Here is a 56,171-nt window from a genome sequence, read left to right as displayed (position 1 = left end):
CGCTCGTCGTCTCGATCGCGACCGAGCGTGCGGCCCGCGGCGGCGTGCTCGTCAAGGACCGCCTGGCGCTGGAGAGCATGCGCACCGTCGACACCGTGCTGTTCGACAAGACCGGCACCCTCACCAAGGGCGAGCCCGTGGTGTCCGAAGTGTCGGTCGCCGGGGCGCTCGACGCCGATCGCGTGTTGGCGCTCGCGGCAGCGGCCGAGGCCGACAGCGAGCATCCGCTGGCGAAGGCCATCGTCCGGGCCGCGGCGGCGAAGGACCTCGCTGTGCCCGCGAGTCGCGACTTCACGTCGTCTCCCGCCGTCGGCGTCACCGCGACGGTGGACGGGGCGGTCGTCCGCGTGGGCGGCCCGCATCTGCTCTCGGAGGAGCGTGCTGTCGAGCTTCCGGTCGCCGAGCGCTGGCGCGCAGACGGGGCGATCATCCTGCACGTGGTTCAGGACGGCGCTGTGATCGGTGCGCTCAAGCTCGCCGACGAGGTGCGCCCGGAATCCCGGGAGGCAGTCGATGCGCTGCACGCGCTCGGCGTGCAGGTCGTGATGATCACAGGCGACGCGGAGGCCGTCGCGCAGACTGTGGCCGCCGATCTCGGGATCGACCGGTTCTTTGCCGGGGTCCGGCCCGAGGACAAGGCCGCGAAGGTGCAGGAGCTCCAAGGAGAGGGCCGCAAGGTCGCGATGGTCGGTGACGGCGTCAACGACGCGCCGGCTCTCGCCCAGGCCGATGTCGGACTCGCCATCGGTGCGGGCACCGACGTGGCGATCGCGTCCGCAGGAGTCATCCTCGCCAGCGACGACCCGCGCTCGGTGCTGTCGGTGATCGAGCTGTCGCGTGCCGCGTACCGCAAGATGAAGCAGAACCTGTGGTGGGCCGCCGGCTACAACCTGCTGTCGGTCCCGCTCGCGGCCGGGGTGCTCGCGCCGATCGGGTTCGTGCTGCCGATGTCGGTCGGTGCGGTGCTCATGTCGCTGTCGACGATCGTCGTCGCCCTGAACGCGCAGCTGCTGCGGCGCCTCGACCTGCGACCGGACGTGACGACACGGGCGATCCTCGACCGCCGCGGGGCCGGGACGACTACATCCATTTCTGCCGTTTGAAGACGAGGTACAGGATGAGCGCGAAGGCGATCATCCCGCCGACTGCGAGCGGGTACCCGAAGGCCCAGTGCAGTTCGGGCATGTTGTCGAAGTTCATGCCGTAGATCGCACCGATCAGGGTCGGCGCGAACAGGATCGCCGCCCAGCCGGAGATCTTCTTCATGTCCTCGTTCTGCCGCTGTGCGACCAGGGTGCCGTTCACCGTGAGGATCTGCGAGAGCGATTCGCGCAACTCGCCGACCTGCGTGTCCACGCGGCTGAGGTGATCGGCGACGTCCTGCAGGTACGTCTGCAGCGGATCGGGGATGTCGTAGCGCTCGAAGCCCTTCCGGAGTGCATCGAGCACGTCGGTGAGCCCGGCGGTCGTCTGTTGGAGATCGATGACCTCCTGGCTCAGCCGGTAGATGCGCTCGGTGACCGTGGCGTCGCCGCTGAACACCTGGCGCTCGATCTGCGCCTTGTCGATCGCCAGCCCGCGGAGCAAGGGGACATACCCGTCGACGATCGCGTCGAGCAGTCGGTACACGATGGCCTCCGGACCGTGATGCAGCAGCTGCTCGTCGTCGAGGAGCGTGTGATCGCCGCGGTCGGCGGCCCCGGACGCATCATCCGCGTCGATGCCGTCGATCCAGCGCCCGTCCTGACAGAACACGGCGACCGCACGAGGGCGCACCAGGATGTGGAACTCGGCGAAGTCGACATCCTCCGCCGCGTCGATGTACCAGGCCGAGCGCGCCACGATGAAGAGCGCGTCGTCGTAGCGTTCGAGCTTCGGCCGCTGTCCGGCGTGCAGGAGGTCCTCCACCAGCAGCGGGTGCAGGTTCCAGGCGGTCGCGAGCTCGGCGATGTCATCCGGAGTCGGCTTGGGGTAGAGCAACAGCGCCGTGCGCTCGGAGTCCCCGTCGATGAACTCCTGCGCGTCGTCGACGGAGGTGTCGCGCGGCGCCCGCACGAGGTGGCCGGCATCGACGTAGCGCGTGCGTCTCGTCGTCTGGCGGTCGGCGCCCGCAGCGTCGGGCGTGCGCCGTCGGAAGACGCCGCGTCGCGAGCTCGACTCGTCTCGTGGCGGTTGCACCATGTCGGTTCCCTCTTTCGCGCAGAGCCAATGGTTCGAGTATGTCGCAGGGGCCGACGGCACGCTGCGGCCGGAGTGCTTTCGTAGACTCGGCACATGCCTGCTTTCCGTGTGTCGACCGTCGGTCGCGGCGCGTGGAGGCGCGAGGACAACACGGTGGTGCTCGACGAGACCCAGGCGCCCGACGCTGTGCAGGGTCCGTTCGCGATCTTCGCGGAGAGCGCGTTCGTGCAGGCGCCGCTGGAGTTCGAACCGCACACGCACCGGCTGCACGAACTCGTGTGGGTGCGTGGCGGCACGATGACCGTGCGCCTGGAAGACGCGGTCCTGACCGTTCCCGAGGGGCATGGGTTGTGGATTCCCGCGGGCGTGGAGCATTCGGGGCGGACGACGGCGCGAACGACGCTCTCCGATGCGCTGTTCGATCCGGAGCGGTCCCGCATCGACAGCAGCGTGTTCTCCGGGGCCGTGGCCGTCGAGGTCACGCCGATCCTCGCGGCCCTGTTGATGCGGCTCGAGCGGACCGACCTGGACGAGGGCGAGCGGATGCGCACGGAGGCGGTGGTGTTCGACGTGCTCGCGCCGGCTGCGCGTCAGCTGTCGTTGCGGGTTCCGCATGTCGAACGTGTGGAGCCGATCGTCACCGCTCTGCTCGAGGATCCCACCGACGACCGCGCGCTGGGGGAGTGGGCCGCGCTGCTCGGCATCAGCGAACGTACCGTGACGCGCCTGTTCCGCTCGCACACCGGACTGTCATTCCTGCAGTGGCGTCAGGTGCTGCGCGTGCATCGGGCGCTGGCGCTGCTGGCGGAGGGCTTGGCGGTGCAGGAGGTCTCGGAGTTGATGGGGTACGCGCAGCCGAGCACGTTCATCGCCTCCTTCCGGCGTGTGATGGGCACGACGCCCGGGGCGTACGTCGGGGCGGGGACCACGGCGGTCGACGCGGCCATGCCGTGACCTGTCCGGAACGCCGTATCGGTTGTCCGCAGCCGTCGATTGCGGACTCTCGCGAGCGCGCATAGCCTGATTAGGCAAGGTAACCCTAAGAAGCCGCGCCTCCCGAGCGCCGGCCGTCGCCGTAGGCGACTGCGGATGCCTGCATCCGCCCCCCCGACGCAGGATGATCCCTCATGCATGCCGCACGCCCCATGCCCGCAGCCGATGCCCCCGCCGGCCGGCGGACCGCTTCGCGTCTGGCCGGAGGGCAGCTTTCGCTCGGCTTCGGGCGCACGGTGGTCGTGGACGGCGTCTCGATCGAACTCCGACCCGGCCGTGTCACCGCGCTCGTCGGCCCCAACGGCTCCGGGAAGTCGACTCTGTTGCGGGCCCTCGCCCGGCTGCACCCCGTCTCCGACGGGCAGGTCGTGCTGGGCGCCGCCGGCGAGGAGCGGCCCACGGTCTCGCTCAGCGCACGGGAGTTCGCGCAGCAGGTGACCCTGTTCGCGCAGTCGCGCGTCGCGCCGCAGGGACTCAGCGTGCGCGAGGTCGTCGCCTTCGGGCGTCATCCCTACCGTCGCCGCTTCGCCGGGATGAGCGAGGATGACCGCACCGCCGTCGAGCAGGCGCTCGATGCGACCGGTGTGCGCTCGATGGCCGAGCGGGCGGCGGGGGAGCTCTCCGGCGGCGAACTGCAACGGGTCTGGCTCGCGGCGTGCCTGGCGCAGGAGACCGGCGTCGTGCTGCTCGACGAGCCGACGAACCACCTCGATCTGCGCTACCAGGTGGAGACGCTCGACCTCATCCGCGATCTCGCCGACGTGCACGGGGTGGCCGTCGGCGTTGTGCTCCACGACCTCGATCACGCGGCGAGGGTCGCCGACGACCTGCTGCTCATGGCGGCGGGACGTGTGCTCGCCGCCGGCCCCGCCATCGATGTCCTCACCCCCGAGAACATCGGCACCGCCTATCAGCTCAGCGTCGAGGTCAGCGTCGACCCGCGCACAGGCCGGCTGCGGATCGACCCGGTCGGTCGGCACGCTCCGCGCCTGCACGACGCCGCCTCCGTCCCCCCTTCCACCGACCGTTCTCGAGAGGACACCCCATGACCCGCGCAACCCGCCTCGCGGCCGTCGCCGTGGCCGGCATCGCCGCGCTGACGCTGACCGCCTGTGGCACGACCGATGTCACGGCAGGCGGCGACACCGCCGACGCCGTGTCGTCGCAGAGCTGCACCGACGACACCACCGCGACCTCCACCGACCCGGTCTCGCTGACCGACAGCCTGGGCCGCACGGTCGCGCTCGACAAGCCGGCCGAGCGCGTCGTCGTGCTCGAATGGCAGCAGACGGAAGACCTCCTCTCGCTGTGCATCACCCCGGTCGGCGCTGCCTCCATCGACGGCTACGAGACCTACGTCAGCGCCGAGACCCTCCCCGCCGGTGTCGCGAACGTCGGCGAACGCGGCGAGCCCGACCTCGACGCCCTGTACGCCACCGACCCTGACCTCATCGTGATCGAGGCGTACAGCGCCGACGATGAGCTGCTAAAGAAGCTCGAGGAGCGCGACGTGCCGGTGCTCGCGACGATCGGCGCCGACGGATCGGGCCAGATCGCGAACATGAAGAAGGTGTTCTCGCTGATCGGTGAGGCGACCGGACGCACCGAGCGCGCCGATCAGGTGCTCGAGGAGTTCGACCAACACCTCGCCGACGCCAAGGCGAAGGTCGCCGACGCCGACCTCACCACGACCGACTTCGTGTTCTTCGACGGCTGGATCGAAGGCGGCAACGTCGTCATCCGCCCCTACGGACAGGGTGCGCTGTTCACCGAGATCGGCGAGGAGCTGGGACTGACCGGCGCCTGGACCGACGAGATCAACGACTCCTACGGCAGCGGTGGCGTCGACCCCGCCTACGGGCTGGCGCAGACCGACATCGAAGGACTGACCGCGGTAGGGGAGGCGAACCTCATCTACTCGGACGACGGTCTCCCCGACAGCTACGCCAAGGAACTCGCGAAGAGCCCGATCTGGGCGTCGCTTCCCGCCGTCAAGGACGGCCGCGCGTTCGAGTTCCCTCCGGGCGTCTGGGGTGCGGGCGGACCGCGTTCCGGCGAGCAGGCGATCGACGCCTTCGTCGAGGTCATCGTCGGCAAGTGACCGCACCGACCGTCGCGCGCACCGCTGACCTGCTTCCGGAGGACGGAGAGCAGGTCGGCGGTGCCGGCGACGCCCGGCGGAGCACGTTCGGGGGCATCGTCCTGCTGCTCGGGCTCGTCGTCGCGGTGGTCGTCGTCGGCCTGTGGCACCTCACGCAGGGGACGTCGGGGATCGGCGCGGGTGACCTGCTCCGCGCCCTGTTCGGCGAGGACGTGAGCGTCGGCGGGGTATCCGCGGCCGATGTGTTCACGGGGTCGCGCCTGCCGCGGCTGCTCGCCGGTGTCGCGGTCGGTTTCGCGCTGGGCGTGGCCGGGGCGCTGCTGCAGTCGGTCGCCCGCAACGCGCTGGCCTCGCCCGATACTCTCGCCGTGACGGCCGGCGCCTACTTCTCGCTCACGACGGTCGCCGCCTTCGGCCTCGCCGTCCCGTTGTGGGCATCGAGCGGTGTCGCCTTCGTCGGCGGACTCGCCGCCGCTGCGCTCGTTCTCGCCCTGACCGGGCGCGTGGCGGGAACCACGACCACGCGACTCATCCTCGCGGGATCCGCCATCGCGATGGCGCTCGATTCCGGCACGGCGATGCTGCTGATCCTCTTCAAGGAGAACACCACCGGTCTGTTCGCGTGGGGGAGCGGTTCGCTCGGACAGCTCAACCTCGACGCCTCCGCCCGCGCCACGCCGCTGATCGTCGTGGTGCTGGTCGTCGCCCTCCTGCTCTCCCGCCGCCTCGACGTGCTGGGACTCGGGGAGGACACGGCGTCGTCGCTCGGGGTGCCCGTGCGCTCGACCCGTTCGGTCGCGGTGCTGTGCGCGGTGCTGCTCACCAGCACGGCGGTCACGCTCGCCGGTCCCATCGCGTTCGTCGGGCTGGGGGCTCCGGTGCTCGCACGGCTGCTCGCGACGCGCGTGACCGCGCTCCGACGTCACATCTTCCTCGTGCCGGTCTCCGGTCTGCTGGGCGCGCTCCTCATCCTGCTCGCGGATGCGGTGCTGCGGGCCATCCTCGGGGCGGAAGGCGCGACCTCGATTCCGACCGGCATTCCGACCGCGCTGCTCGGGGGGATCGTCATCGTCATCCTCGCCCTGCGGATGCGCGACGCCGGTGCCTCCCGTGCGATCCGCGCCGTGCGCTCGACCCTCCGCACGCGAAGGCGTTTCGTGATCGTCGCCCTTGTCGTGGTGGTGCTGCTCGTGACGACGATCGTGATCGGGCTGCTCGCGGGCACCCTGTGGCTGCGGTTGGGCGACATCGGGCTGTGGCTGCAGCAGGCGGCGCCCGACCTCGTCACCCGGGCACTCGACGAACGCGGCCCGCGGGTCGCCGCGGCGGTGCTGGCCGGTGCGGCGCTCGCCCTTGCTGGCGTGGCAGTGCAGGGAACCGTGCGCAATCCGCTCGCCGAACCAGGGCTCCTCGGCATCACGGCGGGCGCCGGCCTCGGTGCCGTGATCGTCGTCACCACGAGCGTCGGGGGCGGTGCACGGCCGACCATCATCGCGATGGCCATCCTCGCCGGACTGCTCACCTTCGCCCTGATCACTCTCCTCGCGTGGCGCGGCGGCCTGCTCCCGGATCGCTTCGTGCTCATCGGCATCGGCTGCGGATACGCGATCAGTGCCGTGACGACGTTCCTGCTCCTGCGCTCCGACCCCTGGGAGACGCCGCGCATCCTCACCTGGCTGTCCGGCACCACGTACGGGCGGTCGCTCCCGGACGTGATGCCCGTCGCCGTCGTGCTCGTCATCGCCGTGCCGCTGCTGTGGGGCATGCGTCGCCAGCTCGACCTGCTCGCGATCGACGAGGACACCCCGCGGATCCTCGGGCTCGCACCCGAGCGCACGCGTCTGGGGGTGCTCGCCCTCGCCGCCGTGCTCGCCTCGGTCGCGGTCGTGGCCGTGGGCACGGTCGGCTTCGTGGGTCTCGTCGCGCCGCACCTCGCGCGCACGCTGGTCGGTGCACGGCACGGCAGGGTCATCCCGGTCGCGATGGTGCTGGGCGGTCTCATGGTGCTCGTCGCCGACACCCTGGGGCGGACGCTCATCGCGCCGTCGCAACTGCCGGCCGGACTCATGGTCGCCCTCGTCGGAGCCCCGTACTTCGTGTGGCTGCTCGCCCGGATGCGGGACTGACCGGTCGAGGCCATCGCGTGTGGACGTCAGTGTGGCGTCCGTGCTCCGGTCTGTCAACGGGGAGTGCGTGCCGACTGTGCAGCGCGACACTGGGCCTGCATCCCTGAGATTGGAGACGACGATGTCAGACCCCGGAACCCCGCCTGAAGAGCCCCTGATCGATGCGGAAGGCACCGATCCCGACATGCCATCGACCGACGACGAACCCCGCGGCGACAGCGAGCATGACGATCCCGACCACGATGGGAAGGACTTCTTCCTCTCCGACCTGCCGTAGCTGCCCCGAGAACGCAGAAGGCCGCTCCGAAGAGCGGCCTTCTGCGTTCTGTGTGCCCCCGACAGGAGTCGAACCTGCGACCTACGGTACCGGAAACCGGCGCTCTATCCACTGAGCTACGGAGGCGTACCGATCGACAATATCACTCGCCGGGGGTGGTCTCCGACCCACCGGCCTCGGTGACCGGGGCGACGCGCATCTCGCTGAGTGCGGCGGCGACCTTCTCGGCCAGGTAGCGGTGTCCTTCCGTCGAGGGATGCTTGCGCCCGATCTCGACGTCGATCACGTCGAGGTAGTTCTGCGGGGTGATCCAGTTCTGCGTGACGGGGGAGATGTACCACCAGCCGCGGGCGGCGGCGAGCTCGGACAGGTCTGTGTCGATCCGTGCGGTCGCCGCACCCACCGGAAGCTCGTGCGGTGCGGGGCCGAGCACCACGATCGCGGCGTCCGGGTACTTGGCGGCAATGGCATCCCAGGCGGCGTTCACGGCGTCGCGGTATCCGGTCGCACCCTGCGTGCGGTCGTTGATCGAGCCCTGGATGATGACGAGGTCCGGCGTGAGGGTCGGGTCCAGCTGCGCGATGCGCTCTCCGAACGTCGGGCCGTCGAGTCCGGGCTTGAGGTAGCCGCTGCCGCGGACGCCGTTCACGATCGTCTGCCCGTCGAGCAGCCCCGCCAGCAGATACGCATAACCGAGCGTCGGCTCCGACGCCGCCGACCCATACGTCCAGGAATCGCCGAAGACCAACACGGTGGGGTGCTCCGGCAGCGTGAGCGGTGCCGGAGCGACCGCGGTCGGGGCTCCTCCCGCGGCGTCGGCTGCGGCGCCGATCGGGGCGGCGGACGGCGTGGGCAGCCAGGGCCGCCACACCCCGAGGACGACCGCCGCGAGCGCGAGGATCACGACGGCGACGACGCCCGCGGTCCCCAGACGGCGGCGGGCGGGGATGGCTTTCATGGCATGAGAGTAGATCACCGCGCGCGGATCGCGAATTCGACGTGCACGCCGTCGTCGGATGCGACTGTTCAGCCCCGTAAACTGGGGAGGCTATGAACCCTGAGACCCTCGCCGCCGCCATCCTCGCCGTCCTCGCTCCGATCGCCGAGGAACGACGTCCCGGCGAGCCGCTGGGGCTCGCCGCAGCCGATATCGTGCTCGAGCGTCCGCGCAACCGCGACCACGGCGACTGGGCCTCCAACATCGCGATGCGACTGGCCAAGCCGCTCGGCACGAACCCGCGCGAACTCGCCGAGAAGATCGCCGCGGGTCTCGCCGCGGTCGACGGCGTCGCGAACGCCGAGGTCGCCGGACCCGGCTTCCTCAACATCCGCCTCGACGCCGCGGCCGCCGGTGCGCTGGCGAAGGTCATCGTCGATGCCGGCTCCGCCTACGGCACGAACGACTCGCAGGCCGGTGTCAGTGTGAACGTCGAGTTCGTGTCGGCGAACCCGACCGGTCCGCTGCACATCGCGCACACCCGCTGGGCCGCCCTCGGAGACTCGATCGTGCGACTGCTCCTCGCCAGCGGCGCGAATGCCGTCCGCGAGTACTACATCAACGATGCCGGCGCGCAGATGACGCGCTTCGTCGACTCCGTCCTCGCGGCGGCGAAGGGCGAGCCGACCCCCGAGGGTGGATACCCCGGGACGTACATCGCCGCGCTGGCCGCCCGTGTGCTCGAAGCGCGCCCCGACCTGCTGGAGCTTCCGCAGGACGAGCAGACGTCTGTCGCGATGGAGCTCGCATACGAGTACCAGCTCGCCGAGATCAAGAGCTCGCTCGACCGCTTCAACGTGCCGTTCGACGTGTGGTTCTCCGAGCGCACGCTGCACGCCAAGGACGCCTCGGGTACGAGCCTCATCGATCAGGCCGTCGACCGCCTGCGTGAGCAGGGTCACGTGTTCGACCAGGATGGCGCCGTGTGGGTGCGCACCACCGACTTCGGTGACGACAAGGACCGTGTGATCCGTCGCTCGAACGGCGAGTACACCTACTTCGCCGCCGACGCCGCGTACTACCTGAACAAGGGCGATCGCGGCTTCCAGGACAAGATCTACCTGCTCGGCGCCGATCACCACGGCTACGTGCACCGCCTCAAGGCGGTTGCGGGCGCCGCGGGCGAAGACCCGGAGAAGAACGTGCAGGTGCTGATCGGCCAGATGGTGTCGATCAACGGCGCCCGTCTCAGCAAGCGCGCCGGCAACATCATCGAGATGGACGACCTGCTCGACTGGCTCGGCACGGATGCGCTGCGCTACTCGCTGGAGCGCTCGCCCGCCGATTCGCCGCTCGACCTCGATCCCGAACTGCTGCAGAAGCGCTCGAACGACAACCCGGTCTTCTACGTGCAGTACGCGCACGCCCGCACGCACAACGTGGCGCGCAACGCCGCCGACTCGGGCGTCGACCGCTCCGAGTTCGCCCCGGAGACCCTCACACACGAGACCGAGGGCGCTCTGCTCGGCGCTCTGCAGGAGTTCCCGCGCATCGTGGCGTTCGCCGCCGAGGTGCGCGAGCCGCACCGCGTCGCGCGCTACCTCGAGGAACTCGCCGGTCTGTATCACCGCTGGTACGACAACTGCCGCGTGATCCCGCTGAGCGACGACCCGATCGAGAGCGTGCACCGCACTCGCCTGTGGCTGAACGACGCGACCGGCCAGGTACTCCGCAACGGTCTCGACCTCCTCGGCGTCTCGGCTCCGGAGCGCATGTAGCGCGCATCTGCGTGCGTCCGCGTACGGCAGGATGACAGGTATGAGCGACGACAACCAGACCCTGCCGTATCCGGACGCAGCGGCCGAGCATCCCACGCTCGTGATCCCCGGCTCCGCCTCCGCGCAGGCGACGGACGACTCGCCCCGCCGGGGTCGTCGTTGGCCGTGGGTGCTGCTCATCGTGGTCGTCGTGCTGGCGTTGCTCGTTGTCGCAGCCGAGCTCTTGGCGCGTGCCATCCTTCCCGGCGTCGTGCGCTCGATCGTGGTCGATCAGCTCGACCTCCCCGCGGACCAGCAGCTCGACGTCGAGACGGAGGGGATCCTGCTTCCGCAGCTGATCGGCGGAACCCTCGAAAGCCTGCACCTCTCCACCGACTCGGTGACCCTGCAGGGGATCACGGGAGCGGCGGACGTCACCGCGACCGGTGTTCCGCTGCACGGGGGCGACCTCGGCGGCGCCACCGGCACGATCCGCATCGATCAGAACCAGTTCACCTCGCTGCTCGCGGGCACCGATCTGCCGGTCGAGTCCGTCGCGTTCGATGCACCGAACGCGACCGTGAGCGGGTCGTTCTCCGTCCTCGGTGCCGCGGTTCCTCTCTCCTTGACCGTCACCCCTGGCGCGGTCGACGGCGAGCTCGAGCTCACTCCGGTGGCCGCGAGCATCGGTGGGCTCGACGTCGACCTCGACAAGGTGGGCTCCACGCTGGGATCGCTGGGGCAGGGACTCACTCAGCCGCAGCGGGTGTGCATCGCCGATCAGCTCCCGGCCGGGCTCACCCTCTCCGGGCTCGAGATCGAGGGCGATGCGGCCGTGATCGACTTCGACGTGAACGGGGCGATCGTCACGGATGCCGCGCTGCAGGCCAAGGGCGTCTGCCCGAGTTGACCCTGACCGGTCATCCCTCCGGGGAGCCCAGCAGGGTGTCGAGGAGTTGCGCGAGCCATGCGGCGCGCTGGAGCGGGATGCCGTGGCCGCACCCGTCGACGACCTGCAGGGTGCTGTGCGGCAGCGCCGCGTGCAGGGCGAGAGCGGACTGCTTCATGAGGTTCTTCTCGCCCGATCCCACCAGGATCGTCGCCGCCCCGGGGAAGGCGCCCCACGCGGTGGGCGGAACGAATCGAAGGTTCTCCTCGACGGAGCGGAGCAGCGTCTCCCTCGAGATGCCCGCTGAGGTGCGCACGTAGTCGTCGAGAAGGTCGTCCGGCACGAACAGCTGCTTCGCCTGCAGCCGGGCGAACCACTCCTGCTTCGCGAGTCCGGCCGTCGCGCCGAGCAGCGCGAGCGTCGGGCGTGCGGCGCGCAAGGGGATGGCCTGCGCGCTGATCACGACCACGCGCTCGACCAGGTCGGGGCGCTCCGCTGCGAGTCGCACGGCGAGCTGTGCCCCGAGCGAGAAGCCCGCGACGGTAGCGGGTGTCCCTTCGTCTTCGAGCAGTCGGGCGAGTGCCGCCACCGTGACGGTGTGCGAGACGTAGTCCTCGTCGGCGCTGTGGCCATGCCCTGGCAGATCGGGAACGAGCAGGCGGCGTCCTGGGTCGAGGTGTGCGCGCACGGGGTCCCACATCCATCCGGCGACGCCCCCGCCGTGGAGCAGCAGAAGCGGACGATCGCCGCGGGGGCCGTATGTCTGCAGATGCATCGTCAATTCCTCTCGAAGGTCTCGGCCATGCGGCCGATCGTGTCGATGGCGCGCTCGAGCTGTGCCGGGTCGATGGGGCCGAGCAGTCTGGCGGCGGAGAGCAGCCCGATCGAGGCGCTGGAGAGCGCGAGGGCGAGCGCCTCCACGTCGACATCGGGCACGATCTCGCCGCGCTCCTGCAGATCGTGCAGCCACGCGACGACCCGTCGCTGTCGCTCGCGGTAGCGTCCGTCGGTGATCTCGGCGACGTGCTCGCCGAGGAGGCCGCGATCGTCGAGGAACGCCGCGGTCATGAGTGCGTCGCTGCTCAGAGCGCGGGCGGACGCGCGGTAGGCGGCGCTCAGGCGCGGGTTCTCACCCAGTTCGTCGCGTACCCGGTCGTTCATGCGGGCGGTTCCTCGCTGCAGCACGGCGTCGAGGATCTCGCGCTTGCCGGCGAACTCGAGGTACACGGCGCCTTTGCCGATGCCGGCGCGCTCGGCGATGCCGGCGACGCTCATCGCGTCGAAGCCCAGGGCGAGCACGAGCGCTTCGGCCGCGTCGAGGATGCGGTCGCGCCGGTCAGCCACGCGTGGTCGGGGCATCGGCATTCCTCCTCAGATGGTCGATCATCGCGGGGATGACGAGGTCGGGTCGATCCCGCTGCACCCAGTGTCCGGCCCCGGGGACCGTGTGCAGGCGGCCCGCGGGGAGAAGAGCGGCGGCAGTGCGGATGCGGGCGAGGGGGACGCCGCCGTCGTGGTCCCCGTGCACGAAGAGCGTGGGTGTCGGGATGGACGGCAGCTCATCCGTGTAGACGGTGCGCAGTCGGCGCCACTGCACCTGGTCGCGCTGCCACTCCTCGAAGGTCGCGAGCCCCGTGCCCGTGGCAGCTTCGTGCAGCACGGCGTCGACGAGCTCAGGGGTACGTGCGGCTGGGTTGCGCACCAGCCCCCGCAGGGCACGCTCCATCGCGGGGCGGCTGCGCGCGGAGGCACGAGTCATCGCGCCCAGCAGCCCGGTGCGCAGCAGCACGAAGGAGCTGAGGTGGATGGCGGGGCCGAGGACGCCGTCGGCGAGGCGGGGCATCACGCCGTAGCATCCGAGCAGCATCGCGGCGCGAGCGCTCCCCGGGCGGTCCAGGAGGTGGCCGATCGTCATGCCGCCGCCGAGCGAGAGCCCGGCGATAGCGTGGTCGACGAGCCCGAGCACATCGACGATCTCGCCCACGTGACGCACGAGGTGTTCCTGCGTGAGCGGCCAGTCGGCGTGCGGGCTGTGTCCGAAGCCGGGATGGTCGGGAGCGATGACACGGTGTCCGGCCGCGGAGAGGGCCGGGCCGACATCGCCCCAGGAGAGTTCCGCGCTGTCGGCGCCGCCACCGTGCAGGAGCAGCACCGGCGTACCCGTCTCGGTGCGCGGACGCCATTCCAGGACCGAGACCGTCGCGTGCGGGAGGTCGATCCTCGTGCGTCGCGGGTCCATGGCGTCCTCTCGTTGTGACCAGACTAGCAAATTCGGTCACAACGAGGGTGAGTCAGGAGGAAGCCTCGGCGGATACGGCCTGCTGCGCGGCACGCAGTTCGGCGGTGGCGACCTGCACCTCGACCTCGGCGCGCTGCAGGCGCCGCTGCGCGAACGTCGTCGCCCCGAAGCGGGCGTGCACCCGATCGGCGTTCTCCTCCTCGGCGGTCACGATGTAGGCGCAGGCGTACAGCATCACCTGGGTGGAGAAGTTGAGCCAGATCAGCAGCGCGAGCAACGAGGCGAACGAGGCGAGGAGCGGGTTGCTGGTCGCGCCGCCGACGAAGAGACCCGAGAGCTCCTGCAGCACGAGGAGCCCCACCCCGCCCAGCAGCGCACCCGACCAGAGCGAACGTCGAGCCGGACGCACGCCCGACAGCAGACGGAAGATGCCGACGATGAGCACGACGTCGAGGGCGAAGACGACCACCAGCGACAGGATGCGCACGGTCCAGGTCGCCCCGGGGGAGTCGGCAGGGAGGCCCAGCAGTCCGGTGATCCAGGCGATGCCCAGCTGCCCTGCGAACGTGAGGAACGCGGATGCCGCGAAGGCGAGGCCGATGCCGAGGGCGAGAGCGAGGTTGCGGACGATCACCCAGATCCACAGGATGTCGTCCTGCAGGGTTCCGGCGAGTACGCGCACGGCCGTACGCAGGGAGCCGATGGCACCGAGTGCTGCGCCCACCAGGGCGATGAGCGAGACGATACCGGCGATCGACAGGGAGGCCGGCGCCCGGAGGTCCTTCGGATCGATCACCCCGTCCGTGCCGATGAGGCCGGGGACGGCGGACTGCACGGCGTCGATGATCGCCTGCCACGCGACGGGGTTGCCCGCGAGCCACAGCGCCGCGATCGAGAACCCCAGCAGCACACCGGCGAACACGCTGAAGAGCGCCCGGTACGTGACGCTGTCGGCGAGCATCGGACCACGGCGCTCGCTGTACAGGAGCGCCGCGCGTACGGGTCGACGGGCCAGCGCCCACGCGATCACCGGTCCCGTGATGCGCGGGATCAGCCCGGGACGCGGGGGAGAGTCGGTTCGTGTTTCGGTGTTCGCCACGCCCCCACCCTAGGAGGCTCCGACGGCTCCCTGCAGGGGCTTGACGCGGCACGTCACCGTGACCAGGGTCGCGCGGTGGGTGCCCTAGAATCGGGGGCAACCTCGATGTGCGCGCCCTGCCCGAGGTCCTTCCCACGATTGGTGATCAGTGCTTCCCCCTGCCGATTCGCTCGCTCCGGAATGGCTCGACGTCCCCGAGGACCCGAACGACCTGGCGCAGGGTGTGTGGCCGGCCTCCGCGACGCGCGACGCCGACGGAGTGCTCGACGTCGCGGGCGTCAGCGCCACCGACCTGGCGCGTACCTACGGCACCCCGTTGCTGGTGCTCGACGAAGACGAGGTGCGCGGTCGTGCGCGGCGCTTCCGGGTCGCGTTCGAGCAGGCCGCGGCCGACAACGACACGACCGTGCAGATCTACTACGCGGGCAAGGCCTTCCTCAGCACCACCGTGGCGCGCTGGATGGTCGACGAGGGACTGCGCATCGACGTCTGCACCGGGGGAGAGCTCGCCGTCGCGCTCGCCGCCGGTGTCGCACCCGCATCGCTCGGTTTCCATGGCAACAACAAGTCCGTCGCCGAACTGGAGCGCGTGGTCGAGGTCGGCGTCGGCACGATCATCGTCGACAGCGCGATCGAGATCGAGCGGCTCGCGGCGATCACGGCACGCACCGGGGCGACACAGCGCGTGCTCGTCCGCGTCGTCAGCGGCGTCCATGCCGAGACCCACGACTTCCTCGCCACCGCTCACGAAGACCAGAAGTTCGGCTTCCCCCTCGTGGACGCAGCAGCGGCGGTCGCGCGCATCCGCGACATTCCCGGACTCGAGTTCGCGGGTCTGCACTGCCACATCGGTTCGCAGATCTTCGGCGTCGGAGGCTTCCGCGAATCGGCGTCCCGCGTGCTCGACCTGCACGCCACGCTGCTCGAGACCGGCCCTGTGCCGCAGCTCAATCTCGGCGGCGGATTCGGCATCGCCTATACGCGCGTCGACGACCCGACGCCGATCGAAGAGCTCGCCGGAGCCATCGTCTCCTCGGTCGCCGAGGGGTGCGCCGCGCGCGGCATCCCCGTCCCTGCGCTCTCGTTCGAGCCCGGACGCGCGATCATCGGCACCGCAGGAGTCACGATCTACGAGGTCGGCACCACGAAAGACGTCACGGTGGCATCGGGAGCCGTCCGCCGTTACGTCAGCGTCGATGGCGGGATGAGTGACAACGCCCGCCCCGCCCTCTACGGCGCACAGTATTCGGCTCGTCTCGCCTCGCGCATCGGCACGGGCGAGCCCCGCCTGAGCCGCGTCGTCGGCAAGCACTGTGAGTCCGGCGACATCGTCGTCGACCATGAGTATCTTCCGGAAGACCTCGTTCCGGGGGACCTGCTCGCCGTCCCCGCGACCGGCGCGTACTGCGTCTCGCTGGCGAGCAACTACAACCATGTTCCGCGTCCGCCGGTGATCGCCGTGCGCGACGGGCACTCGACCGTCATCGTCCGCGGGGAGACCCTCGACGACGTGCTGGCCAGGGACGCGGGCATCGACGGGGTGCACGCCCCCAAGGGAGACCAATGACCCACCTCCGAAGGAGCAACCATGACTGACTACCGACGACTTCGCGTGGCGCTGCTGGGCGCCGGAGCAGTCGGCTCGCAGGTGGCGGCCCTGCTGCTGCGTCATGGCGACGAGCTCGCCGACCGTGCCGGTGCGGCGCTCGAGCTCGCCGGCATCGCCGTGCGCGACGTGGATGCGCCGCGTGACGTCGACCTGCCCAAGGAGCTGTTCACCACGGATGCCGAGTCGCTGATCCTCGGCGCCGACATCGTGATCGAGCTGATCGGCGGCATCGAGCCGGCGCGCACGAACATCCTGCAGGCGATCGGCTCCGGAGCCGACGTCGTCACGGCCAACAAGGCGCTGCTCGCGACGCACGGACCGGAGCTGTTCGAGGCGGCCGACCGCGTCGGCGCCTCCGTGTACTACGAGGCCGCCGCCGCGGGCGCGATCCCGATCATCCGTCCGCTGCGCGACTCGCTCGCCGGCGACCGCGTGGTGCGCATCATGGGCATCGTCAACGGCACCACCAACTACATCCTCGACCGGATGGACACCGAGGGCGCCGACTTCGCCGACGTGCTCGCCGACGCCCAGCGTCTCGGGTACGCCGAGGCCGACCCGACGGCCGATGTCGAGGGCTACGACGCCGCGCAGAAGGCCGCGATCCTCGCCAGCCTCGCGTTCCACACCGCGGTCCCGCTCGACGCGGTCCATCGCGAGGGCATCACCTCGATCACGGCGTCCATGATCGACGAGGCGCGCGCGGCGGGCTTCGTGATCAAGCTGCTCGCGGTCTGCGAGCGCATCGAGGCGAACGGCGCCGAGTCGATCTCGGTGCGCGTGTACCCGGCGCTCGTGCCGACCTCCCACCCGCTCGCCTCCGTGCACGGTGCCAACAACGCCGTGTTCGTCGAGGCCGAGGCCGCCGGCTCCCTCATGTTCTACGGTGCGGGTGCGGGCGGAGTGCAGACCGCGTCGGCAGTGCTGGGCGACGTGGTCTCGGCCGCTCGCCGCCACATCGCCGGCGGTGTCGGAGTGGGCGAGTCGACCCGCGCGAACCTCCCGGTCGTCCCGATCGGTCACGTCACGACGCGCTACCAGATCACGCTCGAGGTCGCTGATGCACCGGGCGTGCTCGCCACGGTCGCCGGCATCCTCAGCGACGGCGGCGTCTCGGTCGCCACGGTCGTGCAGACCGTCGAGGGCGAGGACGAGCCCACGGCCCGTCTGATCATCGGCACGCACCGGGCCACCGAGCAGGCGCTCAGTGCGACGGTCGATGCCCTCGCCGGCAGTGTGGTGGTCGCCCGGGTCGTCTCGGTGCTGCGGGTGGAAGGCGAGTGACGATGACATCAGCCCCTGCGCACGCCGAGGGCGCTGCCGTCGTGGGACGCACCGTCGAGGTGACCGTCCCCGCGACGAGCGCGAACCTCGGTCCGGGGTTCGACACGCTGGGTCTCGCGCTCAGCATCTATGACACGCTCCAGGTCACCGCGCTGCCGGCCGGCGAGCTCGAGATCGAGGTGTCGGGGTCCGGCGCGGCAGAGATCCCGCGCGATGCCTCGAACCTGATCGTCCGTACCATCGCGTACGTGTTCGCCGACGCGGGCCTTCCTGCTCCCGGGCTGCGGATCGTCGCGGAGAACGGCGTGCCGCATGGCCGCGGTCTCGGCTCGTCCGGTGCCGCCGTCGCCGCGGGAGTGCTCGCCGCGAAGGGGCTGCTCGACGGTGTCGTGGAGATCGACGACACCGACCTGCTCCGTCTCGCGACCGAGCTCGAGGGGCACCCGGACAACGTGGCGCCGGCGCTCTTCGGCGGTCTGACGATCGCCTGGATGTCGGAGCGCGGACCCCAGCACAAGAAGCTGCTCGTGCACCGCGGCGTCTCGCCGCTCGTGCTCGTCCCGGCGTACACGATGTCGACGTCGCAGGCGCGGTCGCTGCAGCCTCCGCAGGTCTCCACCGCGGATGCCGTGTTCAACGTGTCGCGTTCCGCGCTGCTGATCGCCGCGCTCATGCAGAGCCCCGAGCTGCTGCTCGATGCGACCGCGGATCGCCTGCATCAGGACTACCGTGCGCTGGCCATGCCCGAGACGCAGCGCCTCGTGCAGGCGCTGCGCGCGGCGGGATTCGCGGCCGTCGTGTCGGGTGCCGGTCCCAGCGTGCTGGTGCTGGCGGACGGGCCGGGCAGCCGTCAGGATGCCGTCGAACTGGCCGATCGAGTCACCGACACCCCGTGGGAGGCGCTCCTGCTCGCAGTCGACGTGCGTGGTGGTACAGTGGGGACTCGAGCGGAGGGCTCCACGTAACTGCGTGAATCTGGCCCCATTGCAACTCTTGCAAGACCCGCACGCAAACTCCTGTGGCAGAGCTCATTCCAGAGCCGCCTGCCGAGGCTGGCTGGCGCCGAGCGTCAGCCCGTGCGATCGCGCGCAGCACCCGTTGTGTGCGTTCAACGCTCATTCCCCATGACATATAAGGGAGTACTCGTGGAGAACCTCTCCGAGACCCAGAACGACCAGTCGGCTCCGGCCGCAGAAGCGCCCGCCGCGGCCCCCGAGTCGACCACCGAGACCACGCCGGCCCGCAAGCGCGCGCCGCGCCGCGCCAGCACTGCCACGGCGGCAGCCAAGGCGGAGAAGGCCGAGGCTGCGAAGGCCGAGTCGGCACCCGCCGAGGCCGCATCCGATGCTCCGGCCGCCGAGGCCGAGGCCGCGCCCAAGGCGAAGGCGCCTCGTCGCAGTCGCGCGAAGAAGGCCGATGCCGAAGCTCCAGCCGCCGACGCCGCGCCCGCCGCAGACTCGGCTTCGGCTGCAGACACGGCTCCGGTGGCAGACGCCGCTCCGGCCGAGTCGCCCGCTGCCGAGGCTCCGGCCGAGACGGCGCCCAAGACCACCGGCCGTGGCCGCCGTGGCGCGCAGAAGCCCGCCGCCGAAGCGGAGGCACCCGCTGCAGAGCCGAGCGCCGATTCCGCTGCCGAAGCCGCGCCGGCCGACGCACCGCAGAACTCCGACTCCGACTCCTCCGATGGGGGAGAGGAGCAGAGCGGTCGTGGTCGCAGCCGCAGCCGCAGCCGCAACCGGGGCCGTGGCCAGAACGGCGCGTCGCAGGAGCAGCAGCAGACGCAGCCGGCCGCCGACGACGAGCAGTCCGGCGGCAACAGCCGCAACCGTCAGCGCAACAAGCGCCGCAACGGCGGCCCCACGGACGAGTTCGACACCGAGATCGGCGAGGACGACGTCCTGATCCCGATCGCGGGCATCCTCGACGTGCTCGACAACTACGCCTTCGTGCGCACGACCGGCTACCTCGCCGGCCCGAGCGACGTCTACGTGTCGCTCGGCCAGGTGAAGAAGTACAACCTGCGCAAGGGCGACGCGGTCGTCGGTTCCATCAAGCAGCCCCGTGAGGGCGAGCAGCAGGGACGCCAGAAGTACAACGCGCTGGTCAAGGTCGACTCGATCAACGGTCTGTCGGTCGACGATGCGGCCACCCGCGTCGAGTTCGGCAAGCTCACCCCGCTCTACCCGCAGGAGCGCCTGCGCATGGAGACGGCTCCCGAGAAGCTGACCCAGCGCATCATCGACCTGGTCGCCCCGGTCGGCAAGGGTCAGCGCGGTCTCATCGTCGCGCCGCCCAAGGCCGGCAAGACCATCGTGCTCCAGCAGATCGCGAACGCGATCGCGCAGAACAACCCCGAGGTGCACCTCATGGTCGTGCTCGTCGATGAGCGCCCCGAAGAGGTCACCGACATGGAGCGCTCGGTCAAGGGCGAGGTCATCGCTTCGACGTTCGACCGTCCCGCCGAAGACCACACCACGGTCGCCGAGCTCGCCATCGAGCGTGCGAAGCGCCTGGTCGAGCTCGGTCGCGACGTCGTCGTGCTGCTCGACTCGATCACCCGCCTGGGTCGTGCCTACAACCTCGCTGCTCCGGCCTCCGGTCGCGTGCTCAGCGGTGGCGTCGACGCGTCGGCGCTGTACCCGCCGAAGCGCTTCTTCGGAGCTGCGCGCAACATCGAGAACGGCGGATCGCTCACGATCCTCGCCACGGCGCTCGTCGAGACCGGTTCCAAGATGGACGAGGTCATCTTCGAGGAGTTCAAGGGCACGGGCAACAGCGAGCTGCGCCTGTCGCGCGCTCTCGCCGACAAGCGCATCTTCCCGGCGGTCGATGTGAACGCGTCCAGCACCCGCCGCGAAGAGATGCTGCTCTCGGCCGACGAGGTCAAGATCACCTGGAAGCTGCGTCGCGCCCTCGCCGGCCTCGACCAGCAGCAGGCTCTCGAGGTCGTGCTCGGCAAGCTCAAGGAGACGCACTCGAACGTCGAGTTCCTCGTGCAGATGCAGAAGTCGATCCCCACGCTTCCCTCGGGCGCGCACGGTCACGACAACAACATCCGTTGAGCCGCTGACGTGTTCGAGTCCGTCCAGACTCTGATCGACGAGCATCGCCGGGTGCAGGAGGAGCTCTCCGACCCGGCGGTGCACGCCGATGCCGCCCGCGCGAAGCGGGTCAACCGTCGCTACGCGGAACTGTCTCGTATCGTCGCGGCATACGACGCCTGGATCGCGGCGACCGACGACCTGGAGACCGCACGCGAGTTCGCCCGTGAGGACGAGTCGATCGCCGCCGAGATCCCGGCGATGGAGGAGGAGCTGCAGGCCGCTCAGGAGCGACTGCGGCGACTGCTGATCCCGCGAGACCCTGATGACGCGCGCGACGTGATCATGGAGATCAAGGCGGGGGAGGGCGGTGCGGAGTCCGCACTGTTCGCCGCCGACCTGCTGCGCATGTACATCCAGTACGCGGCGTCCAAGGGCTGGAAGACCGAGCTTCTCGAGCGCAACGAGTCCGATCTCGGCGGCTATAAGGACGTGCAGGTCGCGATCAAGGGATCGTCGTCCGATCCGTCCCAGGGTGTCTGGGCGCACCTCAAGTACGAGGGCGGCGTGCACCGCGTGCAGCGCGTGCCGGCCACCGAGTCGCAGGGCCGCATCCACACGTCGACGACCGGTGTTCTGGTCTTCCCCGAGGTCGATGAGCCCGAGGAGATCCACATCGATCCGAACGACCTCAAGATCGACGTCTTCCGCTCTTCCGGTCCGGGAGGGCAGTCCGTGAACACCACCGACTCCGCGGTGCGGATCACCCACGTGCCCACCGGGATCGTCGTCTCGATGCAGAACGAGAAGTCGCAGCTGCAGAACCGCGAGGCGGGTATGCGCGTCCTCCGTGCACGCCTCCTGGCGCGTCAGCAGGAGGAGCTCGATGCGGCGGCGTCGGATGCGCGCAAGTCGCAGATCCGCGGGATGGATCGTTCGGAGCGCATCCGCACGTACAACTTCCCGGAGAACCGGATCGCGGATCACCGCACCGGCTTCAAGGCGTACAACCTCGACCAGGTGATGGACGGGGCACTCGACCCGCTCATCGAGAGCGCGATCACCGCCGACGAAGAGGCGCGGCTCGCTGCGGTCGGTTCCGACTCCTGACGCGTGAGAGGTGCTCCGACCGCTAGGCTCGGGCCGTGATCACACTCCTCTTCCGCGGCATCATGTACGTCGTATCGGCCGGTCTCGGTCTGATCGCCGCCGACCTCCTGCTCGAGGGTTTCCAGATCGAGTGGGACAAGTGGTGGGGCTTCGTCATCTGCATCCTCATCTTCGCGATCCTGCAGAGCGTGCTCGCGCCGTGGGTCGGCAAGATGGCCAACCGCTACGCGCCGGTGCTGATGGGTGGCATCGGGATCTTCTCGACGCTGATCTCGCTGATCATCGTGGTGCTGCTGCCCATCGGCGGTCTGCGCATCACCGATCTGACCGGCTGGCTGCTCGGGTCGGTGATCGTGTGGCTGATCACGGCGCTGGGCAGCGTGCTGCTGCCGCTGATCTTCCTGCGCAAGAAGGTCGACGCGGTCAAGACCGCGCGAAAGTAGGCCGCACGCGCGGCCGATTGTTCCTCAGATGGCGTAGTCGGGAGCGGTGAGCAGAGCCCGGGTGTCCTCGCCGACCGTGCGTTGCCGCGGCTTCGCCGGCACGCCGACCAGGATGCTGTCCGCGGGGGCGTCCCGGGTCACGACGGCGTTGGCGCCGACCACCGACCCTGCTCCGATCGTGATGGGTCCGAGGATCTTCGCCCCGGCCCCGACGGCGACGCCGTCGCCGAGCGTGGGGTGGCGCTTGCCGGAGGTCCTGGTGCGGCCGCCGAGCGTGACACCGTGGTAGAGCATCACGTCGTCGCCCACGACGGCAGTCTCGCCGATGACGACACCCATGCCGTGGTCGATGAAGAAGCGTCGGCCGATCCGCGCTCCGGGGTGGATCTCGATTCCGGTGAGCCAGCGCGAGATCTGCGAGCCGGCTCGTGCGAGCAGGCGCAGTCGTCGCCGCCAGAGCGCGTGCGACACCCGGTGCGCCCAGATGGCGTGCAGGCCGGGGTACAGCAGTGCGACCTCGGCGGCGCTGCGCGCGGCCGGATCCCGGAGGCGGGCTGCTGCGATGTCCTCGCGCATTCGCCCGATCATGCCCATCGACGGACTCAGACGTCGCGCAGATCCTCGAACAGCGCGGTGGAGAGGTAGCGCTCACCGGTGTCGGGGATCACGACGACGATCGTCTTGCCGGCGTTCTCGGGACGGGCGGCGACCTTGAGCGCTGCCGAGACCGCGGCGCCCGACGACATGCCGACGAGCAGCCCTTCCTTGGCGGCGAGGTCGCGTGCGACGCGCAGCGACTCCTCGAACTCGGCGGTGATGATCTCGTCGAGCACGTCGCGGTCGAGCACGTCGGGGACGAAGTTCGGTCCGATGCCCTGGATCTTGTGCGGGCCGGGGTGGCCCTCCGTGAGCACAGGGGAGTCCTTGGGCTCGACGGCGATCACCTGCACGCTCGGCTTGGCGGCCTTGAGCGCCTGGCCCGTTCCGGTCACGGTGCCGCCGGTGCCGACGCCGGCGACGAGGATGTCGACCGCGCCGTCGGTGTCGCGGAGGATCTCCTGTGCGGTGGTCTCGCGGTGGATCTGCGGGTTGGCGGCGTTCTCGAACTGACGGATCCAGATGGCCCCAGGGGTCTCGGCGACGATGCGCTTGGTCTCCTCGATCGCGCCGCTCATGCCCTTCGTGGGGTCGGTGAGCACGATCTCGGCACCGAACGCCTTCAGCAGGACGCGCCGCTCCTTCGACATCGAGGCGGGCATCGTCAGGATCACCCGGTAGCCCCGTGCGGCGCCGACCATCGCGAGAGCGATGCCGGTGTTCCCGCTGGTGGATTCCACGATCGTTCCGCCCGCGGTGAGCTCGCCCGACGCCTCTGCCGCGTTGATCATGGCGATCCCGATGCGGTCCTTGACGCTGGAGGCCGGGTTGTAGAACTCGAGCTTGGCGAGGACGGTGGCTCCGAGGCCTTCGGTCACCCGGTTCAGGCGGACGAGCGGCGTGTTGCCGAAAGCGGTCGTGATGTCGGAGTGGATACCGGGCATGGGAAGCCTTCCTGTGCGGGGGTCGCTGCCGGACAAGCCTAGGGGAGCCTGCCTATGAGGGAGGCTTTGTGACAGCTGCGTGCACTCTACGCTGGAACCCATGTCTGACTCCTCCCTCGCAGCGGTCGTCCGCGCCGCCGCTCAGCGCCTGGCCGATGCCGGAGTACCGGATCCGCTGATCGATGCCGAGTTGCTCGCCGGTCATGTCGCCGACCTCCGCCGCGGCGAGGTGCAGGCGGCGATCATCCGCGGTGACGTGATCGATGAGGTGACGGAGGCAGCGCTGGACCTGGTGGTCGCTCGCCGTGCCGCGCGCGAGCCCCTGCAGCACATTACCGGGACCGCACCTTTCCGACACCTCGAGCTCGCGGTCGGGCCGGGTGTCTTCGTGCCGCGTCCGGAGACGGAGACGGTCGTGCAGTATGCGATCGACGCGTTGCTGAACTCCGCCGAGCCCGCGCCGATCGGGGTCGATCTCGGCACGGGCAGTGGCGCGATCGCCCTGGCGATGGCCACCGAGGTTCCGCATGCCCGGGTGTTCGCCGCCGAGCTCTCAGAGGACGCACATGCCTGGGCCCGTCGGAACGTGGCAGGGGTCGAGAACCTCACGCTGGTGCTGTCAGACCTGGCCGAGGCGTTCCCCGAACTGGACGGCACGGCGTCGGTCGTCATCTCGAACCCGCCGTACGTGCCGGATGCCGCGATCCCGCGCGACCCCGAGGTGCGGCTGTTCGACCCGGCGATGGCGCTCTACGGAGGAGATGACGGCCTCGACATCGTGCGGGTGCTCAGTTCGCGGGCGCTGCGGCTGCTGCGTCCAGGCGGGCTGCTCGTGATCGAGCATGGCGAGCTGCAGGGCGAGTCGATCAGGGACATCCTCACGGCCGACGGCTGGCGCGCGGCGGCGACGCATCGTGACCTCACCCTGCGCGATCGCAGCACCACGGCGCTCCGGCCCTGATCAGCGGCCTCCGAGCATGCACAGAGCCTGCGCCGCATAGAATCGAACCGTCATGTCACCCATCTTCGACTGCAGCGATGAGTCGCAGCTGCTCGCCGGCATGCGCCATGCGCGCCAGGCGATCGGCCGTGGCGACCTCATCGTGATGCCCACCGACACCGTGTACGGTGTCGCCGCCGACGCCTTCTCCCCGGCCGCCGTCCAGCGACTCCTCGATGCCAAGGGGCGTGGACGTGATCAGCCGCCGCCCGTGCTGATCGGCACGAAGGAGACGCTCGCCGCGCTGGCGGAGTCGGTTCCCGAGCCGGTGCAGCGCCTGGTCGATGCATTCTGGCCCGGCGGGCTCACGATCGTCCTTCCCGCACAGCCGTCGCTGGTGTGGGACCTGGGTGAGACGCTCGGCACGGTCGCCGTCCGGATGCCGGAGGGGCGGGTCGCGCTGGAGCTGCTCGCCGAGACCGGTCCGCTCGCGGTGTCCAGCGCCAATCTCACGGGCAAGGCCGCGGCCATCTCGGCGCACGACGCCGAGAAGATGCTCGGCGACAGCGTGGCCGTGTATCTCGACGGCGGGATGAGCAAAGACGGCATCGCGTCCACGATCGTCGACGCCACATCTCTGGTGCGGCGGGGCGACTCGGAGCCGGGTCTCGTGCGCGTCCTCCGCGAGGGGGCGGTGTCCCGCGAACAGCTCCAGGGGGTGCTCGGCGATCTGCTCGAGCCGGAGGAGACGCCCGACGAGCACACGCATGCGGGGGAGCAGGACGGGGATTCGTGAAGCAGTATCTCTTCGCGATCATCCTCACCGCCGCGATCACGTTCGCACTGACCTGGGCGGTCTGGAAGCTGAGCCTTCGGTTCAAGCTCTACCCCGCGATCCGCGACCGCGACGTGCACACCACGCCCACGCCGCGCCTGGGCGGTGTCGCGATCTTCCTCGGCATCGCCGCCGCCTTCGGCTTCTCGGCGGTGAACCCGTTCTTCCAGAGCATCTGGATCCCTCCGCAGACCATGTGGTCGATCCTCGGCGCCTCCCTGCTGATCGCGATCATCGGCGTCGTCGACGATCTATGGGACATCGACTGGATGATCAAGCTCGGGGCGCAGTTCCTGGCCGCCGGTGTCATCACGGTCGGCGGCGGTCTGCAGATCCTGTCGTTGCCGATCGGCGACCTGGTCGTGGTCTCCAGCTGGCTGAGCATCACGATCACGATGTTCGCGATCGTGATCGTCATGAACGCCGTGAACTTCATCGATGGTCTCGACGGCCTCGTCGCCGGGGTGTGCCTGATCTCGAACGGCGTGTTCTTCGCCTACTCGTACATCTTCACGCGCGACTCCGGAGCATCCAACTACTTCAACCTCTCCACCTTCCTCGCCGCGGTGCTCATCGGTGCCTGCCTCGGCTTCCTGCCGCTGAACTGGAGTCCGGCGAAACTGTTCATGGGTGATTCCGGAGCCCTGGTGATGGGTCTGCTCATGGCCACGTCGGCGATCGCGATCACCGGCCAGATGGATCCGTCCGCCCTCGATCCCGAACGCCTCGGCCGCTCCCAGCTGGTTGGAGCCTTCCTGCCCATCCTGCTGCCGCTGCTCGTCGTGCTGCTGCCGTTGCTGGACTTCGGGCTCGCGGTGCTGCGTCGGATGAGTGCGGGCCGGTCGCCGTTCTCGCCGGACCGCAAGCACCTGCATCACCGCATGCTCGATCTCGGCCACCGCGATCGCGACGCCGTGCTGATCTTCTATGCGTGGACCGCGGTGATCTCTCTCGCCGTCCTGCTGATGTACGTCGGTGCGCGCAACGACTGGCCGGGCCAGTATCTGCCCGGCGTCGGCTTCGGCGTGGTGGGCATCGTCGCCTGCCTCGTCATCACCCTGAGTCCCACCCGCCGCAGAAGAGCCGCAGCGGACGCCGAGCCCGACCCGACCCCCGTGGAGTCCTGATGAGTCCGAGTCCCGTTTCCAGCACGCCGATCCTGCGTCGCACCCTCATCTGGTCGGCGGTGGCGACGGCGGTCCTGGCCGTCGTGGCCGGTGGTATCGGGTATGCCGTCGCGCAGGGGGAGGGGCTCGTCAGCGGTCTCCTCGGAGTGCTGCTCTCCGCGGTCTTCCTCGGCATCACCGGACTCAGCATCCTGATCGCCAACCGTTGGTTCGGGGATCCGCTGTACGTGCAGCTCTTCTTCGCGATCGTCCTCGGCGGGTGGTTGCTGAAGCTGGGTGTCTTCGTCGTGGTGATGATCCTGCTCGCCGGTCAGCCCTGGTTGCAGCCGATGGTGTTCTTCCTCTCGATCGTGGCGGGCGTGCTGATGTCGCTCGCGATCGACGTGATCGTGCTCACCCGCATGCGGCTGCCGAATGTCAGCGACACCACGCTCCCGACCGAGGTGCCCGAGGACCGCGCCCCCGGTGCGGCCAATCACATCGACGGCGGACCCGTCGAGGGCGGCCCGCGGTCTTAGGGGACCCTCAGATTCTGATAGTGTTGACATGTGCCCGCCGCTCGATCGCGAGCGCTTGCGCTGTGAAGCACACCGACCATCGTCGCCCCGGTTCTGACCGGTGCCCCGAAGCTGGAGCCCGCGCTGTTTAATCTCGCTGCGACCCTGACCCCCCGACTTGCCTCCGACGGTGAGTTCCACGGCCCTTCGATCGATGAGTTCTTCCCGGAGATCCTCTTCCACGTCGGACCCATCCCGGTGAACCGGATCCACCTGATCCAGTTGCTCTCCGTGATCGCCGTGGTGCTGATCCTCTGGCTCGGCACCCGCCGCATGAAGGTCGTTCCCGGCCGTTTCCAGAGCCTCGTGGAGATGGGCATGGGCTTCGTGCGCGGCGGCATCGCCCACGACCTGCTCGGACGCAAGGACGGGGATCGGTTCCTTCCGATCCTGATGACGATCTTCTTCATGACGCTGTTCATGAACATCACCGGCATCATCCCGTTCCTCAACATGCCGGGAACGGCGATCATCGCCGTGCCGCTCACACTGGCTGTCGTCAGCTACGTGACCTTCATCTACGCCGGTATCAAGAAGAGCCCGAAGAACTTCTTCAAGAACTCTCTGTTCCCGGCCGGTGTGCCGTGGCCGGTGTACTTCATCGTCACGCCGATCGAGCTGATCTCGACCTTCATCATCCGCCCGGTGACTCTCACCCTGCGACTGCTGATGAACCTCGTCGTCGGCCACATGATCCTGGTCCTCTGCTTCGCAGCGACCCAGTTCTTCTTCTTCACCGCAGGCGGCGGCTGGGCCGCGCTCGGTGTCGGAACCCTCGCCTTCGGCGGCGCCTTCACCCTCTTCGAGGTTCTGGTCGCCGTTCTCCAGGCATACGTCTTCACTGTCCTCACCGCGGTCTACATCCAGCTCGCGGTCGCAGAAGAGCACTGAGCGGGTCGGCAACACTGCCTTCCCACCCAACGAAAGGAAAAACCCGTGGACGCAACTACGGTTCTCGCTGAAATCAACGGCAACCTCGCGGTGGTCGGCTACGGCCTTGCAGCGATCGGCCCGGCCATCGGTGTGGGCATCGTCGTCGGCAAGACCATCGAGGGCGTCGCTCGTCAGCCCGAGCTGGCCGGCCGTCTCCAGGTCCTCATGTGGATCGGTATCGCCTTCACCGAGGCGCTTGCATTCGTCGGCATCGCCGTCGGATTCATCCCCTTCCCGTAATCCATACCGACTTCTGAAGGAGACAGGATGCTGAACGCTCTTGTCACGAACCTCGCGGCTGAGGAGGGTGCGGTCAACAACCCGCTCATCCCCGCGTGGTACGACATCATCTGGTCGGGCTTCTGGTTCCTCATCATCCTCGGCGTCGTGTGGAAGGTCGCACTTCCTCGCCTGACGAAGATGCTCGACGAGCGGTCCGCCGCCATCGAGGGCAACATCGCCAAGGCCGACGAGGCGCAGAAGCAGGCGGAGGCGGCACTCGAGGAGTACACGCGTCAGCTCGCTGAGGCGCGTACCGAGGCCGGCGAGATCCGCGAGGCCGCCCGTGAGGACGGCAAGAAGATCGTCGCCGAGGCGAAGGATGCCGCGACCACCGAGGCCGCGCGCATCACCGCAACCGCGCACACGCAGATCGAGGCCGAGCGTCAGACCGCTCTCGTCTCGCTGCGCAGCGAGGTCGGAAACCTTGCCCTCGACCTTGCCGGCGGCGTGGTCGGCGAGACGCTCTCCGACGATGCGCGTGCGGCAGCGGTCGTCGACCGCTTCCTCGCCGAGCTCGAGGCATCCGAGAAGGCGGCTCAGTAATGGGCAGCGCGACCACTCAGGCACTCGCGGCATCCATCAAGACGCTTGCCGCAGCGAAGGACGTCTCGCTCGACACTACGCGGGAGCTCTTCGCTGCCGCACGTGCCGTGAGCGAGTCGTCCCAGCTGAGCGGCGCGCTTGCTGACCCTTCCGCTCCGGCCGAGGCGCGACAGAATGTCGTCGCCGCGGTGTTCGGCGGGTTCTCCGCAGGCGCCCAGGGCGTCCTGAAGACGGCCGTCGCGGAGCGCTGGTCGAACGCAGGCGAGCTGGTCGACGGCATCGAGGAGCTTGCTATCCGCGCTGCCGCGGCCGCAGAGCCTGCAGCGGACATCGAGGCGGAGCTGTTCGGCTTCTCCCGGGTGATCGCCGCCAACCCCGACCTCGAACTCGCTCTGGGTGGACGCCTCGGCGGAGAAGACGCCAAGGGTGCGCTCGTCGAGCGTCTCCTGGCGGACGGCTCCTCGAGCGACGCCGCGAAGCTGATCATCACGTCGCTGGTGCGACAGCCGCGTGAGCGCCGCGTCCGTCGACTGCTGGACCGGGCGATGACCATCGTCTCGAGCCAGCGGGGACGCGTGGTCGCCACGGTGCACACCGCGGCGGCTCTCACCGACGCGCAGCGCACCCGTCTCAGCGACTCGCTCTCGCGTCGCTACGACGGTCAGGTATCCCTCAACGTCGTCATCGACCCTGCCGTCGTCGGAGGTCTGCGCGTGCAGATCGCCGATGACGTCATCGACGGCAGCATCTCCGCACGACTCGCCGACCTTCGCCAGAAGCTCGCGGGCTAATACGACTTCGCGCGGGGAACCGCGCACCCAGATACAAAGGGAAGACAATGGCAGAACTATCGATCAGCCCCGACGTCATCCGTGACGCGCTGAAGGACTTCGCCGCAGCCTACGAGCCCTCCGCGGCCGGGGCGACCGAGGTCGGCACCGTCATCGACGCGGCCGACGGCATCGCTCACGTCGAGGGACTGCCCGGCGTCATGGCCAACGAGCTCGTGATCTTCGCCGACGGCACCAAGGGCCTCGCGCAGAGCCTCAACGAGCACGAGATCGGTGTCGTCGTCCTCGGCGAGTTCACCGGCATCGAGGCCGGCCAGGAGGTCACCCGCACCGGTGAGGTCCTCTCGGTCCCCGTTGGTGACGGCTACCTCGGTCGTGTCGTCGACCCGCTCGGCAACCCGATCGACGGCCTCGGCGCGATCGCGACCGAGAGCGTCCGCGCGCTCGAGCTCCAGGCGCCCGGCGTCATGCAGCGCAAGTCGGTGCACGAGCCGATGCAGACCGGTATCAAGGCGATCGACGCCATGATCCCCGTGGGCCGTGGTCAGCGCCAGTTGATCATCGGCGACCGCCAGACCGGTAAGACGGCCATCGCGATCGACACGATCATCAACCAGAAGGCCAACTGGGAGTCGGGCGACGTCAACAAGCAGGTCCGCTGCATCTACGTCGCCATCGGCCAGAAGGGCTCGACCATCGCCTCGGTGAAGGGCGCGCTCGAGGAGGCCGGCGCCCTGGAGTACACCACGATCGTGGCGGCTCCGGCATCCGACCCCGCCGGTTTCAAGTACCTGGCTCCCTACACCGGTTCGGCCATCGGGCAGCACTGGATGTACGGCGGCAAGCACGTCCTCATCATCTTCGACGACCTGTCGAAGCAGGCCGAGGCCTACCGCGCCGTGTCGCTCCTCCTGCGCCGCCCGCCGGGCCGCGAGGCCTACCCGGGTGACGTCTTCTACCTGCACTCGCGTCTGCTCGAGCGTTGCGCGAAGCTGTCCGACGAGCTCGGCGCCGGCTCCATGACGGGTCTCCCGATCATCGAGACCAAGGCCAACGATGTCTCGGCGTACATCCCGACCAACGTGATCTCGATCACGGATGGCCAGATCTTCCTCCAGTCCGACCTCTTCAACGCCAACCAGCGTCCGGCGGTCGACGTGGGTATCTCGGTCTCCCGAGTCGGTGGTGACGCTCAGGTCAAGTCCATCAAGAAGGTCTCGGGTACGTTGAAGCTCGAGCTCGCTCAGTACCGCTCGCTCGAGGCGTTCGCGATGTTCGCATCCGACCTCGACGCGGCTTCGCGTCGTCAGCTCTCCCGCGGTGCGCGTCTGACCGAGCTGCTCAAGCAGCCGCAGTACTCGCCGTACCCCGTCGAGGAGCAGGTCGTCTCGATCTGGGCCGGAACCAACGGCAAGCTCGACACGATCGAGGTCGAGGACGTTCTGCGCTTCGAGCGCGAACTCCTGGACTACCTGCGTCGTAACACCAAGGTCCTCGACACGCTCCGCGACACCAACGTCCTCGATGACGACACGGTGGCCGAGCTCGAGAAGCAGACCGATGCCTTCATCCTGGAGTTCCAGGGCGGCAAGGGCCACGCCATCGGCGCCCCGGGCCACGAGGAGCACACTGCGGCCGAGGCTGAGGACGTCAACCAGGAGAAGATCGTCAAGGGTCGTCGCGCGTAACCGCGTGAGGTACTGACATATGGGCGCTCAACTCAGGGTCTACAAGCAGAAGATCTCTTCTGCTCAGACGACCAAGAAGATCACGAAGGCGATGGAACTCATCGCGGCTTCGCGCATCCAGAAGGCGATGGCACGCGTCAAGGCGTCCACTCCCTTCGCGCGTGCCGTGACGAGGGCCGTGTCGGCCGTCGCGACGCACTCGAACGTGGATCACCCGCTGACCCGCGAGTCCGAGAACATCACCCGCTCCGCGGTCGTGATCTTCTCCTCGGACCGCGGTCTGGCGGGAGCCTTCAACTCGCAGATCCTCCGTGAGGCTCTCGAGGTGGCGGAGCTCCTGCGCGAGCAGGGCAAGGAGCCGGTGTTCTACCTCATCGGTCGCAAGGCTGTCGGATACTTCCAGTTCCGTCGCCTCGCTGCCGCTGCGGAGTGGACCGGAGACACCGACACCCCGTCGTTCCACACCGCCGAGGAGATCTCCGCAACGCTGCTCGACGCGTTCTCCCGTGGGGGAGAGGGCGGCGGCGTCGATGAGATCCACCTCGTGTACAACCGTTTCGTCAGCATGATGACGCAGTCGCCGGAGTCCGTGCGTCTGCTCCCGCTGGAGATCACGGAAGCCGATGAGTCGGAAGCCGGTAGCACCGTCTACCCGCTGTACGAGTTCGAGCCGGATGCCGAGACTGTTCTCGACGCGATCCTGCCGGTGTACATCCAGAGCCGGGTCTTCAACGCCCTCCTGCAGTCGTCTGCCGCCAAGCAGGCAGCGACGCAGAAGGCGATGAAGTCGGCCAGCGACAACGCCGACAAGCTCATCACCGACTACACCCGTCTGCGCAACAACGCGCGTCAGGCGGAGATCACGCAGCAGATCGCCGAGATCGTCGGCGGCGCCGACGCTCTCGCGAGCAAATAGACCATCAGGAAAGAGACGAAAATGACCCTCACCGCTCCGGCTGACCAGCCGGCGACCGCGGTCGTCGGGCGCGTCGCACGCGTCAACGGTCCGGTTGTCGACATCGAGTTCCCGCACGACTCGATCCCCGACATCTACAACGCTCTGAAGACGTCGATCACGGTCGACGAGGAGACCGTCGAGATCACTCTCGAGGTCGCGCAGCACCTGGGCGACGACCTCGTCCGTGCCATCGCCCTGAACCCGACCGACGGCATCGTCCGCGGTCAGGAGGTCCGCGACACCGGTGAGGCCATCTCGGTCCCCGTCGGCGACGTGACCAAGGGCAAGGTGTTCAACGTCATCGGCGAGGTGCTCAACCTCGAGCCCGGCGAGACCATCGAGGTCACCGAGCGCTGGCCGATCCACCGCAAGGCTCCGAACTTCGACCAGCTCGAGTCGAAGACGACGATGTTCGAGACCGGCATCAAGTCGATCGACCTGCTGACCCCCTACGTCCAGGGTGGAAAGATCGGTCTGTTCGGTGGCGCCGGTGTCGGTAAGACCGTCCTCATCCAGGAGATGATCCAGCGCGTCGCGCAGGACCACGGTGGTGTGTCGGTGTTCGCCGGTGTCGGTGAGCGCACCCGCGAGGGCAACGACCTCATCCACGAGATGGAGGAGGCGGGCGTCTTCGACAAGACCGCCCTCGTCTTCGGCCAGATGGACGAGCCGCCGGGAACGCGTCTGCGCGTTGCCCTGTCGGCCCTGACGATGGCGGAGTACTTCCGTGACGTGCAGAAGCAGGACGTGCTGCTCTTCATCGACAACATCTTCCGCTTCACGCAGGCCGGCTCCGAGGTCTCCACGCTGCTGGGCCGCATGCCCTCCGCCGTGGGATACCAGCCGAACCTCGCGGACGAGATGGGTGTTCTCCAGGAGCGCATCACCTCGACGCGTGGACACTCGATCACCTCGCTGCAGGCGATCTACGTCCCGGCCGATGACTACACCGACCCGGCCCCGGCGACCACGTTCGCCCACCTCGACGCGACGACCGAGCTCTCTCGTGAGATCGCCTCGAAGGGTCTGTACCCGGCCATCGACCCGCTGACCTCGACGTCGCGCATCATGGACCCCCGCTACTTGGGCGAGGACCACTACCGCGTCGCCACGACGGTCAAGCAGATCCTCCAGAAGAACAAGGAGCTGCAGGAGATCATCGCGATCCTCGGTGTCGACGAGCTCTCCGAGGAAGACAAGATCGTCGTGTCGCGTGCACGTCGCATCCAGCAGTTCCTCTCGCAGAACACCTATATGGCGAAGAAGTTCACCGGTGTCGAGGGTTCGACCGTCCCGCTGAAGGAGACCATCGAGTCGTTCGACGCGATCACCCGCGGTGACTTCGACCACGTCGCCGAGCAGGCCTTCTTCAACGTCGGTGGCATCTCCGACGTCGAAGAGCAGTGGGCGAAGATCCAGAAGGAGAACGGCTGACCATGGCGCTGCATGTCAGCCTCGTCTCCGCTGACGCGGAGGTCTGGACGGGAGAGGCGAGCCTGGTGGTCGCCAAGACCGTCGAGGGTGAGATCGGCTTCATGACCGGCCACGAGCCGGTGCTGGCCATCCTCGCCGAGGGCCAGGTTCGCATCACCCAGTCGGATGGCACCAAGGTGCTGGCCAACGCGCAGGACGGCTTCCTCTCCATGGAAGGCGACACCCTGACGATCGTTGCCGGCAACGCGGCTCTCATCGCCTGAGCGGTTCCCGTTTCGACACGTCCGCCTCGGTACCCCTCGGGTTCCGAGGCGGACGTGTCTGTATCCACCGAGGCCTTCATGAAGATCCTGCTGCCGCCGTCTGAGACGAAGCGTGAGGGCGGCTCGCACCCTCCACTCGCGCTCGACGGGCTCGCGCTCCCGTCGCTGACGGCGCATCGCGACGCTGTGATCGACGCGCTCATCGACCTCGCCGGCGATGATCAGACCGCGCGACGCGTTCTCAAGTTGAGCGAGCGCCAGGCGGGCGATATCGCGCACAACCGTGCGCTCCGTTCCGCCCCGACGATGCCCGCCGTCGACCGGTACACGGGCGTCCTCTTCGACGCTCTCGATGCGTCGTCGCTTTCTTCGGTGTCTCGGCGGTGGCTGGGAGCGCATGTCTGGATTCACAGCGCTCCGCTGGGCCCCATCGGCGCGCTCGACGACGTGCCGACGTATCGTCTGGCCGCGGGCACATCGCTTCCCGGGGTTCCCGCGCTCCGCCGCCATTGGGCGGAGGCGACGACCTCGGCGATCGCCGCAGAAGAGCCCTCGTTCGTGCTCGACCTGCGCAGCGAGGCATACGTCGCACTCGGGCCGGTGCCGGACACGGTGCCGTCTGCGTACGTGAGTGTCGTCACCACGTACGGCAGGGCTCTCAACCACTTCAACAAGAAGTCCAAGGGCCTGATCGTGCGCGCACTCGCAGAGGACCGCCCACGCATCGGATCTCTCCGCGGCCTGTGCAACTGGGCCGAGAAGAGGGGGATCGTGCTTCGCGAAGGCGGAAAACCGGGCATCGTGGAGCTCGTCGTCGACGAGTGACCGCGATTTTCCTTGTGACGATGCGCCGCGTCGGTCGTTGCCCGTGGAATATCGCACCGCTATGGTTGTGTCGCGGCGCGAATCGTGTCCGCTCCATTCAGATCCGGAGGGGATCATGAACTCCTACTACGACTCGGGATACCTTGCCGCGATCTTCGGCATCGTCATCTTCAGCATCGTCATCGGTCTTGCCGCATATGTCCTGACGTCGATCTTCCTCATGAAGGTCTTCGAAAAGGCGGGCGTGCAGGGCAAGTGGCGCGCGTGGGTGCCCGTCTACAACCTGATGATCTTCTACAAGCTGGGCGACCTCAGCCCGTGGCTGGTCCTCTACGGTGTGGCCGGTGCCGCGCTGCTCAGCTGGATCGGTGTCGGTTACCTCTTCTCGCTCGCTCTCGCCGTGTTCTCGGCGATCGCCGCGTGGCGTGTCGGTCTCAAGCTGCAGAAGGACGCCGTCTGGGTCATCCTCTACATCTTCCTGAGCATCGTGTGGCTCGGTATCAACGCGTTCGACAAGTCGCGGTGGAACCCGAACATCGTGCCCGCGTCGTGGGCGAACAACGGCTTCCTCGGAGACAACACGGTGTGGCAGGGGATCCCGGTGCAGCCCAAGCCCGCCGCTCCTCAGGGCTACGGTGCGCCCCAGGGTTACGCGCCGCCGGCGCCCCAGGGTTACGCGCCGCCGGCGCAGCCCGGTTACGCCCCGCCCGCAGCCCCCGCCGCTCCGGCGACGGGTGCTCCGGTCCCGCCGACCACGCCGCCGGCTCCGCCCGCAGCTCCGCCGACGACCCCGCCGGCCCCGCCGACGGCACCGCCCGCGGCTCCGCCGGCACCGCCTGCCGCTCCGCCGGCACCGCCGACTGATCCCACGCAGCCTCCGGCGTGATCGACTGACACAGGGCCCCCGACTCCGGTCGGGGGCCCTGTGCTGTTCCACGGTGGGCATCGATGCAGCGTGCCGCTAACGTGGAAGGCATGGTCTTGTCGCAGCGCCGGGTCGGCGCCTCCGGTCTTCTCGTGTCGTCCACCGGCCTCGGCTGCAACAACTTCGGTCGAGGGGGAACGGCGACGGATACTCTCGCAGGCACGAGGGAGGTCATCGACGCGGCTCTCGCCAATGGGATCACCTTCTTCGACACCGCTGACATGTACGGCGCCGAACCCGGGGCGAGCGAGACGCTCATGGGCGAGGCCCTCGAGGGACGTCGCGATCGCGTCGTGCTCGCGACCAAGTTCGGTCAGGAACGCGACATGGGCTATGCGTTCCCCGCGGCCCGTGGCTCGCGTCGCTACATCCGCCGCGCAGTCGAGGAGTCGCTGCGGCGGCTGCGCACGGACTGGATCGACCTCTACCAGCTGCACCTTCCCGATCCCGAGACGCCGATCGCCGAGACGATCGACGCGCTCGACGAGCTCGTGCGCGAGGGCAGGATCCGCTACTACGGGCACTCGAACCTCCCCGGCTGGCAGATCGCGGAGGCGGAGTTCACCTCCCGTGAGCGTTCGACCGGACGATTCATCTCCGCGCAGAACCATTACTCGCTGCTCGCCCGTGCCGCCGAACGGGAAGTGCTTCCCGCCGTCGAGCGCTACCGTCTCGGATTCTTCCCCTACTTCCCGCTGCACAACGGACTGCTCACCGGGAAGTTCACCCGCGAAGGCGGACCCGCGTCCAGCCGGATTATGACGGCACGGCGCCATGTGTGGGAGAACGCTCCGTGGGATGCGCTCGACGCGTTCCGCTCGTTCTGCGACGAGCGCGGCATCACCATGCTGCAGGCCTCCTTCGGCTGGTTGCTCTCGCACGACGCGGTCTCCAGCGTGATCGCGGGTGCCACGTCGGCGGCCCAGGTCGAGGCCAACGCCGAGGCGGGTGATGCCTGGCGTCCTGAGAGCGCCGACCTCGCAGTGATCGACGAGTTGTTTCCGCTGCCGGAAGATCCGGGTGCACGAGTGTGAACCCGCTGCGGGGGAGTTCTACTACGATGTGTGAGTACCCTGCGGTCGCCCGATCCGTCGCAGGCTCATCGGAGGCAGCACGTGGCTGAGACGAAGACGCACCGCGTCACGGTTGCGCGGCGCCCGCTGCTCCTGTCCTGGGCCGGTGTCACCGACCAGGGCCGCCGTCGTGAGACGAACCAGGATGCGTTCCTCGCCGACTACCCGCTCTTCATCGTCGCCGATGGCATGGGCGGTCACGCGGGCGGCGAGATCGCGAGCACGAGCACGGTTGCACGACTGCAAGCAGTGGTCTCCGCGGGCGAGGTCACGCACGCGGCCATCGAGAACGCGCTCGAGCTGGCAGTCGGCGATATCGCCGACCACCCCGACACCACGGACGAAGGCACCGGAACGACGCTCACGGGCATCTACCTCTCGGGCGATGGTGACGGCGAGGAGCCGCACTGGAATGCCCTGAACATCGGTGATTCCCGCGTCTATCTGCTCCGTGACGATCGTCTGGTGCAGGTGACCACGGATCACTCCGTGGTGCAGGAGCTGATCACCGCAGGGAAGCTCAGCCCGGAAGAGGCAGAGGGGCACCCGTACAGCAACGTGATCACCCGTGCAGTCGGAGCGAGCGAGCTCACGGCCCCGGACTACGTCACGATGGATGTGCGCTCGGGGGACCGTTTCGTCATCTGCTCCGATGGACTCACCAAGGAGCTCACCGATTACGGGATCCAGCACTTCCTCCGGGAGCACGGAGATCCGGGGGACGCCGTCGACGCGATGCTCGCGGCCGCTCTGGAGAACGGCGGGCGTGACAACGTGACGCTGATCGTCGTGCAGATCACCGACGAGGGCGACTCCTCCTCCCCACTCGGGGATACGACGCCATAGCCTTCGAGGATTGTGGACACCGGAGGTTCGCACCCGCGCGTGAGGTCCACTGGGATGCATGGAATCCCTGCCCCTCCTGCTCCCGACGCCGGCCACTCCGTCGCGTAGACCTCCACTGCCGTTTCTGGCGGCCATCGTCCCGATCGCGGCAGGTATCGTGCTGTGGCAGGTCACCGGCTCGCTGCTCGCACCCTGCTTCGCGGCGCTCGGGCCGTTGATGATCGGCGCCTCGGCGCTCGATGCCCTGCGCCATCGCCGACGTGAACGGCGGCAGGTCGAGGCGCAGGCAGAAGGTGACTGGGCCACCGCGGAGACGGAACTCGTGCAGAGGCACGCCGACGCCCGTGATGCCCTGTGGCTCCGTCAACCCGACGCGGCTGCATGCCTCGTGCAATCGCCTCTGCGTGGGGGGCAGCCGCCGGACGCAGGGACCCTGGTCGTGATCGGTGCGGGCGACATCCCGAGCGGCATCCGGTGCACCGGAGGCGACGATGCGCGTTCGCGGGAGTTTCGTGAGCGCTGCGGTGTGCTGAGCGCGGCTCCGATCGCGGTGCCGCTGGGCGGCGGGGTCTGTCTGCGAGGAGCGCGACCGATCATCGACGCCGCAGCCCGGGCACTGCTCGCGCAGCTGTGCATGCGGTTCGGTGCCGCGCAGCTCTCCATCGTCGGCGCGGAACTCGAGGGACTCGGTCTCGGTGCGCTTCCGCATGCGGGCGGCACGCGCCGCGACGTGCTCCGGATCGCTGTTGGCGCACCCGGGACCGGCCGCGTGGATGCCGACGCGCTGATCTGGCTCGCTCCGGCCGACGCTGAGGTCCCCGAGGGGATCACGACGGTCGTCGACATCGTGGAACCGGCGATCGCACGGCTGCGCACACCGGACGGGTCCAGCACGGTCGCCGTCGAGTGCTTGTCGGCCGCGCAGGCACGCACGATGGCAGGTGAGCTCGTCGACCGCGACGACGATGTCGACGTGCTCCCGGACGCCGTCGCGCTGCACGAGCTGGAACAGCCTCTCGCGGGTGAGGGACTGGCGGCCGCGATCGGCCGGAGCGCACGCGGCGACGTCGTGGTGGACATCGTCGGGGACGGACCGCACGCTCTCGTCACCGGCACGACCGGGACGGGCAAGAGCGAACTGCTGGTCACGTGGATCTCGGCGATCGCCGCAGCGAATGGCCCGGACCGTGTCGCCTTCGTGCTCGCCGACTTCAAAGGAGGCACGGCGTTCGAGCCGCTTCGCGAACTGCGGCAGGTCGCGGCCGTCATCACCGATCTCGACGAGGACGGTGCTCGGCGTGGCGTCTCCAGCCTGACCGCGGAACTCCGTCGCAGGGAGGGGGTGCTCGCCGCTGCCGGGGTACGCGACATCCGCGACGTCGCGATGCCACGCCTCATCATCGTCGTGGACGAGTTCGCGGCGCTGCTCGCCGAGCATCCTGATCTCGGCGCCGTCTTCACCGATGTCGCCGCCCGGGGCCGGGCACTGGGCATGCATCTCATCCTCGGTACGCAGCGCGCCGCCGGAGTGGTTCGTGACGCACTGGCCGCCAACTGTCCGCTCCGTATCAGCCTGCGGGTGGGCGATGCTGCCGACAGCCGACTCATGATCGGGACAGACGCCGCGTCGGCGCTGCCGGGCGGTGCGGAGGCGCGCGGCCTCGGGCTCGTGCGGCGTCCTGTCGACCACGAACCCGTCCCGGTACGGATCGCGCTGACCGGGGCCGCAGATCTCCGTCGCATCGGGATGCGCTGGGCGACGGAGGCAATGCCCCGCAGCCCCTGGCTCCCGCCGCTTCCCGCGCGAATCCCCCTCGCGGAACTGGGCGGCGCGACGCCGAACCCAGCGGTCGAGGTCGTGCTCGGCCGGGCGGATGATCCCGGCCGGCAGTCGCAGCCGGCGGAGGTCTTGCGGTGCGGGAAGGATCGCGGCCTCCTCGTCCTCGGCGCGGCAGGCTCTGGACGTACCTCCGCGCTGAGAGCGATCGCCGCGCAGCGATCCGATGCGCTGTGGGTGCCGGATGACGCGGAGGAGGCCTGGGACCTCGTCTCCGCCTGGGCAACGGGTCGAGCCACGCCGCCGGCGGTGGTGTTGGGCGATGACGTCGATGCCTTGTTCTCACGTCTGCCGTCCGAGTACGGCCAGCAGTTCGCGCAGCGGTGGGAGCAGGTCCTTCGCGCCGAGCCGGACACGACCTTCGTCCTGACCGCGGCCAAGTCGGCGGGTGCGGTGGGACGGATGCTCGACGCGCTGCCCCGACGCGCGTTGCTGCGCATGTCGAGTCGGGTGGAGCATCTCGCGGCGGGCGGAGAGGCGGCATCCTTCGTGCGGGACCGCCTCCCCGGACGGGCGCGGATCGGCGATCGTGAGGTCCAGCTCGCGTGGGTGGACGAAGACGCCGTGGAGGTGTCGCCGCCCGGGGTCGTCGCTCCGTGGATGCCCTCCGGTGCGGTCACGGCGGTCGTGAGCGCCGGTGCGCGTTCCGTAGTCGCACAATTGCGCGAGGCGCACCCGCGCTGCGAGGTCGTCCACGCCGGGGTCGAGCCGACGTCGGGCGGCGTGCCGTGCATCGTCGTGGCGGACGCGGAGACGTGGCAGCGGCAATGGGCGCTGTGGCAGCGCATCAGGGCGGCAGGGGAGGTGCTGGTGCGCGCCGAACAGCAGGCCGACCTCAGGCAACTCGTCGGAGTACGCGAACTCCCGCCCTATGCGCGCCCCCATGCGGGCCGAGCGTGGTCGGTCCAGGGCGCGGAGTCGCCCCGACGGGTCGTCCTCCCCGAACTGGCTCCGCGTTGATGCGCAGCCGGCGGCGACATCGGGTGGCGTCCGGCCGGTCAGACCGCGATACTCGGGCGGATCGCCCCGACGTCGGTCCCGCCACCCAGCACGGCCAGCGGCAGTGCGTCCGCGAGGGACGACACCTCGGAATCGGTCAGTCCCCCCGCACGGGCGAGAAGTGTGGCGGCAACGATCGTGGAGGCGCGCGTGGCGCCGTCGAGCGTCTTCAGTGCGACGGTGGTGCCGTTCGGCGCGACCATCACCATGACGCCCTCGGCACCGTGCTTGGTGAAGACACCGAGCTTCTCGATCGCAATGGTGTCGGGGCGCCCGGGACCTTCGATCGTCCACGGATTCTCGCGCACCGCGCGCACCAGCGATCCGGCGACACGATGAAGGGCGAAGGGCGAGCGATCGGATGCCGTGCCGATGCGGTGGATCGATCGCGCGAGGCCCATGAGCGTCATCGCGTAGACCGGCGCTCCGCAGCCGTCAATGGCCGTGTGCGCGATCTTCTCGCCCGTCAGGCGCTCGATCACATCGCGGATGTGCCCCTGGAGAGGGTGCGCGGGATCGAGGTAGCCCTCGGTCGACCAGCCCGTGGCGACGCACGCCCGCAGCATCGCGGCGTGCTTGCCGGAGCAGTTCATGCGTACCCGCGCCGGTTCGCCGTGCTCCCGGACGAGTTCGTCCCGCGTGGCGGAGTCGCTCGGCCACGCCGCAGGGCAGCCGAGGTGGTCTTCGGTGAGCCCGCCTTCGGTGAGGATGTCGCGCACGACGGCAGCGTGTCGGTCGGTTCCCACGTGGCTCGCCGTGGCGATCGCGAGCTGCTCGCCCTCGAGCACGGCGCCGGCGGTGATGCAGGCGACGGCCTGCAGCGGCTTGAGGCTCGAACGCGGGAGGACCAGCGCGTCGGCATTGCCGTGACGGGAGACGACCTCGCCATCGGGGGAGAGCACGACGGCCGCGCCCGCGTGGCGGGATTCGACGAATCCGCTCCGCTCGACGACGGCGAGTTCGACGGAATCCTGAATGGTGAGAGTCTCCAGCACCCGTCAACTCTAGCCGGGGGTGCGCGCGCTCTCGCGCCGTGTCGGACCCGCCTGACAGACTGAGAGCATGGCAGCGTCGACCCCTCGCACCCTCGGTGAACACCACTACGCACTCACCGCGATCTGGACCGGAAACGCCGGCACCGGCACGTCCGGATATCGCGACTACCGCCGCGACGTGACCATCGAGATCGACGGGAAACCAGAGCTTCTCGCCTCAGCGGACAAGCCCTTCCGTGGCGACCCGTCCCGATGGAACCCGGAAGACCTCCTGCTCGCGTCGCTGTCCGAATGCCATCTGCTGTCGTACCTGCACGCCTGTGTGACCGTCGGTGTCGTCGTCGTGTCCTACCGCGACGCGGCGACCGGCATGATGCGTGAAGACGGTGCCGGAGGCGGCTCGTTCGTCGAGGTGATGCTGCGCCCGGAGGTGGTCGTCGCCGAGGCATCGATGATCGAGGCGGCGGAGCGCGCGCATGCGCAGGCCAACGAGTGGTGCTTCATCGCGAACTCGATGAACTTCCCGGTGCGCCACCAAGCCACCGTCACCGCACTCGCCTAAGCGGCGACGTGGTCGGGCGGCGACTCAACGGCGCTCGTGGGGGAGCGCCTGCTTGATCTTCTCGATGGCGCCCTGAGCCGGAGCCTCGTTGTAGGCGCCCGCAAGCTCTTGACCGGACAGGCCGTGGATCGCGGCCATGATCTCGTCCGTCGCCAGGCGACGCGCGCGACCGCTCGTGGCAGGTCCGTGTGGAGACAGATCGAGTGGCTGCCCGAAGCGCACCGTGATGCGCTCCTTGAGAGTCGGGACCTTGGCGCCGACCGGCATCACCTTGTCGGTGCCGATCAGGCCGACCGGGACCACGGGCGCTCCGGTCTGCAAGGCGAGGAACGCCACGCCCGTGCGGCCCTTGTAGAGGCGGCCGTCCGTGGAACGTGTGCCCTCTGGGTACAGCGCGACCGCAAGGCCCTCATCGAGCAGCTGTCGCTGCAGATCGAGCGCATCGAGGGCGGCCTGACCTGCGCCTCGACGCACGGGGATCGCCCCGATCGACTCGAAGAAGGTCTTGCTCAGCCAGCCCTGGAAACCGGTGCCCTCGAAGTACGTGGACTTCGCGAGGAAGTGCACCGGACGGGGCGCGGCGACCGGGATCGCGATCGAGTCGATGAACGAGAGGTGGTTGCTGGCGAAGATGACGGGACCGCTCAGCGGCACGTTCTCCCGACCCTCGATGTGGGGGCGGTACACGACCCGGGCGAGCGGGGTGATGAGGCTGCGGCCGAGCGTGTAAGCGAATCCGGCATGACGGGGCTTCGCAGTCTCTTCTGACGAGGATTCCTCTGCTGACGAGGATTCGGGCTCGACGGACTGCTCGGAGGTCATCAGAGCAGATTACTCCCGGATCCATGCCAGCGTGGGAATGAAGACTTCCGCCGCGCCTCCCAGCGAGGGCAAAGGGGTATGGGGCAGGATGGAGTGTCCTGCCCGCGATCCTGAGGTCTCACTGTGCGCACGCGTCCGCTCATCGTTCTGTCCACTGTCGCCGCGGCGACCCTCCTGCTCGCGGGCTGCTCCGGCGGCGGCGCGCCCGAGAGCGCCGGCACCCCGTCGCCGACCGCGTCGAGTGCGTGCCTGCTCGACGCGCAGCCCGGTGAGACGTCCGATGCGGTGGTCGTCGACGGTGAAGGCCTCGCCGCGACCGTCACGGTGCCCGCCGATGCGAAGTTCGCCGGTGTGGAGCGCACCGTGGTCGCCAAGGGCGACGGTGACGACGAGGTCGTGGCGAACGACCTCGTGTCCGTGATGTTCAAGATCGTCGATGCCTCGACCGGCGAGGTCGTCGACTCGTCGGAGCGCAGCGAGAACGGCGTGCTGCCGGTGCTGCTCGACCAGAACAAGGCGTCGCTGTTCATCGCCGCCCTCGAGTGCGAGCCCGTCGGCACGCAGGTGGTGCTCTCCCTGCCGGGCAGCGTGTTCGGCGACGGCCAGACCAACAAGGTCGTCTACGCGGAGGCCGTCGAGAAGCTTCCCGAGGTGGCCACCGGCACCCCCGTCGACCCGACCCCCGGCATGCCCACGGTCAAGCTCGACGACAACGGCAAGCCGACCGTGACCATTCCGGATGGCGACGCCCCGACCGAGACGAAGGTCGCGGTCCTCAAGCAGGGCGACGGCCCCACGGTGGGCAGCGGCGACTTCGTCGTCGTGCAGTACCTCGGGGTGAAGTGGTCCGATGGCAAGGAGTTCGACTCGACCTGGGCGCGCGACGCGGTGCCGCTGCAGTTCCAGACCACTGGCGTGGTGGCTGGTTTCCGCAAGGCGCTCGAGGGCCAGCAGGTCGGCTCGCAAGTGGTCGTCATGATGCCGCCCTCGGACGGCTACGGGGCGAACGAGGGGCACGAGCTGCAGAAGGAGAGTCTGGTCTTCGTCGTCGACATCCTCGCCACGAGCCCTGCTCAGCAGTAGCCGCGGGGGAGCCGAGGACGTGTCCTAGGCTGACGGTATGCGTCGCATCATCGTCCTCGGCTCCACCGGTTCCATCGGCACCCAGGCTCTGGATGTGATCAGGGCTAATCCTCGTCGCTTCGAGCTGGTCGGTCTGGCCGCCGGTTCCAATGCCGAGATGCTCGCTGAGCAGGCCGCGCACTTCCAGGTGGAGGACACCGCGCTCGGTGCGGTCGAGGCCGAGCAGCTCGTCCGCGATGTCGAGGCGGATGTCGTCCTCAACGCCATCACCGGCTCGATCGGGCTCGGCTCGACGCTCGCGGCGCTGAAGGCCGGGCGGACGCTCGCGCTCGCGAACAAGGAATCCCTGATCGTGGGTGGCGACCTCGTGCTGGCCGCGGCGGCCCCCGGCCAGATCGTTCCCGTCGACTCGGAGCACTCCGCGCTCGCGCAGGCACTGCGAGCGGGAACCCACGCCGAGGTGCGTCGACTCGTGGTGACGGCATCCGGCGGACCCTTCCGCGGGCGCACGCGTGCGGAACTGACGGCGGTGACTCCCGCCGAGGCGCTGGCGCACCCGACGTGGGACATGGGTCGGATGGTCACGACGAACTCGGCCACCCTCGTGAACAAGGGCCTCGAGGTGATCGAGGCCCACCTGCTCTTCGACATCGCCTACGACGACATCGAGGTCGTCGTGCACCCGCAGTCGATCGTGCACTCCATGGTCGAGTTTATCGACGGCTCCACGATCGCACAGGCCTCGCCGCCCGACATGCGCCTGCCGATCTCCCTCGGTCTCGACTGGCCGAATCGCGTCGGAGGGGTCGGCCAGCCCCTGGACTGGTCGACGGCGACGTCCTGGACCTTCGAGCCGCTGGACAGCGAAGCCTTCCCGTCGGTGGCGCTGGCGAAGGCCATCGGACGAGCGGGGGGAACATTCCCCGCTGTCTACAACGCCGCGAACGAGCAGGCGGTCGATGCCTTCCACGAGGGGCGCCTCACGTTCCTCGGCATCGTCGACACGATCGCTCGCGTCGTCGACGCCCACGAGGCCCCCGACGTGTTGACCGTCGAGTCGCTCGCGGACGCGGAGACCTGGGCGCGGACGACCGCCGATCGACTGATCGCGAAGTCCTGATCCCCGGGCGGCGTACCGCCGCCCGAGACACGGGTCAGTCCTCGTCGGGGTAGGGAACCGGCCAGCGCGAGTCGGGGACGGGCCATCCTGCGGCACGCAGCGCTCGACGGGCGAGTTCGCGCGCGGAGTAGGGGGTGCGCACCCCGCGGATGTCGCGGTAGTCCTGGTGGCCGGGTCCGGCCCACAAGATCGCGTCGCCGTCGCCGACCAGCCCGACCGCCGTGACGATGGCGTTCTCGGGCGGCGAGGCCTCGTGGATCTCGGCATCGGGTCGGGCTCGGCGGGCACCTTCGACGAGCGTGGCCCGGATGGACGCCGGGTCCTCGAACCGGGGGTGGTGATCGGTCACGACGAGGATGTCGCTGCCCTCGACGGCCGTGCGTGCCATGTCGAACCGCTTGCTCGCATCCCGGTCACCATCGGCGCCGAACAGCATCAGCACCTTGCCGGGTGTCACGCGCCGAACGGCAGCGAGCGTCTTCTCGAACGCGTCGGGGGAGTGACCGAAGTCGACGAAGACGGCCGGTCCCCGCTCTCCCGAGACGAGCTGGGTGCGTCCGGGGAGGTAGGCCCTGATGCCGCCGTCGCGGGTGAGCGCCTCCACGATGCGGGTCCAGGCGTAGCCGCCCTCCAGCAGCATCACGATCGCGAGGGCGGCGTTCGCCGCCATGTGCGGCCCGATCACCGGCACCGTCGTCGTGAGCGAACCCGCGGGTCCGGTCATCGTGAACGTCGTTCCCGCGGCACGCTCGTCGTCGATAACGACGACCCAGTCGGCGTCGGATGCCGCGACCGGATCAGCGGCGATCGACGGGGTGCCGACCGTGACCACGGGGATCTCCGCGCGCTCGACGACCACGGCACCCGAGGGGGAGTCGAGGCAGATCACACCGCGCTTCGACCGGTCGGGGCGGAACAGCGGCAGCTTTGCCTCGAAGTACTCCTCCATGTCGGCGTAGTCGTCGAGGTGATCATGGCTCAGATTCGTGAAGCCGGCGACATCGAAGCGGAGCCCGTCGACACGGTGACGCGACAGCGCCTGCGCGCTGACCTCGACGGCGACGGCCTCGACCTCGCGCTCACGCATGAGTGCGAGCAGCGCGTGCATCTCCGAGGCTTCCGGCGTGGTCAGGCGGGAGACGATGATCTCGCCGGCGATGTGACGCTCGGCCGTGGACGAGAGCCCGGTGACCACGCCCATCTGGTCGAGGATCCCCTCGAGCAGATGAGACACGCTCGTCTTGCCGTTGGTGCCGGTGGTGGCGAACAGAAGGGGAAGAGGGTCATCGGCGCCGGTGCCGTACACCCAGGAGCTCAGATCGCCGAGCACGGCGCGAGGGTCGTCGACCACGAGGATCGGAAGGCCCGCAGGCTCCGCAAGGGCGGCACCGGGTTCGTCCGTGATGACGGCGACGGCACCCTTCTCGGCGGCCGTGGGGGCGAACTCGGCGCCGTGCCGGTTGACGCCCTGGATCGCGACGAAGGCCTCGCCCGCGCGGAGGTCCGCGGTCGCGAGGGTGATCCCGGTGAGGGTGATCCCGTCGATATCGCCGCGCACGCGGCGGGCGAAACGGGAAGCGAGTTCGGACAGCTCACGCCGGGGCGGGTTCGCGGGGCGGAGCACGGGAGGCAGGCTCGGTTGTTGTTCAATCGACATGTCGGATCCATGATCTCATGACGGCCGTGCGAACTCCTCTGCGGCACGACCCCTCGCGCGCTGGATCACGGCAGACGAGGGGTCGTGCGCAGGCTCAGGCGCGGCGCCGGTAGGCGAGCACCGCGACGACGAGCGCAGCGACGCCGGCCACGAGCCCGCCTGCTCCGAGGGCGATCGCCAGCGGGTCGGCAGACGGTGCCGCAGCAGGGGCGTCCGTGGGGGCGTCGGACGCGCCGTGTTCGTCGTGACCTCCGGCGGGCGCGGCGATGACCGACACGACGGGAGCCGGCGCATCCAGACTGTGCGGATCCTCGCCGTTCTCGGCGAGCTGCGTCCATTCCGTCGCGCCCTCGACGCATTCCTGCACGACCGGGAACGCCAGGGTGTCGGGGGTGTTCTCGTCGAGTCCGACCGACATGCTCACCGCACCGCGCAGGTCGGTGGGCACGGGGGTGAGCGCGGTGTAGGTGATCGCGCTGACCAGGCCGTCATCACCGCGTTCGACCTGGATGCTCCAGTCGCCGTCCATCGTGGGCGCGACCGAGGTGAGCCCTTCCGGCATGGTGATGCGCAGCGCCGTGGTCGGCGAGTTGTCGCAGCCGTGGGAGAAGGAGAACGTGAGGACACCGTGGTCTCCGGCGACGAGCTCGTCGGGACTGACGCCCACGTGGGCGCTGGCCAGTGTGGGGACGGCGAGGGCGAGGACGGCGCCGCCGAGGATGCCGGCGGTGGTGAGAGCCGTACGACGGGTGCGGGTGGTGCGGGTGCGGGTGTTGCGGGACATGCGGGATTCTCCTGTGTGCTCGAAATGCGGGCGCGCCTCGATGGCACCGCCCGGCGAAAGGGTGTTGCCGCCCAGAGAGGGCGGCGGACTCCGATGCGACGGATCAGTCGCGCACGAGCAGAGGGGGACCGCGCCGCGATAAGGCGGCGGTGACCGCGGCGTCGAGCGAGGCGAGAGCCGTCGCCCGTGGCGGGGACGGACGCCGGTGCTCCACGGGCGCGACCGGCACGGACCGTCGCAGCAGCGTTTCGACCCATCGGGCGACCAGTCGCACGAGGCTCTCTCCGTGCCAGACCAAGAGCGTGGTGAGCAGGGCGGCGACGACGTGCGCGAACAGCATGATCGCGCCGGGCGAGGCGACCGGTGCGACCGGATCGAGCGCGGCCAGGTCGAGGTGGTGTGCGTGTCCGACGTTCGACGCGGCGCCGGTGGGAGAGCCCAGTACCTGGAACAGCAGGTGGAAGAGTGCTTGCGATCCGAGCACCGCGAACGCGACGCGACCGCGTGACTGCCGTGCGCCGACCAGCAGCGCGGACAGGGGAGTGAGCAGCGTCGCGACCGCGAGGATGAGCAGCGGATGCGGGGCGGCACCGCCACCGATCGTGTGCGAGACCGCGGCGATCAACGTGGCCACGGCGGAGACGGCGGCGGCGCGCACCAGACGCAGCTGCCGAGAAGTCACGGAGTCAGCCTAGCCGGGCCGAGGTCGCCGGGCGGATTCCTAGCTGAGGGCACTAGCGTTGGCACGTGGAAATCCTGCTCTATGTGGGCGGCATCCTGTTCATGCTGATCGGCCTCGGCCTCTCGATCGGCCTGCACGAGGTCGGCCATCTCGTCCCCGCCAAGCTCTTCGGCGTGCGCGTCGGCCAGTACATGATCGGCTTCGGGCCGCGCCTGTGGTCCAAGCGCATCGGCGAGACCGAGTACGGATTCAAGCTCTTGCCGTTGGGCGGGTTCATCTCCATGTCGGGCATGTATCCGGCATCGAAGAAGGCGGCACCGGCGTCGGGCATCTTCCGCTCACTGATCCAGGATGCGCGGACCGCGAACGACGAGACGATCGCCGAAGGGGCCGAGGATCGCGTCTTCTACCGGCTTCCGGTGTGGAAGCGCGTCGTCGTGATGCTCGGCGGTCCGCTGATGAACCTGATCCTCGCCACCGTGATCTTCACGGTCCTGGTCTCGGGCATCGGTGTGCAGCAGGGCACCACCACGATCGCCTCGGTCACCCAGTGCGTGGTGCCGGCCGGTTCCACGGCGACGGAGTGCACGGCCGACGATCCGGAGTCGCCCGCGGCGGAGGCCGGCATCAAGCCCGGTGACGTGATCGTCTCGATCGACGGCACGCCGGTGTCGACGTTCGCCGAGGCCACCGCGATCGTGCAGGCGGCGCCCGGTGAGACACTCGATATGGTCGTGCGGCGCGACGGCACGGAGAAGTCGCTGAGCATCACGCCGATCGCCGCGCAGCGCGCGATCACCGATGCCAGCGGACAGCCGGTGCTCGACGACGACGGCGATCCGGTCGTCAAGGAGGTCGGCTACGTCGGCATGGGCGCGCAGATGGGCTACGTGCAGCAGCCCCTCACCGCGGGCCCCGAGATGGCAGCAGACAACGTCGCCAGGGTCGCGTCCCTGATCGTCACGCTTCCCGTGCGCCTCTGGGATGTGGGCGTGTCGCTGGTGACCGGCGGTGAGCGCGACCCGAACGGACCGCTCAGCGTGGTCGGCGTCGGGCGTCTCGCGGGGGAGGTCGCCGCGACCGATGCACCGATCCTGAACCGGTTCGCCGTGCTGCTGGGTCTGCTGGGCTCTTTGAACATCGCGCTGTTCGTGTTCAACCTCATCCCGCTGCTGCCGCTCGACGGCGGCCACATCGTCGTCGCGCTGTGGGACGGCATCAAGCGCGCGTGGGCGAAGCTCTTCCGCAGGCCTCCTCCGGCCCCGGTCGATGCGACGAAGCTCGTGCCCTTGACGGTGGTCGTCGCGGTGCTGCTGATAGCGATGGGAGCCCTGCTCCTGGTCGCCGACCTGTTCAATCCGGTGAATCTTCTCGGGTGATGTCGAAATCGTCCTTGTCCGTTCGCTGTGCGGGTGAAACGGTTCTCATGACGAAAGGACGAACCTCATGAAGTACGTCATCATGTTCACCTCGACGCCGGAGCACGATGCCGCCGTCGCCCCGGAGGTCGCGCAGGACGTCTACGGACGCGTCTATCAGTGGTTCCAGGACAACGCGGAGGCGATCGAAGACAGCGGGGCCGAGCTCCAGCCCGTCGATGCGGCCACCACTGTGCGTCATGGCGCCCACGGGTCGGTCGTCGTCGACGGCCCCTTCACCGAAGCACGCGAGGCGGTCGGCGGCTTCAGCATCATCGACGTCCCCGATCTGGATGCGGCGATCGCGCTGGCGCGGACGTGGCCGATGCTGGAGCTCGAGGGCACGTCGGTCGAGATCCGGCCGATCGTGACGGACTACAGCCAGTTCGAGCAGTGAACGAGTCGGATGCCGTGCCGCCCCTCGGTGCGGCATCCGATCGTGCGCTCAGCAGGGTCGTCCGCGCCGAGTCGGCACGGATCACCGCGGCACTCACGTCGTCGCTCGGCAACTTCGATCTCGCCGAGGAGGCGGTGGCGGACGCTGTCGCCGAGGCGCTGGTGCAATGGCGTCGGACGGGGATCCCGGCGAATCCGGCCGGATGGCTCACCGTGGCAGCACGTCACAATGCGCTCGACCGGTTGCGCCGCGACAAGCGGTATCGGCAGAAGCTCGAGATCCTGGCGACCACCGTCCCGGCGGAGGAGAGCGAGCGCGACGAGCGCCTTCCGCTGCTGTTCGGCTGCTGTCACCCGGCACTGACGGCGTCCGCGCAACTCGCCCTCACGCTGCGGGCGGTGTGCGGACTCACCACCGAGCAGATCGCGAAGGCGACCGTGAGCACGCCGACCGCGGTCGGACAGCGCATCGTCCGGGCCAAGCGCAAGATCGGGGCGGCGGGGATCCCGTTGCGGGTGCCGTTGGGCGCGGAACGGGCGCCGCGTCTGGACCTGGTCCTCACCGTGATCTCCGTCATGTACAACGAGGCGCATCTCGTGCCGGGAGGAGATGCCGGGGCGGACCGGGACGTCGCCGAGGATGCCCTGTGGTTGGCGGAGGTGGTCGCGCAGGCGCTTCCCGGCGAACCCGAGGCGTGGGGACTGGTCGCGTTGCTGAAGTTCCACCGCAGCAGGGAGTCCGCTCGATCGGTCGACGGCGACATCGTGCTCCTCGCGGATCAGGACAGGTCGCGCTGGGATGCCGCGCTCCAGGCCGAGGCGCACCGTGCGCTCGCGGTGGCGGCAGCCCTTCGTCGCCCCGGACGCTGGCAGCTCCACGCGGCGATCGCGGCGTGTCACGCGGATGCCCGGCGCTATGCGGAGACGGACTGGCCGCAGATCCTCGTGCTGTACGACATGCTGCTCGGGTATGACTCCTCGGCGATGATCCGGCTGAACCGGGCGGTTGCGATCGGTGAGACCGGGGATGTCGTCGGCGCGCTGGCCGTTGTGGATGGACTCAGAGACGAACTGCAGAGGTTCCACCTGTGGCACGCGGTGCGGGCTGACTTGCTCGGTCGCCTCGGTCGCGAGGCGGAGGCCGCTCTCGCCCTCCGCGAGGCTCATGAGCTCACCGCGAACGAGGCCGAGCGCCGCCTGCTCCGCTCTCGCGGACGTATCGACCTCTGAGTGGCGGCTACGGACGCACGCCGACTCAGGCGAGTGCGTGGGAGACGAGGCGTTCGAGCGTCCGGATGCCGTCGCGCGAGAGGATCGACTCGAGGTGCCCCTGCACGGATGCGAAGTGCGCGCCACGGAGGGCGTACACGTCGCCGGATGCCTCGTCCGCCGACACCTCCGCGGCGCCGACCACGGTCGCACCGGGCGCGACCCGCGCAGTGAAGGTGTTGTAGAACCCGATCGAGGCCTCCTCGCCGAACACCGGCACCGCCTTCTGCAGTCCCTGGTGCGGGGCATCCAGCGGGGTGAGCGCGATGCCGAGGCGGTCTGCGAGGATCTGGTGGCTCAGGCACACGGCGAGCAGGGGAGTGCCTGCGTCGAGCCGACGGGCCACCACGTCGCGCATGCGGGCGATACGAGCGCTCGTGGCGTCTCGAGGATCGCCGGGCCCGGGCCCTGCGACGACCAGACCGGCCGCATCCACAGCGGCATCGTCGACCTCGCTCCAGGGGGCGATGACGACATCGAGGCCGAGATGGCGCAGCTGGTGCGCGAGCATGGTCGTGAAACGGTCCTCGGCATCGACCACGAGCGCGGTGCGTCCGGTGAACGGACCGGTGAACTCCTCGCCCTGCGGGTTGAGCCAGAACTCCGCGAGCCGGGCGTTGCGCGACGACAACAGCGCCGCGACGGCCGGGTCATCCGCCAGCGCGTGCTCCTCGCCGGGGGCGTCGGCATCGCTGCGGGCCTCGGCCACCCGGTCCCGGTCGATCGCTCCGATCGCTCCCAGCACGCCGGCCGCCTTGCCGTGCGTCTCAGAGACCTCGCCGAGCGGATCGGAGTGCCGCACCAGCGTCGCGCCGACGGGGACGCGCAGTTCGCCGTCCTGCAGATACACGGTGCGGATCAGGATCGGCGCGTCGAGGTCGTGGCCACCGTCCGTGTTCGGCGTGAACAAAGCCGCGACGCCGGAGTAGTAGCCGCGGGGCTTCTGCTCGTGGCGCCGGATCACTGCGCAGGCGTTCTGCATCGGGGAACCGGTGACGGTGGGCGCGAACATCGTCTCGCGCAGGATGTCGCGCGGATCGAGTGCGCTGCGACCCCGGAGCATGTACTCGGTGTGCGTGAGTCGCGACATCTCCTTGAGGTGCGGACCGGTGATCCGTCCGCCGTCAGAGCACACCGCGCTCATCATCTTGAGCTCCTCGTCGACCACCATGAACAGCTCCTCGGTCTCCTTGGTGGAGGCCAGGAAGTCGATCAGCGTCTCCTTGGTGGCACCGCCGGCCGGGTGCCGGAACGTTCCCGAGATCGGGTTCATCGTGACGACGCCTTCGCGTGCGACCACGTGTGCTTCAGGGCTCGCGCCGACCGCGATGTGGCCGGGGGTGAAGACGGCGAACGTCCAATACGCGCCGCGCTCGTGCGTGAGCAGGGCACGGAACCAGGTGAGCGCGGCCGTGCGCTCGTCGCCGTCGATGCGCGCGGTGAAGTCGCGGCGGATCACGAAGTTCGCGCCCTCGCCTCGGCCGATCTCCTCCGCGATGACCTTCTCGACGATCGCGGCGTAGTCCGCATCGGCGATGTCGAAGCCGTCGTCGTGCAGCGGCACGGGATCGCTCGGGAGCGCGTCGAGCAGCTCAGGCGTCGGCAGGTGGAGGTGCTCGTCCACGATCACGCACCGCAGGGGAGCGCTGTCGTCCTGGGCGACGAAGCCGCGCTCGCGGACCTGGCGATACGGCACCATGGCGAACACCTCGCGCGGGGCGCCGTCGACCGTCAGCGGGATGTCGGCCAGCAGGTCGACGTCGACGACCTCGCCGCTGAGCAGCTCGACGGTGTCGGCGCCGTCGCGCGCGATCAGCACGAACGATGAGGTCGGATCGGCGCTGAGCTGGGCGAGTCGTGAGAGGGTCATCGGTGTCTCCTGTGCAGTGCTCCGGCTCGGCGCAACGAAAAGACCGCCCCGGAGGCGGTCTGGATTCGTGGGAACGCGAACACACCGCCTAGAAGGCAGGCCACCAGGTGAAGTTCGCGAGCATGGGCCGAAACTACCACACCGACGATGTCCGTCCCGGGTGCGTGACGCGGGACGGGACATCCAGCCCTCACGCATCCTGGCGGCGTAGGCTTGGGGCGTGCCAGCAGTGAACCTCGGAATGCCGAAGATCCCCGAAGTCCTCGCCCCCCGCCGCAAGTCCCGCCAGATCAAGGTGGGCAAGGTGCTCGTGGGTGGCGATGCTCCGGTGAGCGTGCAGTCGATGACGACCACGAAGACGACCGACATCAACGGGACGCTGCAGCAGATCGCGGAGCTCACGGCCTCCGGCTGCGAGATCGTTCGTGTCGCCGTGCCGCATCAGGACGACGCCGACGCATTGAAGATCATCGCGATGAAGAGCCAGATCCCCGTGATCGCCGACATCCACTTCCAGCCGCGCTACATCTACACGGCCATCGATGCCGGGTGCGGTGCGGTGCGCGTGAACCCGGGCAACATTCGCGAGTTCGACGGCAACGTCGGAAAGATCGCGGAGGCTGCCAAGGCCGCGGGAGTCTCGCTGCGCATCGGGGTCAACGCCGGCTCGCTCGACCGGCGCATCCTCTCCAAGTACGGCAAGGCGACCGCCGAGGCTCTCGTCGAGAGCGCGGTCTGGGAGGCGTCGCTGTTCGAGGAGCACGATTTCCACGACTTCAAGATCTCGGTCAAGCACAACGACCCGATCGTGATGGTCAAGGCCTACCGCCAGCTCGCCGAGCGCGGCGACTGGCCGCTGCACCTCGGCGTGACCGAGGCCGGTCCGGCGTTCCAGGGCACGATCAAGAGTGCGACGGCATTCGGCATCCTGCTCGGCGAGGGCATCGGCGACACGATCCGCGTCTCGCTGTCCGCCCCGCCGGCCGAGGAGGTCAAGGTCGGCCACCAGATCCTGCAGTCGCTGAACCTGCGCGAGCGCAAGCTCGAGATCGTCTCGTGCCCGTCGTGCGGTCGCGCCCAGGTCGATGTGTACACGCTCGCGGAAGACGTCACCGAGGGGCTCAAGGACATGACGGTCCCGCTCCGGGTGGCCGTCATGGGCTGCGTCGTGAACGGCCCGGGCGAGGCCCGAGAGGCCGACCTCGGCGTGGCATCCGGCAACGGCAAGGGTCAGATCTTCGTCAAGGGCGAGGTCATCAAGACCGTGCCAGAGGCGGACATCGTCGCGACCCTGATCGAAGAGGCCAACCGGATCGCTGCCGAGATGGGCCCGGAGGCGCCGCTCGGCACCGCCCAGGTCGTCACGGTCTGACCGCACCAGAAGGAGTACGTCGATGTCGGAATCCGCTCTGCCCGCACCCGTCCAGGCGATGATCGACGCGATCAACACCGCCGACACCGAGGCTTTCGTGAACGCCTTCGCGGCGGACGGGTTCGTCAGCGACTGGGGGACCGTCAAGGCCGGACCCGAGGGTGTGCGGTCGTGGGCGGGTTCGGATGCGATCGGCGCCGGCGCGCGGATGACCGTGCTCTCGGCCTCGACGGAGGGCGACACCACGCGCATCCGCTTCGGCTGGTCCAGCAGCGTCTTCAACGGCGAGTCCGACGGCATCTTCGTCGTCGATGGTGACAAGCTCGCCAGCTTCACCATCCCGCCGTCGCACTGAGCCCCGCGCCGACCTTCCGGCTCCGCCCTGCCCCGTCGAATCCGAGGAGATCCATGTCGTCGCCCACCATCGTGACGTTCGCCGAGGGAGCTGTGAAGGGAGCGGGGACTGTCCTCCGCATCGAGAGCGCGCCCGAAGGGACGGTCGTCGTCGTGGACGCGACACCATTCCACCCGGTGGATCACACCTGGCCCGACCAGCCGGGTGATGCCGGCACGCTGTCGACGGACGGCGAGTCACTGGAGGTCAGCGAAGCGCTCATGGCCGCGGTCTCGGACGAGGGCGAGTTCGCCGTCGGAAGTGCCATCCCGGTCAAGCGCGGGGCGGACGGCTGGACCTGGCTCGTCGGGCACCGCGTCGTCGGTGACGCCCCGGCTGGAGTGTCCGCGGGCGCGACCGTGCAGCTGTCGGTCGATGTGGCACGACGTGCAGGCCTGAGTCGCGGGCACACCGCCTGCCACCTCGCTTCCCTCGCGCTCGACCTGGCGCTCGCCGACCTCTGGCGCAAGGACCCGGGCGAGGACGCGCTCGGCAACCCCGACTTCGAAGGCCGGGCGAATCAGTCCAGTCGCATCCACGAGGACGGCGCGGTCGACGAGTACCGTCTGGGCAAGAGCCTGCGCCGCGCCGGGTTCGACACGGAGACCTTCGCCGCGACCCTCGCCGAACGGCAGGGGCGGATCAACACCCAGCTCGCCGCGTGGGTCGCGTCGGCGGCGCCGAGTCGAATCGCGACGGACGGCCCGACGATCGTGGATCGGCGCCGCTGGCACTGCGAGCTCCCCGAGGGCGAGGCCGTGATCCTGTGCGGCGGGACTCACGTGTCGTCTCTTGCGGAGTTCGCCGCGATCACGGTGACCCTCGACCTGAGCGACCCGCAGCTCCTCGTCATGACGACGACGGCGACACCCGCGTAGAGACGCGCTCAGGAAGCGAACTCCACCTCGCCCCGGGCGATGTCGGCCCGGACGACGCGCAGGCGCACGACGTCTCCCGGCTTCGCGCCCGCGGGGAGGGGAGCAGTCGCCGTGACCGCGGGCTCCGCGATCTGCGCGGCGGCGCGCTCGCCGCGCAGCTCGATCACGGTCGCCTCGATCGTCGTACCGACCAACGGGGTCAGGAGCGCGGCTTCGACACGGTTGATCGTCGCGGAGTTCAGGCGGGATGCGCGTTGGCCGGACTCCTGCATCAGCTGGGGAAGGTTGCTGAGGGACGTCCGTGCCCACTCCGGTACGGGATCGCCCGCGGAGACGGCCAGACAGATCGCCAAGGTCCAACGGTCGACGAGCCGGCGCAGGGGAGC

The 56,171-nt window shown here is 69.2% G+C and carries 55 protein-coding genes and 1 tRNA gene (2 of these 56 running past the window's edge); 40 read left to right on the top strand and 16 right to left on the bottom strand.

Going from position 1 to position 56,171, the window contains the following annotated elements; translation table 11 throughout:
* Positions 1-1,103 carry the 3' portion of a heavy metal translocating P-type ATPase gene (locus WFM69_RS08615; protein WP_337003633.1) on the top strand. It extends 1,081 nt beyond the left edge of the window, so 1,103 of the gene's 2,184 nt are visible here — the last part of the coding sequence; its start codon lies off the left edge, out of view; it ends in the stop codon at positions 1,101-1,103.
* Here WFM69_RS08615 and WFM69_RS08610 read toward each other — a convergent pair.
* Positions 1,081-2,181: a magnesium and cobalt transport protein CorA gene (locus WFM69_RS08610; RefSeq protein ID WP_337003631.1), complete on the bottom strand. Its 1,101-nt coding sequence runs from the start codon at positions 2,179-2,181 to the stop codon at positions 1,081-1,083. The two genes, WFM69_RS08615 and WFM69_RS08610, sit on opposite strands and share 23 nt — an antisense overlap.
* Positions 2,182-2,274: 93 nt before the next feature.
* Here WFM69_RS08610 and WFM69_RS08605 point away from each other — a divergent pair, with 93 nt between their 5' ends.
* The 5 genes from WFM69_RS08605 to WFM69_RS08585 all read left to right on the top strand — a co-directional run bounded on the left by WFM69_RS08605 (position 2,275) and on the right by WFM69_RS08585 (position 7,678).
* Positions 2,275-3,135, top strand: coding sequence for a helix-turn-helix transcriptional regulator (locus WFM69_RS08605; RefSeq protein WP_337003629.1), 861 nt, complete (start codon positions 2,275-2,277; stop codon positions 3,133-3,135).
* Between the two features lie 173 nt (positions 3,136-3,308).
* Positions 3,309-4,223, top strand: coding sequence for an ABC transporter ATP-binding protein (locus tag WFM69_RS08600; protein ID WP_442928410.1), 915 nt, complete (start codon positions 3,309-3,311; stop codon positions 4,221-4,223).
* A complete protein-coding gene (locus WFM69_RS08595) occupies positions 4,220-5,275 on the top strand; it encodes an iron-siderophore ABC transporter substrate-binding protein (protein WP_337003627.1) in 1,056 nt (351 codons plus the stop codon). Before WFM69_RS08600 ends, WFM69_RS08595 begins: the two co-directional genes overlap by 4 nt.
* Positions 5,272-7,401, top strand: coding sequence for an iron ABC transporter permease (locus tag WFM69_RS08590; RefSeq protein WP_337003624.1), 2,130 nt, complete (start codon positions 5,272-5,274; stop codon positions 7,399-7,401). The genes WFM69_RS08595 and WFM69_RS08590 overlap by 4 nt, the downstream gene beginning before the upstream one ends.
* 121 nt (positions 7,402-7,522) lie before the next feature.
* On the top strand, positions 7,523-7,678 hold the full coding sequence (locus tag WFM69_RS08585) for a hypothetical protein (protein ID WP_337003622.1): 156 nt from the start codon (positions 7,523-7,525) through the stop codon (positions 7,676-7,678).
* A 53-nt stretch (positions 7,679-7,731) separates the two neighbouring features.
* Here the strand turns inward: WFM69_RS08585 and WFM69_RS08580 are convergent.
* Positions 7,732-7,804: transfer RNA gene (locus tag WFM69_RS08580), tRNA-Arg, on the bottom strand.
* Positions 7,805-7,820: 16 nt separating this feature from the next.
* On the bottom strand, positions 7,821-8,636 hold the full coding sequence (locus WFM69_RS08575) for an SGNH/GDSL hydrolase family protein (RefSeq protein ID WP_337003620.1): 816 nt from the start codon (positions 8,634-8,636) through the stop codon (positions 7,821-7,823).
* Between the two features lie 92 nt (positions 8,637-8,728).
* Between WFM69_RS08575 and argS the strand changes: the two genes are divergently transcribed.
* Both argS and WFM69_RS08565 read left to right on the top strand, forming a co-directional pair.
* Positions 8,729-10,393 (top strand): arginine--tRNA ligase, encoded by a 1,665-nt coding sequence (argS, locus tag WFM69_RS08570; RefSeq protein WP_337003618.1) that lies wholly within the window; start codon positions 8,729-8,731, stop codon positions 10,391-10,393.
* Between the two features lie 40 nt (positions 10,394-10,433).
* A complete protein-coding gene (locus tag WFM69_RS08565) occupies positions 10,434-11,282 on the top strand; it encodes a DUF2993 domain-containing protein (protein WP_337003616.1) in 849 nt (282 codons plus the stop codon).
* Between the two features lie 10 nt (positions 11,283-11,292).
* On the opposite strand, the gene WFM69_RS08560 is transcribed toward WFM69_RS08565, so the two are convergent.
* From WFM69_RS08560 to WFM69_RS08545, 4 genes are read right to left on the bottom strand one after another with little or no spacing between them, the layout of a single operon-like run.
* A complete protein-coding gene (locus WFM69_RS08560; protein WP_337003614.1) occupies positions 11,293-12,036 on the bottom strand; it encodes an alpha/beta fold hydrolase in 744 nt (247 codons plus the stop codon).
* A 2-nt stretch (positions 12,037-12,038) separates the two neighbouring features.
* Positions 12,039-12,620: a TetR/AcrR family transcriptional regulator gene (locus WFM69_RS08555; RefSeq protein ID WP_337003612.1), complete on the bottom strand. Its 582-nt coding sequence runs from the start codon at positions 12,618-12,620 to the stop codon at positions 12,039-12,041.
* Entirely contained in the window at positions 12,598-13,500 is a 903-nt protein-coding gene (locus WFM69_RS08550; protein WP_337003610.1) for an alpha/beta fold hydrolase, read from the bottom strand. The genes WFM69_RS08555 and WFM69_RS08550 overlap by 23 nt, the downstream gene beginning before the upstream one ends.
* 52 nt (positions 13,501-13,552) lie before the next feature.
* On the bottom strand, positions 13,553-14,599 hold the full coding sequence (locus WFM69_RS08545) for a YihY/virulence factor BrkB family protein (protein ID WP_337003608.1): 1,047 nt from the start codon (positions 14,597-14,599) through the stop codon (positions 13,553-13,555).
* Positions 14,600-14,747: 148 nt separating this feature from the next.
* On the opposite strand from WFM69_RS08545, the gene lysA reads away from it, so the two are divergent.
* The 6 genes from lysA to WFM69_RS08515 all read left to right on the top strand — a co-directional run bounded on the left by lysA (position 14,748) and on the right by WFM69_RS08515 (position 22,086).
* On the top strand, positions 14,748-16,166 hold the full coding sequence (gene lysA, locus WFM69_RS08540; RefSeq protein WP_337003606.1) for a diaminopimelate decarboxylase: 1,419 nt from the start codon (positions 14,748-14,750) through the stop codon (positions 16,164-16,166).
* A gap of 21 nt (positions 16,167-16,187) precedes the next feature.
* On the top strand, positions 16,188-17,492 hold the full coding sequence (locus tag WFM69_RS08535; RefSeq protein WP_337003605.1) for a homoserine dehydrogenase: 1,305 nt from the start codon (positions 16,188-16,190) through the stop codon (positions 17,490-17,492).
* A gap of 2 nt (positions 17,493-17,494) precedes the next feature.
* Positions 17,495-18,457: a homoserine kinase gene (thrB, locus tag WFM69_RS08530; RefSeq protein ID WP_337003603.1), complete on the top strand. Its 963-nt coding sequence runs from the start codon at positions 17,495-17,497 to the stop codon at positions 18,455-18,457.
* 180 nt (positions 18,458-18,637) lie between these two features.
* Positions 18,638-20,554: a transcription termination factor Rho gene (gene rho / locus WFM69_RS08525; RefSeq protein WP_337003601.1), complete on the top strand. Its 1,917-nt coding sequence runs from the start codon at positions 18,638-18,640 to the stop codon at positions 20,552-20,554.
* A gap of 9 nt (positions 20,555-20,563) precedes the next feature.
* Complete coding sequence (gene prfA, locus WFM69_RS08520; RefSeq protein WP_337003599.1) at positions 20,564-21,643, top strand: peptide chain release factor 1; 1,080 nt, start codon at positions 20,564-20,566, stop codon at positions 21,641-21,643.
* Positions 21,644-21,678: 35 nt separating this feature from the next.
* Positions 21,679-22,086, top strand: a complete 408-nt coding sequence (locus WFM69_RS08515; RefSeq protein WP_337003597.1) for a hypothetical protein — start codon at positions 21,679-21,681, stop codon at positions 22,084-22,086.
* A 24-nt stretch (positions 22,087-22,110) separates the two neighbouring features.
* Here WFM69_RS08515 and epsC read toward each other — a convergent pair whose 3' ends face one another.
* Both epsC and cysK read right to left on the bottom strand, forming a co-directional pair.
* Positions 22,111-22,680, bottom strand: a complete 570-nt coding sequence (epsC, locus tag WFM69_RS08510; protein ID WP_337003595.1) for a serine O-acetyltransferase EpsC — start codon at positions 22,678-22,680, stop codon at positions 22,111-22,113.
* An 8-nt stretch (positions 22,681-22,688) separates the two neighbouring features.
* Positions 22,689-23,627 (bottom strand): cysteine synthase A, encoded by a 939-nt coding sequence (cysK, locus tag WFM69_RS08505; protein WP_337003593.1) that lies wholly within the window; start codon positions 23,625-23,627, stop codon positions 22,689-22,691.
* 100 nt (positions 23,628-23,727) lie between these two features.
* Here cysK and prmC point away from each other — a divergent pair, with 100 nt between their 5' ends.
* The 17 genes from prmC to WFM69_RS08420 all read left to right on the top strand — a co-directional run bounded on the left by prmC (position 23,728) and on the right by WFM69_RS08420 (position 40,444).
* Positions 23,728-24,588, top strand: a complete 861-nt coding sequence (gene prmC, locus WFM69_RS08500; protein ID WP_337003591.1) for a peptide chain release factor N(5)-glutamine methyltransferase — start codon at positions 23,728-23,730, stop codon at positions 24,586-24,588.
* 52 nt (positions 24,589-24,640) lie between these two features.
* The gene (locus WFM69_RS08495) at positions 24,641-25,363 is read left to right on the top strand and encodes an L-threonylcarbamoyladenylate synthase (protein ID WP_337003589.1); all 723 of its coding nucleotides are present in this window, start codon (positions 24,641-24,643) and stop codon (positions 25,361-25,363) included.
* The gene (locus WFM69_RS08490; RefSeq protein ID WP_337003587.1) at positions 25,360-26,529 is read left to right on the top strand and encodes an MraY family glycosyltransferase; all 1,170 of its coding nucleotides are present in this window, start codon (positions 25,360-25,362) and stop codon (positions 26,527-26,529) included. The genes WFM69_RS08495 and WFM69_RS08490 overlap by 4 nt, the downstream gene beginning before the upstream one ends.
* Complete coding sequence (locus tag WFM69_RS08485; RefSeq protein ID WP_337003585.1) at positions 26,529-27,047, top strand: hypothetical protein; 519 nt, start codon at positions 26,529-26,531, stop codon at positions 27,045-27,047. Before WFM69_RS08490 ends, WFM69_RS08485 begins: the two co-directional genes overlap by 1 nt.
* A gap of 144 nt (positions 27,048-27,191) precedes the next feature.
* Positions 27,192-27,977: a F0F1 ATP synthase subunit A gene (gene atpB, locus WFM69_RS08480; protein WP_442928414.1), complete on the top strand. Its 786-nt coding sequence runs from the start codon at positions 27,192-27,194 to the stop codon at positions 27,975-27,977.
* Positions 27,978-28,022: 45 nt separating this feature from the next.
* The gene (gene atpE, locus WFM69_RS08475) at positions 28,023-28,259 is read left to right on the top strand and encodes an ATP synthase F0 subunit C (protein ID WP_337003583.1); all 237 of its coding nucleotides are present in this window, start codon (positions 28,023-28,025) and stop codon (positions 28,257-28,259) included.
* 27 nt (positions 28,260-28,286) lie between these two features.
* Positions 28,287-28,844: a F0F1 ATP synthase subunit B gene (locus tag WFM69_RS08470; RefSeq protein ID WP_337003581.1), complete on the top strand. Its 558-nt coding sequence runs from the start codon at positions 28,287-28,289 to the stop codon at positions 28,842-28,844.
* On the top strand, positions 28,844-29,635 hold the full coding sequence (locus tag WFM69_RS08465) for a F0F1 ATP synthase subunit delta (RefSeq protein WP_337003579.1): 792 nt from the start codon (positions 28,844-28,846) through the stop codon (positions 29,633-29,635). The genes WFM69_RS08470 and WFM69_RS08465 overlap by 1 nt, the downstream gene beginning before the upstream one ends.
* A gap of 47 nt (positions 29,636-29,682) precedes the next feature.
* Positions 29,683-31,323 carry a F0F1 ATP synthase subunit alpha gene (atpA, locus tag WFM69_RS08460; RefSeq protein WP_337003578.1) on the top strand — a complete coding sequence of 547 codons (1,641 nt, stop codon included), beginning with the start codon at positions 29,683-29,685 and terminating at the stop codon, positions 31,321-31,323.
* Between the two features lie 19 nt (positions 31,324-31,342).
* Positions 31,343-32,239: a F0F1 ATP synthase subunit gamma gene (locus tag WFM69_RS08455; protein WP_337003577.1), complete on the top strand. Its 897-nt coding sequence runs from the start codon at positions 31,343-31,345 to the stop codon at positions 32,237-32,239.
* A 21-nt stretch (positions 32,240-32,260) separates the two neighbouring features.
* Complete coding sequence (gene atpD, locus WFM69_RS08450) at positions 32,261-33,715, top strand: F0F1 ATP synthase subunit beta (RefSeq protein ID WP_337003576.1); 1,455 nt, start codon at positions 32,261-32,263, stop codon at positions 33,713-33,715.
* Between the two features lie 2 nt (positions 33,716-33,717).
* Positions 33,718-33,978 (top strand): F0F1 ATP synthase subunit epsilon, encoded by a 261-nt coding sequence (locus tag WFM69_RS08445; protein ID WP_017830988.1) that lies wholly within the window; start codon positions 33,718-33,720, stop codon positions 33,976-33,978.
* A gap of 78 nt (positions 33,979-34,056) precedes the next feature.
* Entirely contained in the window at positions 34,057-34,803 is a 747-nt protein-coding gene (locus WFM69_RS08440; protein WP_337003655.1) for a YaaA family protein, read from the top strand.
* Between the two features lie 115 nt (positions 34,804-34,918).
* Complete coding sequence (locus WFM69_RS08435; protein WP_337003575.1) at positions 34,919-35,689, top strand: large exoprotein; 771 nt, start codon at positions 34,919-34,921, stop codon at positions 35,687-35,689.
* Positions 35,690-35,778: 89 nt separating this feature from the next.
* Complete coding sequence (locus WFM69_RS08430; protein WP_337003574.1) at positions 35,779-36,762, top strand: aldo/keto reductase; 984 nt, start codon at positions 35,779-35,781, stop codon at positions 36,760-36,762.
* 81 nt (positions 36,763-36,843) lie between these two features.
* Complete coding sequence (locus tag WFM69_RS08425; RefSeq protein WP_337003573.1) at positions 36,844-37,647, top strand: PP2C family protein-serine/threonine phosphatase; 804 nt, start codon at positions 36,844-36,846, stop codon at positions 37,645-37,647.
* A gap of 58 nt (positions 37,648-37,705) precedes the next feature.
* The gene (locus WFM69_RS08420; RefSeq protein WP_337003572.1) at positions 37,706-40,444 is read left to right on the top strand and encodes an FtsK/SpoIIIE domain-containing protein; all 2,739 of its coding nucleotides are present in this window, start codon (positions 37,706-37,708) and stop codon (positions 40,442-40,444) included.
* A 38-nt stretch (positions 40,445-40,482) separates the two neighbouring features.
* On the opposite strand, the gene WFM69_RS08415 is transcribed toward WFM69_RS08420, so the two are convergent.
* Complete coding sequence (locus WFM69_RS08415; RefSeq protein WP_337003571.1) at positions 40,483-41,478, bottom strand: asparaginase; 996 nt, start codon at positions 41,476-41,478, stop codon at positions 40,483-40,485.
* Positions 41,479-41,545: 67 nt separating this feature from the next.
* Here WFM69_RS08415 and WFM69_RS08410 point away from each other — a divergent pair, with 67 nt between their 5' ends.
* Positions 41,546-42,040, top strand: a complete 495-nt coding sequence (locus WFM69_RS08410; protein WP_337003570.1) for an OsmC family protein — start codon at positions 41,546-41,548, stop codon at positions 42,038-42,040.
* A gap of 24 nt (positions 42,041-42,064) precedes the next feature.
* Here the strand turns inward: WFM69_RS08410 and WFM69_RS08405 are convergent, their stop codons facing one another.
* Positions 42,065-42,862 carry a lysophospholipid acyltransferase family protein gene (locus WFM69_RS08405; RefSeq protein ID WP_337003569.1) on the bottom strand — a complete coding sequence of 266 codons (798 nt, stop codon included), beginning with the start codon at positions 42,860-42,862 and terminating at the stop codon, positions 42,065-42,067.
* Between the two features lie 123 nt (positions 42,863-42,985).
* Here WFM69_RS08405 and WFM69_RS08400 point away from each other — a divergent pair, with 123 nt between their 5' ends.
* Together WFM69_RS08400 and dxr are read left to right on the top strand one after the other, a co-directional pair.
* Entirely contained in the window at positions 42,986-43,945 is a 960-nt protein-coding gene (locus tag WFM69_RS08400; RefSeq protein WP_337003567.1) for an FKBP-type peptidyl-prolyl cis-trans isomerase, read from the top strand.
* A 37-nt stretch (positions 43,946-43,982) separates the two neighbouring features.
* A complete protein-coding gene (dxr, locus tag WFM69_RS08395; RefSeq protein WP_337003565.1) occupies positions 43,983-45,065 on the top strand; it encodes a 1-deoxy-D-xylulose-5-phosphate reductoisomerase in 1,083 nt (360 codons plus the stop codon).
* Positions 45,066-45,099: 34 nt separating this feature from the next.
* Here the strand turns inward: dxr and WFM69_RS08390 are convergent, their stop codons facing one another.
* From WFM69_RS08390 to WFM69_RS08380, 3 genes are all read right to left on the bottom strand, one after another.
* Positions 45,100-46,722, bottom strand: a complete 1,623-nt coding sequence (locus WFM69_RS08390) for a Mur ligase family protein (RefSeq protein WP_337003563.1) — start codon at positions 46,720-46,722, stop codon at positions 45,100-45,102.
* Between the two features lie 94 nt (positions 46,723-46,816).
* Entirely contained in the window at positions 46,817-47,506 is a 690-nt protein-coding gene (locus WFM69_RS08385) for a YcnI family copper-binding membrane protein (RefSeq protein ID WP_337003561.1), read from the bottom strand.
* A gap of 103 nt (positions 47,507-47,609) precedes the next feature.
* Complete coding sequence (locus WFM69_RS08380) at positions 47,610-48,188, bottom strand: hypothetical protein (protein ID WP_337003559.1); 579 nt, start codon at positions 48,186-48,188, stop codon at positions 47,610-47,612.
* Between the two features lie 65 nt (positions 48,189-48,253).
* On the opposite strand from WFM69_RS08380, the gene WFM69_RS08375 reads away from it, so the two are divergent.
* The 3 genes from WFM69_RS08375 to WFM69_RS08365 all read left to right on the top strand — a co-directional run bounded on the left by WFM69_RS08375 (position 48,254) and on the right by WFM69_RS08365 (position 51,232).
* Positions 48,254-49,567 (top strand): M50 family metallopeptidase, encoded by a 1,314-nt coding sequence (locus WFM69_RS08375; protein ID WP_337003557.1) that lies wholly within the window; start codon positions 48,254-48,256, stop codon positions 49,565-49,567.
* Positions 49,568-49,634: 67 nt separating this feature from the next.
* Positions 49,635-50,003: a YciI family protein gene (locus WFM69_RS08370; protein ID WP_337003555.1), complete on the top strand. Its 369-nt coding sequence runs from the start codon at positions 49,635-49,637 to the stop codon at positions 50,001-50,003.
* Positions 50,000-51,232 (top strand): RNA polymerase sigma factor, encoded by a 1,233-nt coding sequence (locus tag WFM69_RS08365; protein ID WP_337003553.1) that lies wholly within the window; start codon positions 50,000-50,002, stop codon positions 51,230-51,232. The genes WFM69_RS08370 and WFM69_RS08365 overlap by 4 nt, the downstream gene beginning before the upstream one ends.
* 25 nt (positions 51,233-51,257) lie before the next feature.
* Here WFM69_RS08365 and WFM69_RS08360 read toward each other — a convergent pair whose 3' ends face one another.
* Positions 51,258-53,141 carry a chorismate-binding protein gene (locus tag WFM69_RS08360; protein ID WP_337003551.1) on the bottom strand — a complete coding sequence of 628 codons (1,884 nt, stop codon included), beginning with the start codon at positions 53,139-53,141 and terminating at the stop codon, positions 51,258-51,260.
* A 241-nt stretch (positions 53,142-53,382) separates the two neighbouring features.
* Here WFM69_RS08360 and ispG point away from each other — a divergent pair, with 241 nt between their 5' ends.
* The 3 genes from ispG to WFM69_RS08345 are packed head-to-tail and all read left to right on the top strand — an operon-like array spanning position 53,383 to position 55,785.
* Positions 53,383-54,513: a flavodoxin-dependent (E)-4-hydroxy-3-methylbut-2-enyl-diphosphate synthase gene (ispG, locus tag WFM69_RS08355; protein ID WP_337003653.1), complete on the top strand. Its 1,131-nt coding sequence runs from the start codon at positions 53,383-53,385 to the stop codon at positions 54,511-54,513.
* 22 nt (positions 54,514-54,535) lie between these two features.
* The gene (locus WFM69_RS08350; protein WP_337003549.1) at positions 54,536-54,868 is read left to right on the top strand and encodes a nuclear transport factor 2 family protein; all 333 of its coding nucleotides are present in this window, start codon (positions 54,536-54,538) and stop codon (positions 54,866-54,868) included.
* 53 nt (positions 54,869-54,921) lie between these two features.
* Entirely contained in the window at positions 54,922-55,785 is an 864-nt protein-coding gene (locus WFM69_RS08345; protein ID WP_337003547.1) for a hypothetical protein, read from the top strand.
* Positions 55,786-55,793: 8 nt separating this feature from the next.
* Here the strand turns inward: WFM69_RS08345 and WFM69_RS08340 are convergent, their stop codons facing one another.
* Positions 55,794-56,171, bottom strand: the end of a protein-coding gene (locus WFM69_RS08340; protein WP_337003545.1) for an RNB domain-containing ribonuclease. 1,038 nt of this gene lie beyond the right edge of the window; only the last 378 of its 1,416 coding nucleotides appear in the window; the start codon falls outside the window, past its right edge — the gene reads right to left on this strand; it ends in the stop codon at positions 55,794-55,796.

It is taken from the genome of Microbacterium sp. LB12, from assembly GCF_037150835.1.
GTDB lineage: Bacteria > Actinomycetota > Actinomycetes > Actinomycetales > Microbacteriaceae > Microbacterium.
Note: the sequence above shows the minus strand (reverse complement) of the source record. Positions and strands in the feature narration are given on the sequence as shown.

What these genes read in the sequence shown, in the direction of transcription:
- thrB (WP_337003603.1), top strand. Translation starts at nt 17,495, where the DNA reads ATGACATCAGCCCCTGCGCACGCCGAGGGCGCTGCCGTCGTGGGACGC.
- WFM69_RS08455 (WP_337003577.1), top strand. Translation starts at nt 31,343, where the DNA reads ATGGGCGCTCAACTCAGGGTCTACAAGCAGAAGATCTCTTCTGCTCAG.
- WFM69_RS08390 (WP_337003563.1), bottom strand. Translation starts at nt 46,722, where the DNA reads ATGTCGATTGAACAACAACCGAGCCTGCCTCCCGTGCTCCGCCCCGCG.
- WFM69_RS08600 (WP_442928410.1), top strand. Translation starts at nt 3,309, where the DNA reads ATGCATGCCGCACGCCCCATGCCCGCAGCCGATGCCCCCGCCGGCCGG.
- atpD (WP_337003576.1), top strand. Translation starts at nt 32,261, where the DNA reads ATGACCCTCACCGCTCCGGCTGACCAGCCGGCGACCGCGGTCGTCGGG.
- WFM69_RS08610 (WP_337003631.1), bottom strand. Translation starts at nt 2,181, where the DNA reads ATGGTGCAACCGCCACGAGACGAGTCGAGCTCGCGACGCGGCGTCTTC.
- WFM69_RS08605 (WP_337003629.1), top strand. Translation starts at nt 2,275, where the DNA reads ATGCCTGCTTTCCGTGTGTCGACCGTCGGTCGCGGCGCGTGGAGGCGC.
- WFM69_RS08370 (WP_337003555.1), top strand. Translation starts at nt 49,635, where the DNA reads ATGAAGTACGTCATCATGTTCACCTCGACGCCGGAGCACGATGCCGCC.
- ispG (WP_337003653.1), top strand. Translation starts at nt 53,383, where the DNA reads ATGCCGAAGATCCCCGAAGTCCTCGCCCCCCGCCGCAAGTCCCGCCAG.
- WFM69_RS08435 (WP_337003575.1), top strand. Translation starts at nt 34,919, where the DNA reads ATGAACTCCTACTACGACTCGGGATACCTTGCCGCGATCTTCGGCATC.
- WFM69_RS08585 (WP_337003622.1), top strand. Translation starts at nt 7,523, where the DNA reads ATGTCAGACCCCGGAACCCCGCCTGAAGAGCCCCTGATCGATGCGGAA.
- WFM69_RS08495 (WP_337003589.1), top strand. Translation starts at nt 24,641, where the DNA reads ATGTCACCCATCTTCGACTGCAGCGATGAGTCGCAGCTGCTCGCCGGC.
- cysK (WP_337003593.1), bottom strand. Translation starts at nt 23,627, where the DNA reads ATGCCCGGTATCCACTCCGACATCACGACCGCTTTCGGCAACACGCCG.
- WFM69_RS08465 (WP_337003579.1), top strand. Translation starts at nt 28,844, where the DNA reads ATGGGCAGCGCGACCACTCAGGCACTCGCGGCATCCATCAAGACGCTT.
- atpA (WP_337003578.1), top strand. Translation starts at nt 29,683, where the DNA reads ATGGCAGAACTATCGATCAGCCCCGACGTCATCCGTGACGCGCTGAAG.
- WFM69_RS08385 (WP_337003561.1), bottom strand. Translation starts at nt 47,506, where the DNA reads ATGTCCCGCAACACCCGCACCCGCACCACCCGCACCCGTCGTACGGCT.
- WFM69_RS08360 (WP_337003551.1), bottom strand. Translation starts at nt 53,141, where the DNA reads ATGACCCTCTCACGACTCGCCCAGCTCAGCGCCGATCCGACCTCATCG.
- WFM69_RS08345 (WP_337003547.1), top strand. Translation starts at nt 54,922, where the DNA reads ATGTCGTCGCCCACCATCGTGACGTTCGCCGAGGGAGCTGTGAAGGGA.
- WFM69_RS08405 (WP_337003569.1), bottom strand. Translation starts at nt 42,862, where the DNA reads ATGACCTCCGAGCAGTCCGTCGAGCCCGAATCCTCGTCAGCAGAGGAA.
- dxr (WP_337003565.1), top strand. Translation starts at nt 43,983, where the DNA reads ATGCGTCGCATCATCGTCCTCGGCTCCACCGGTTCCATCGGCACCCAG.
- WFM69_RS08560 (WP_337003614.1), bottom strand. Translation starts at nt 12,036, where the DNA reads ATGCATCTGCAGACATACGGCCCCCGCGGCGATCGTCCGCTTCTGCTG.
- WFM69_RS08555 (WP_337003612.1), bottom strand. Translation starts at nt 12,620, where the DNA reads ATGCCCCGACCACGCGTGGCTGACCGGCGCGACCGCATCCTCGACGCG.
- WFM69_RS08595 (WP_337003627.1), top strand. Translation starts at nt 4,220, where the DNA reads ATGACCCGCGCAACCCGCCTCGCGGCCGTCGCCGTGGCCGGCATCGCC.
- WFM69_RS08470 (WP_337003581.1), top strand. Translation starts at nt 28,287, where the DNA reads ATGCTGAACGCTCTTGTCACGAACCTCGCGGCTGAGGAGGGTGCGGTC.
- WFM69_RS08535 (WP_337003605.1), top strand. Translation starts at nt 16,188, where the DNA reads ATGACTGACTACCGACGACTTCGCGTGGCGCTGCTGGGCGCCGGAGCA.
- WFM69_RS08410 (WP_337003570.1), top strand. Translation starts at nt 41,546, where the DNA reads ATGGCAGCGTCGACCCCTCGCACCCTCGGTGAACACCACTACGCACTC.
- WFM69_RS08440 (WP_337003655.1), top strand. Translation starts at nt 34,057, where the DNA reads ATGAAGATCCTGCTGCCGCCGTCTGAGACGAAGCGTGAGGGCGGCTCG.
- WFM69_RS08550 (WP_337003610.1), bottom strand. Translation starts at nt 13,500, where the DNA reads ATGGACCCGCGACGCACGAGGATCGACCTCCCGCACGCGACGGTCTCG.
- WFM69_RS08430 (WP_337003574.1), top strand. Translation starts at nt 35,779, where the DNA reads ATGGTCTTGTCGCAGCGCCGGGTCGGCGCCTCCGGTCTTCTCGTGTCG.
- WFM69_RS08445 (WP_017830988.1), top strand. Translation starts at nt 33,718, where the DNA reads ATGGCGCTGCATGTCAGCCTCGTCTCCGCTGACGCGGAGGTCTGGACG.
- argS (WP_337003618.1), top strand. Translation starts at nt 8,729, where the DNA reads ATGAACCCTGAGACCCTCGCCGCCGCCATCCTCGCCGTCCTCGCTCCG.
- WFM69_RS08420 (WP_337003572.1), top strand. Translation starts at nt 37,706, where the DNA reads ATGGAATCCCTGCCCCTCCTGCTCCCGACGCCGGCCACTCCGTCGCGT.
- WFM69_RS08565 (WP_337003616.1), top strand. Translation starts at nt 10,434, where the DNA reads ATGAGCGACGACAACCAGACCCTGCCGTATCCGGACGCAGCGGCCGAG.
- WFM69_RS08575 (WP_337003620.1), bottom strand. Translation starts at nt 8,636, where the DNA reads ATGAAAGCCATCCCCGCCCGCCGCCGTCTGGGGACCGCGGGCGTCGTC.
- prmC (WP_337003591.1), top strand. Translation starts at nt 23,728, where the DNA reads ATGTCTGACTCCTCCCTCGCAGCGGTCGTCCGCGCCGCCGCTCAGCGC.
- WFM69_RS08350 (WP_337003549.1), top strand. Translation starts at nt 54,536, where the DNA reads ATGTCGGAATCCGCTCTGCCCGCACCCGTCCAGGCGATGATCGACGCG.
- WFM69_RS08485 (WP_337003585.1), top strand. Translation starts at nt 26,529, where the DNA reads ATGAGTCCGAGTCCCGTTTCCAGCACGCCGATCCTGCGTCGCACCCTC.
- epsC (WP_337003595.1), bottom strand. Translation starts at nt 22,680, where the DNA reads ATGGGCATGATCGGGCGAATGCGCGAGGACATCGCAGCAGCCCGCCTC.